This window comes from Salinimicrobium gaetbulicola, assembly GCF_042676025.1.
Classification (GTDB): Bacteria; Bacteroidota; Bacteroidia; order Flavobacteriales; family Flavobacteriaceae; genus Salinimicrobium; species Salinimicrobium gaetbulicola.
Window position 1 is genome coordinate 114341 of record NZ_JBHTJP010000032.1, and the last position, 57671, is coordinate 172011.

Annotated in this window: 50 protein-coding genes (2 of these 50 running past the window's edge); 23 read left to right on the top strand and 27 right to left on the bottom strand. The window is 40.2% G+C overall.

Annotated features, from left to right (window positions below; all coding sequences use genetic code 11):
• The 5 genes from ACFQ1G_RS02050 to ftsH all read left to right on the top strand — a co-directional run.
• A protein-coding gene (locus tag ACFQ1G_RS02050) for a RimK family protein (RefSeq protein WP_380736593.1) crosses the window boundary here: on the top strand, positions 1-796 show its 3' portion. 656 nt of this gene lie to the left of the window's left edge; the window shows 796 of its 1452 coding nt (coding positions 657-1452); the start codon falls outside the window, past its left edge; the stop codon is at positions 794-796.
• A gap of 1 nt (position 797) precedes the next feature.
• Positions 798-2018 carry a carboxylate-amine ligase gene (locus ACFQ1G_RS02055; protein ID WP_380736595.1) on the top strand — a complete coding sequence of 407 codons (1221 nt, stop codon included), beginning with the start codon at positions 798-800 and terminating at the stop codon, positions 2016-2018.
• The gene (locus ACFQ1G_RS02060; protein WP_380736597.1) at positions 2015-2695 is read left to right on the top strand and encodes an N-formylglutamate amidohydrolase; all 681 of its coding nucleotides are present in this window, start codon (positions 2015-2017) and stop codon (positions 2693-2695) included. The genes ACFQ1G_RS02055 and ACFQ1G_RS02060 overlap by 4 nt, the downstream gene beginning before the upstream one ends.
• A gap of 203 nt (positions 2696-2898) precedes the next feature.
• Complete coding sequence (locus ACFQ1G_RS02065) at positions 2899-3342, top strand: YbhB/YbcL family Raf kinase inhibitor-like protein (RefSeq protein ID WP_380736599.1); 444 nt, start codon at positions 2899-2901, stop codon at positions 3340-3342.
• Positions 3343-3459: 117 nt separating this feature from the next.
• Positions 3460-5367 (top strand): ATP-dependent zinc metalloprotease FtsH, encoded by a 1908-nt coding sequence (gene ftsH / locus ACFQ1G_RS02070; RefSeq protein ID WP_380736600.1) that lies wholly within the window; start codon positions 3460-3462, stop codon positions 5365-5367.
• A 70-nt stretch (positions 5368-5437) separates the two neighbouring features.
• Here the strand turns inward: ftsH and ACFQ1G_RS02075 are convergent, their stop codons facing one another.
• The 6 genes from ACFQ1G_RS02075 to ACFQ1G_RS02100 form a co-directional block, all read right to left on the bottom strand.
• Positions 5438-5851 carry an OsmC family protein gene (locus ACFQ1G_RS02075; RefSeq protein WP_380736601.1) on the bottom strand — a complete coding sequence of 138 codons (414 nt, stop codon included), beginning with the start codon at positions 5849-5851 and terminating at the stop codon, positions 5438-5440.
• A 27-nt stretch (positions 5852-5878) separates the two neighbouring features.
• Positions 5879-6943, bottom strand: a complete 1065-nt coding sequence (locus tag ACFQ1G_RS02080) for an NAD(P)-dependent alcohol dehydrogenase (RefSeq protein ID WP_380736602.1) — start codon at positions 6941-6943, stop codon at positions 5879-5881.
• Positions 6944-6949: 6 nt separating this feature from the next.
• Positions 6950-8005: an LLM class flavin-dependent oxidoreductase gene (locus ACFQ1G_RS02085; protein WP_380736603.1), complete on the bottom strand. Its 1056-nt coding sequence runs from the start codon at positions 8003-8005 to the stop codon at positions 6950-6952.
• 47 nt (positions 8006-8052) lie between these two features.
• The gene (gene glgB / locus ACFQ1G_RS02090) at positions 8053-9960 is read right to left on the bottom strand and encodes a 1,4-alpha-glucan branching protein GlgB (protein WP_380738436.1); all 1908 of its coding nucleotides are present in this window, start codon (positions 9958-9960) and stop codon (positions 8053-8055) included.
• A 649-nt stretch (positions 9961-10609) separates the two neighbouring features.
• Positions 10610-13921, bottom strand: a complete 3312-nt coding sequence (gene treS, locus ACFQ1G_RS02095; protein WP_380736604.1) for a maltose alpha-D-glucosyltransferase — start codon at positions 13919-13921, stop codon at positions 10610-10612.
• Positions 13922-13936: 15 nt separating this feature from the next.
• Positions 13937-15910 carry an alpha-1,4-glucan--maltose-1-phosphate maltosyltransferase gene (locus tag ACFQ1G_RS02100; protein WP_380736605.1) on the bottom strand — a complete coding sequence of 658 codons (1974 nt, stop codon included), beginning with the start codon at positions 15908-15910 and terminating at the stop codon, positions 13937-13939.
• Between the two features lie 202 nt (positions 15911-16112).
• On the opposite strand from ACFQ1G_RS02100, the gene treZ reads away from it, so the two are divergent.
• From treZ to malQ, 4 genes are all read left to right on the top strand, one after another.
• Complete coding sequence (gene treZ / locus ACFQ1G_RS02105; protein WP_380736606.1) at positions 16113-17915, top strand: malto-oligosyltrehalose trehalohydrolase; 1803 nt, start codon at positions 16113-16115, stop codon at positions 17913-17915.
• 90 nt (positions 17916-18005) lie between these two features.
• Positions 18006-20432: a DUF3536 domain-containing protein gene (locus ACFQ1G_RS02110; RefSeq protein ID WP_380736607.1), complete on the top strand. Its 2427-nt coding sequence runs from the start codon at positions 18006-18008 to the stop codon at positions 20430-20432.
• Positions 20429-23092, top strand: coding sequence for a malto-oligosyltrehalose synthase (gene treY / locus ACFQ1G_RS02115; RefSeq protein ID WP_380736608.1), 2664 nt, complete (start codon positions 20429-20431; stop codon positions 23090-23092). Before ACFQ1G_RS02110 ends, treY begins: the two co-directional genes overlap by 4 nt.
• The gene (malQ, locus tag ACFQ1G_RS02120) at positions 23076-24599 is read left to right on the top strand and encodes a 4-alpha-glucanotransferase (protein WP_380736609.1); all 1524 of its coding nucleotides are present in this window, start codon (positions 23076-23078) and stop codon (positions 24597-24599) included. Before treY ends, malQ begins: the two co-directional genes overlap by 17 nt.
• A 32-nt stretch (positions 24600-24631) precedes the next feature.
• On the opposite strand, the gene ACFQ1G_RS02125 is transcribed toward malQ, so the two are convergent.
• The 10 genes from ACFQ1G_RS02125 to ACFQ1G_RS02170 all read right to left on the bottom strand — a co-directional run bounded on the left by ACFQ1G_RS02125 (position 24632) and on the right by ACFQ1G_RS02170 (position 32394).
• Positions 24632-24952 carry a four-helix bundle copper-binding protein gene (locus tag ACFQ1G_RS02125; protein ID WP_380736610.1) on the bottom strand — a complete coding sequence of 107 codons (321 nt, stop codon included), beginning with the start codon at positions 24950-24952 and terminating at the stop codon, positions 24632-24634.
• A gap of 98 nt (positions 24953-25050) precedes the next feature.
• Complete coding sequence (locus ACFQ1G_RS02130) at positions 25051-25833, bottom strand: ABC transporter permease (protein ID WP_380736611.1); 783 nt, start codon at positions 25831-25833, stop codon at positions 25051-25053.
• Entirely contained in the window at positions 25826-26536 is a 711-nt protein-coding gene (locus tag ACFQ1G_RS02135; protein WP_380736612.1) for an ABC transporter ATP-binding protein, read from the bottom strand. The genes ACFQ1G_RS02130 and ACFQ1G_RS02135 overlap by 8 nt, the downstream gene beginning before the upstream one ends.
• On the bottom strand, positions 26523-27776 hold the full coding sequence (locus tag ACFQ1G_RS02140; RefSeq protein WP_380736613.1) for a nitrous oxide reductase family maturation protein NosD: 1254 nt from the start codon (positions 27774-27776) through the stop codon (positions 26523-26525). The genes ACFQ1G_RS02135 and ACFQ1G_RS02140 overlap by 14 nt, the downstream gene beginning before the upstream one ends.
• A gap of 106 nt (positions 27777-27882) precedes the next feature.
• On the bottom strand, positions 27883-28176 hold the full coding sequence (locus tag ACFQ1G_RS02145; protein ID WP_380736615.1) for a cupin domain-containing protein: 294 nt from the start codon (positions 28174-28176) through the stop codon (positions 27883-27885).
• A 4-nt stretch (positions 28177-28180) separates the two neighbouring features.
• Complete coding sequence (locus tag ACFQ1G_RS02150) at positions 28181-28612, bottom strand: nitrous oxide reductase accessory protein NosL (RefSeq protein ID WP_380736617.1); 432 nt, start codon at positions 28610-28612, stop codon at positions 28181-28183.
• A 9-nt stretch (positions 28613-28621) separates the two neighbouring features.
• On the bottom strand, positions 28622-29248 hold the full coding sequence (locus ACFQ1G_RS02155; protein ID WP_380736618.1) for a hypothetical protein: 627 nt from the start codon (positions 29246-29248) through the stop codon (positions 28622-28624).
• Between the two features lie 73 nt (positions 29249-29321).
• Positions 29322-31283 (bottom strand): Sec-dependent nitrous-oxide reductase, encoded by a 1962-nt coding sequence (nosZ, locus tag ACFQ1G_RS02160; RefSeq protein ID WP_380736619.1) that lies wholly within the window; start codon positions 31281-31283, stop codon positions 29322-29324.
• Between the two features lie 29 nt (positions 31284-31312).
• Positions 31313-31885 (bottom strand): fasciclin domain-containing protein, encoded by a 573-nt coding sequence (locus ACFQ1G_RS02165; protein ID WP_380736620.1) that lies wholly within the window; start codon positions 31883-31885, stop codon positions 31313-31315.
• A 5-nt stretch (positions 31886-31890) separates the two neighbouring features.
• Positions 31891-32394, bottom strand: a complete 504-nt coding sequence (locus ACFQ1G_RS02170) for a cytochrome c (RefSeq protein WP_380736621.1) — start codon at positions 32392-32394, stop codon at positions 31891-31893.
• Between the two features lie 202 nt (positions 32395-32596).
• Here ACFQ1G_RS02170 and ACFQ1G_RS02175 point away from each other — a divergent pair, with 202 nt between their 5' ends.
• On the top strand, positions 32597-33028 hold the full coding sequence (locus tag ACFQ1G_RS02175; RefSeq protein ID WP_380736622.1) for an RrF2 family transcriptional regulator: 432 nt from the start codon (positions 32597-32599) through the stop codon (positions 33026-33028).
• A 35-nt stretch (positions 33029-33063) separates the two neighbouring features.
• On the opposite strand, the gene ACFQ1G_RS02180 is transcribed toward ACFQ1G_RS02175, so the two are convergent.
• The 3 genes from ACFQ1G_RS02180 to nhaA all read right to left on the bottom strand — a co-directional run bounded on the left by ACFQ1G_RS02180 (position 33064) and on the right by nhaA (position 37860).
• The gene (locus tag ACFQ1G_RS02180) at positions 33064-34248 is read right to left on the bottom strand and encodes an acetate/propionate family kinase (protein ID WP_380736624.1); all 1185 of its coding nucleotides are present in this window, start codon (positions 34246-34248) and stop codon (positions 33064-33066) included.
• Positions 34249-34257: 9 nt separating this feature from the next.
• Positions 34258-36351, bottom strand: coding sequence for a phosphate acetyltransferase (gene pta, locus ACFQ1G_RS02185; protein WP_380736625.1), 2094 nt, complete (start codon positions 36349-36351; stop codon positions 34258-34260).
• Positions 36352-36465: 114 nt separating this feature from the next.
• Positions 36466-37860 (bottom strand): Na+/H+ antiporter NhaA, encoded by a 1395-nt coding sequence (gene nhaA, locus ACFQ1G_RS02190; protein ID WP_380736626.1) that lies wholly within the window; start codon positions 37858-37860, stop codon positions 36466-36468.
• A gap of 161 nt (positions 37861-38021) precedes the next feature.
• Here nhaA and ACFQ1G_RS02195 point away from each other — a divergent pair, with 161 nt between their 5' ends.
• Positions 38022-38753: a class I SAM-dependent methyltransferase gene (locus ACFQ1G_RS02195; protein ID WP_380736627.1), complete on the top strand. Its 732-nt coding sequence runs from the start codon at positions 38022-38024 to the stop codon at positions 38751-38753.
• Positions 38754-38851: 98 nt separating this feature from the next.
• Here ACFQ1G_RS02195 and ACFQ1G_RS02200 read toward each other — a convergent pair whose 3' ends face one another.
• On the bottom strand, positions 38852-39256 hold the full coding sequence (locus tag ACFQ1G_RS02200) for a hypothetical protein (RefSeq protein ID WP_380736628.1): 405 nt from the start codon (positions 39254-39256) through the stop codon (positions 38852-38854).
• Positions 39257-39448: 192 nt separating this feature from the next.
• Here ACFQ1G_RS02200 and ychF point away from each other — a divergent pair, with 192 nt between their 5' ends.
• The 5 genes from ychF to mscL all read left to right on the top strand — a co-directional run bounded on the left by ychF (position 39449) and on the right by mscL (position 46237).
• Positions 39449-40543, top strand: coding sequence for a redox-regulated ATPase YchF (gene ychF, locus ACFQ1G_RS02205; RefSeq protein WP_380736629.1), 1095 nt, complete (start codon positions 39449-39451; stop codon positions 40541-40543).
• 234 nt (positions 40544-40777) lie between these two features.
• Positions 40778-42631 carry a DNA topoisomerase IV subunit B gene (locus ACFQ1G_RS02210; RefSeq protein ID WP_380736630.1) on the top strand — a complete coding sequence of 618 codons (1854 nt, stop codon included), beginning with the start codon at positions 40778-40780 and terminating at the stop codon, positions 42629-42631.
• Between the two features lies 1 nt (position 42632).
• Positions 42633-43115: a hypothetical protein gene (locus tag ACFQ1G_RS02215; RefSeq protein ID WP_380736631.1), complete on the top strand. Its 483-nt coding sequence runs from the start codon at positions 42633-42635 to the stop codon at positions 43113-43115.
• Entirely contained in the window at positions 43116-45797 is a 2682-nt protein-coding gene (locus ACFQ1G_RS02220; protein WP_380736632.1) for a DNA gyrase/topoisomerase IV subunit A, read from the top strand.
• Positions 45797-46237 (top strand): large-conductance mechanosensitive channel protein MscL, encoded by a 441-nt coding sequence (gene mscL, locus ACFQ1G_RS02225; RefSeq protein ID WP_380736633.1) that lies wholly within the window; start codon positions 45797-45799, stop codon positions 46235-46237. Before ACFQ1G_RS02220 ends, mscL begins: the two co-directional genes overlap by 1 nt.
• Before the next feature lies 1 nt (position 46238).
• On the opposite strand, the gene ACFQ1G_RS02230 is transcribed toward mscL, so the two are convergent.
• Both ACFQ1G_RS02230 and ACFQ1G_RS02235 read right to left on the bottom strand, forming a co-directional pair.
• Positions 46239-46613: a DNA topoisomerase IV gene (locus ACFQ1G_RS02230; RefSeq protein WP_380738437.1), complete on the bottom strand. Its 375-nt coding sequence runs from the start codon at positions 46611-46613 to the stop codon at positions 46239-46241.
• Between the two features lie 31 nt (positions 46614-46644).
• Positions 46645-47061 (bottom strand): helix-turn-helix domain-containing protein, encoded by a 417-nt coding sequence (locus ACFQ1G_RS02235; protein WP_380736634.1) that lies wholly within the window; start codon positions 47059-47061, stop codon positions 46645-46647.
• A gap of 301 nt (positions 47062-47362) precedes the next feature.
• Here ACFQ1G_RS02235 and ACFQ1G_RS02240 point away from each other — a divergent pair, with 301 nt between their 5' ends.
• The 4 genes from ACFQ1G_RS02240 (at position 47363) to ACFQ1G_RS02255 (ending at position 50861) form a co-directional block, all read left to right on the top strand.
• Positions 47363-48523 carry a M14 family zinc carboxypeptidase gene (locus tag ACFQ1G_RS02240; RefSeq protein ID WP_380736635.1) on the top strand — a complete coding sequence of 387 codons (1161 nt, stop codon included), beginning with the start codon at positions 47363-47365 and terminating at the stop codon, positions 48521-48523.
• Between the two features lie 89 nt (positions 48524-48612).
• Positions 48613-49092, top strand: a complete 480-nt coding sequence (locus ACFQ1G_RS02245) for an Lrp/AsnC family transcriptional regulator (RefSeq protein ID WP_380736636.1) — start codon at positions 48613-48615, stop codon at positions 49090-49092.
• An 88-nt stretch (positions 49093-49180) separates the two neighbouring features.
• A complete protein-coding gene (locus ACFQ1G_RS02250) occupies positions 49181-50188 on the top strand; it encodes a YihY/virulence factor BrkB family protein (protein WP_380736637.1) in 1008 nt (335 codons plus the stop codon).
• Between the two features lie 124 nt (positions 50189-50312).
• Positions 50313-50861, top strand: coding sequence for a type 1 glutamine amidotransferase domain-containing protein (locus ACFQ1G_RS02255; RefSeq protein ID WP_380736638.1), 549 nt, complete (start codon positions 50313-50315; stop codon positions 50859-50861).
• Positions 50862-50936: 75 nt separating this feature from the next.
• On the opposite strand, the gene ACFQ1G_RS02260 is transcribed toward ACFQ1G_RS02255, so the two are convergent.
• Complete coding sequence (locus tag ACFQ1G_RS02260) at positions 50937-51242, bottom strand: hypothetical protein (RefSeq protein ID WP_380736639.1); 306 nt, start codon at positions 51240-51242, stop codon at positions 50937-50939.
• 114 nt (positions 51243-51356) lie between these two features.
• Positions 51357-52433 (bottom strand): 3-dehydroquinate synthase, encoded by a 1077-nt coding sequence (gene aroB / locus ACFQ1G_RS02265; protein ID WP_380736641.1) that lies wholly within the window; start codon positions 52431-52433, stop codon positions 51357-51359.
• Between the two features lie 87 nt (positions 52434-52520).
• Between aroB and ACFQ1G_RS02270 the strand changes: the two genes are divergently transcribed.
• The gene (locus ACFQ1G_RS02270) at positions 52521-53732 is read left to right on the top strand and encodes a proline dehydrogenase family protein (RefSeq protein WP_380736643.1); all 1212 of its coding nucleotides are present in this window, start codon (positions 52521-52523) and stop codon (positions 53730-53732) included.
• Positions 53733-53751: 19 nt separating this feature from the next.
• Positions 53752-54255 (top strand): 1-acyl-sn-glycerol-3-phosphate acyltransferase, encoded by a 504-nt coding sequence (locus tag ACFQ1G_RS02275; protein WP_380736645.1) that lies wholly within the window; start codon positions 53752-53754, stop codon positions 54253-54255.
• 48 nt (positions 54256-54303) lie between these two features.
• Here the strand turns inward: ACFQ1G_RS02275 and ACFQ1G_RS02280 are convergent, their stop codons facing one another.
• The 3 genes from ACFQ1G_RS02280 to ACFQ1G_RS02290 all read right to left on the bottom strand — a co-directional run bounded on the left by ACFQ1G_RS02280 (position 54304) and on the right by ACFQ1G_RS02290 (position 57515).
• Positions 54304-55458, bottom strand: coding sequence for a baeRF7 domain-containing protein (locus ACFQ1G_RS02280; protein ID WP_380736646.1), 1155 nt, complete (start codon positions 55456-55458; stop codon positions 54304-54306).
• Between the two features lie 175 nt (positions 55459-55633).
• Entirely contained in the window at positions 55634-56455 is an 822-nt protein-coding gene (locus ACFQ1G_RS02285) for a DUF1853 family protein (RefSeq protein ID WP_380736647.1), read from the bottom strand.
• Entirely contained in the window at positions 56445-57515 is a 1071-nt protein-coding gene (locus tag ACFQ1G_RS02290) for an AI-2E family transporter (protein WP_380736648.1), read from the bottom strand. Before ACFQ1G_RS02290 ends, ACFQ1G_RS02285 begins: the two co-directional genes overlap by 11 nt.
• A gap of 127 nt (positions 57516-57642) precedes the next feature.
• Here ACFQ1G_RS02290 and ACFQ1G_RS02295 point away from each other — a divergent pair, with 127 nt between their 5' ends.
• A protein-coding gene (locus ACFQ1G_RS02295) for a tRNA pseudouridine synthase A (protein WP_380736650.1) crosses the window boundary here: on the top strand, positions 57643-57671 show its start. Its footprint extends 757 nt past the window's final position; the window shows 29 of its 786 coding nt (coding positions 1-29); it begins with the start codon at positions 57643-57645; the stop codon falls past the right edge of the window.

A 57671-nucleotide genomic window follows, 5' to 3' on the forward strand; every position in this document is an offset into this window, starting at 1 on the left:
TGAAAAACTTGGGTTTTATGTGGAGTTTGTTTCGCCAAACGATCTATCCAGGTTATCGGCTTTCGATGCCTTGTTAATTCGACAAAGCACTGAGGTGAATAATGATGCATATGCTTTCGCCAGAAAAGCACAGCAGGAAGATATCGCGATTGTGGATTATCCCGACGCCATCTTAAAATGCTGTAATAAGGTCTTTATGGCAGAAGCACTTGAAAATGCAGGAATTCCAACGCCTAAAACGATGATCGTTCATAAGGACAACCGTAACAACGTTATTGAAAAGACGGGCTTGCCTTTAGTACTGAAATCTCCTGATTCTACTTTTTCTTTCGGTGTGAAAAAAGCGAAGACCGAAGAAGAATATGAGGAGCTGGTTTCAGCCATGCTTAAAAAATCGGAATTGGTGATTGCCCAGGAATATACACCTTCAGATTATGACTGGAGGATAGGGATCCTTGATGAAAAGCCATTATATGCCTGTCGCTATTACATGGCGAAGGGACACTGGCAGATCTATAACTGGAATGCGAAAAAGAAAGACGATCAGGATGGGAATGCAGATTCTATGGCAATTGAAGATGTTCCTAAGAAAATTTTAGAGGTAGCATTAAAATCTGCCAAACTAATGGGGAAAGGCCTTTACGGGATCGATGTGAAAGAAGTCAACGGGAAACCCCTTGTAATTGAGATCAACGACAACCCTAACATTGATCACGGAGTGGAAGATGAATTTTACGGCGACAGGATCTATACAGAAATTTTAATGGCCCTCAAAAACCGCCTTGAAAAAAAGTAACATGAGCTATCATCTATTTGAAGTATTTGGAATTGAACTGGAGTATATGCTCGTGCGTTCAGGCAGCCTTAAGATCAACCCTATTGTTGACAAACTGCTCACTAAAAAACATGGAACCCTTACCTCAGACGTTGAGAACGGGGCTATAGAATGGAGTAATGAGCTGGTCGCCCATGTGGTTGAGATGAAAACAAACGGTCCAACTCCCGATCTTGATTCATTGGGAGATTTGTTCGCAAAGAATGTAAGGGAAATGAATGCTCTTTTGCAGGAATTTGGAACCGAACTTTTACCATCCGCTTCACATCCTTTAATGAAACCGGATGAAGAAATGAAATTATGGCAACACCATTACAGTAAAATATATGCGCTTTATAACCGCATTTTTGACTGCAGAGGCCATGGTTGGAGCAATGTTCAAAGTATGCACATCAATCTTCCGTTCTATGACGATGCGGAGTTTGAGAAACTGCATGCGGCGGTTCGGTTACTACTGCCAATAATTCCTGGATTGAGTGCCAGTTCTCCGATATTCGAAGGTAAATATACCGGATTTAAAGATGCCCGAATGCAGGTATATAAGACCAACCAGAAGGAAATTCCTCAAATGACAGGAAGAGTGGTTCCTGAACAGGTCTTTACCCGGACTGACTATTTCGATCACATTTTTGCGCCGATAAATCAGGCTATCAAGCCTTACGATACAGAAAACATACTTGATCACCATTTTCTCAATTCCCGTGGCGCTATTGCGAGATTTGACCGTAACGCGATCGAGATCAGGGTGATCGATATTCAGGAATGTCCAAAGGCCGATATTGCTATAGCTGTTCTGATCATTGAAGTTTTAAAGCTCCTTGTAGGAGAGGAGTTGATAGCCCTGGAAGATCAAAAGAATTGGCATGAAAATGAGCTTTTTGAGATCCTTGACAGGGTTATAAAAGACGCAGAAGAGACTTTAGTTCAAAATGAGAGATATTTGAATGTTTTTGATCTCATGGGCAATGTAACGGTGAACGAGATCTGGAAAAAACTATTTGAACGGGTTAAGGAAAAAATATCTTCTGATCATCGATCTACTCTCGAATACATCTTGCAAAACGGAAGTCTTTCTAGCCGGATTTTAAGGTCAGTGGGAGAGGAACCTTCAGAAGAAGTTATTTTGAAAACCTATCGGCAACTTGCAGATTGTCTTCAGGAAAACCGACTTTTTGAAGCATGAAACTTGTACTCACATGCGAGCATGCCGGAAATTTAATTCCCAGGGAACACCAACGCTTATTTTCGGGTGCCGCAGAAGTATTAAAATCGCACAGGGGTTATGACCCCGGAGCTTATGATCTGTATACCTTTCTTCGGAATATTGCCAATTATCATAAGGAACATCATATTTCGAGATTGCTGGTAGAAATAAACCGGTCTCTTGGAAATTCACAGGTGTTTTCGGAATTTACACGGGAACTTTCAGATAGTCAGAAAAAAGACATTTTGGAAGCCTATTATTTCCCATATAGGAAAGAGGTGGAGTCGCAAATTGACGAGATCATTTCAAATGGCTATTCTGTACTGCATCTTTCTATTCACAGTTTTACTCCAAGTTTGAACGGTGAGGAACGAAATGCTGATATCGGATTATTATACGATCCTCGAAGAAGTGAGGAGAAGTTGTTTTGTAAGAATTTAAAGGAACGCTTGCTGCAGGAGGATAAAGATCTGAAGATTAGGTATAATTATCCATATTTAGGGAAGGCAGATGGATTTACCACGTTTTTACGAAAAAGGTTTCCGAAGAATTATTTGGGAATAGAAGTTGAAGTGAATCAAAAGTTTGCGGTTAAAAACAAGTTTCCTTCACATTTAAAAATGACCTTTCTGAAAGCTATTTCTGAAATATTATAACATCGAAAAAATACCTTTTCTCTCTACTGTTGTTTTATGTCTTTTTGATGTTTATCCTTTTGAATTTCAGTGAAATAGATTAATTTAAATACCGGGTCTTATTGTTTGAATCTGACCGGCATCAAAATGTTCTGGAACTTACAGAATAGCTCTCCAATTATTAGTTTCAGCAAAGTAAATTACCTAACCATAAACCAAGTATTATGGAAGCGAAAATCAAAGTAAGTAGTACCGCGTTTTCTGGGAATAGTGAGATTCCGGAAAAATACACCTGCGATGGTGAAAATGTCAATCCGCCTCTTAGGTTCGATCATCTTCCAGAAACTACCAAGAGCCTGGCTTTGATCGTGGATGATCCTGATGCCCCTGCGGGCACTTGGGATCATTGGGTTGTCTGGAATATTGAACCAGCCAAGGAGCTTGCTGAGAACAGTATCCCGGGAGAGGAAGGAAAAAATTCGTTTAAACAAAATCATTATGGAGGACCCTGTCCGCCTTCGGGAACTCACAGATATTTTTTCAAAGTATATGCATTAGATTCCAAACTTGATCTGGATAAGGATTCAGAAAAAGAAGACCTTGAAAAAGCGATGCAGGGTAAAATTCTGTCCTCGGGAGAATTGATTGGATTGTATAGTAAAAAATAGGTCAGGAAACTCATTTTGCTGTTTTGGAGGAACAAAGCTAAGTAGCTGATAATGACTTATGTCATTTCAATTTAGCGGCTGGTAGTTTAATTTGTAGTTACTAAGTTCCAAGATATTATGGCTATAAACCGTGATCCTGAGAAAACACCTGCTTCCGAAAAACGGCCAGGATTAGGTTGGTTGTATTTTATTTTCTTCGGAGTATTCATCTTCTTTTGGCTATTCAATACCCAACCGGAATTACCCGAGATCTCATGGAACAAATTTGAAAATGAAATTTTAGAATCAGGAAATGTTACCAGATTAGATGTGATAAACAATCAAAGGGTAGAGGTGTACCTCAAAAAAGATACGGTTCAAAAAAAAGAAGATACAAAGAGCATTTTTGAAACGCAATCCACAGTAGGACCAAGTTATTTCTTCAATATAGGTTCTGTAGAGGTTTTTTATGAGCAACTTCAGAAGGCCCAGGAAAAATTTCCTGATCTGGAACAGTTGAATGTTACTTACAGTACAAGGGAAAATTGGGGTGGGCAAATTTTATCCTGGGTACTGCCATTGGGCTTGCTTATTTTATTTTGGTTATTCCTGTTAAGAAGAATGTCTTCCAGAGTTCCCGGTGGCTCTACCTTGGCGAACTTTGGTAAAACAAAAGCCCGGGTAACAGAACAGGGCCAGGAGAGCGATGTTACCTTTGAGGATGTGGCGGGCTTAGAGGAAGCTAAGGAGGAGATATACGAGTTAGTGAATTTCCTCAAGGCTCCAGATAAATATTTGTACCTGGGAGCAAAAATACCAAAAGGGATATTGCTTTTAGGGCCACCCGGAACGGGAAAAACCCTCTTGGCTAAAGCAGTTGCCGGGGAAGCCGGGGTGCCGTTCTTTTCTTTGTCCGGTTCTGAATTTATAGAAATGTTCGTGGGAGTTGGAGCCGCCAGGGTAAGAGACTTATTTCAAAAAGCAAAAGCCCGGGCGCCAAGTATAATCTTTATTGATGAAATTGACACCATAGGTAGGGCCAGGGGAGGAACTTCCATTTTTCATGAAAATGAGGAACGTGACAGCACTCTTAATCAATTATTGGCCGAATTGGACGGATTCGGAGCTAATACAGGGGTGATAGTATTGGCCGCGACCAACAGGGGAGATATACTTGATCCCGCTTTACTGCGTCCCGGTCGCTTTGACAGGCATATTCAACTTGAACTTCCAAACCTGACCGAACGTAAAGCTATTTTTAAGGTCCATATGAGGCCACTTAAGCTGGCAAATGACGTGGTGGTAGAAGACCTGGCTGCACAAACTCCTGGATTTTCAGGGGCAGATATCGCCAATATCTGTAATGAAGCGGCTCTTTTCGCTGCCCATCGGGAACAAAAATCAATAAAGAAAAAGGATTTTTTGGATGCCATAGATAGAGTGATAGGAGGAATGGAAAAAAGAAGTAAGATCATTACTCCGGAAGAGAAAAAAAGGATCGCATATCACGAAGCAGGACATGTTACTACTTCCTGGTATTTAAAACACTCCCAGCCGGTTCAGAAGGTCACTATCATTCCCAGGGGAAAATCTCTTGGAGCTTCCTGGTATCTCCCGGAAGAACATCAGATCATCACAAAATCTGAATTTACAGATGCCCTGTGTAGCATGCTTGGAGGAAGAGCGGCCGAAGATCTTTTCTTTGATGAAATTTCCTCCAATGCGGTAGACGACCTTGAAAAAGCTACCAAACATGCATATAGCATGGTTATAAATTACGGTCTTAGCGATGCTCTAAGAAACATGAGTTATTATGATTCTACTGGAAAGATGAGTCAATCCTTGAATAAACCCTATAGTGAAAAGACCGCTGAGATAATAGATGAAGAAGTGCAGGCCATTATTGACAGGGCCTTTGAACAAGCTAAAGAGATACTCACAATCCATAAGTCTCAACTGGAAATTCTAGCATCGAAATTAATAGAAAAGGAAACTCTTCTAAAAGATGAAATTAAGGAGATCTTAGGAGAGAGAAGTAGCTTATAGGGACATATAAAACAAAGGCGAAAATTTATCAGTTTTCGCCTTTGTTCATTAAATCTTAAAGGAATACGATTTAGTTATTCAGGGTTGTTTCCACTGAGATATCTGCCTTCAATAATTTAGATATCGGACAATTTTCTTTGGCTTTTGTCACCAGTTCATCGAATAATTCCCTGCCAATTCCCGGAACTTTTGCAGTTAAAGTAAGGTGAGAAGACTTCACGGTACCATCTTCAAGGGTAACCTCAGCTTTGGTTTCAAGTTCTGCAGGATTATAGTCCTTTTCTGTTAAGTAGGCCGATAATTGCATTGTGAAACAACCAGAATGGGCAGCCCCGATCAATTCTTCAGGATTGGTACCTTTCTCATCTTCAAATCTCATTCTAAAATTATAGGGGGTTTGATCAAGAACCCCGCTTTGAGTTGAAAGGTGTCCTTTTCCTTCTTTTAAAGTTCCGCGCCAAACGGCAGTAGCTTTTCTTTTCATTTTATTGGTTTTGGTTAGATTATAAATTTATTGAATTTTCCCGTTTTTTAATGATTTCATATCAATAACGAAACGATATCTTACATCTGAATTCAGAGTGCGTTCATAGGCTTCATTGATCTGATCGATGTTGATCATTTCAACATCTGAAACGATCCCGTGTTTTGCACAGTAATCCAGCATTTCCTGGGTCTCCTTAATTCCGCCTACAAGAGACCCTACCAGGCTTCTTCTTTTCATGATCAATTGACCAGCCTGTACTTCAGAAGGTTCAGGCGGAACCCCTAATAATACCATTACGCCATTTACTTTTAGTAAGTTCAGGTACATATTGTAATCATGTTGGGCAGAGACGGTATTGATAATAAGGTCAAAGGAACCTGCCATTCGTTCCAGATTTTCTTGATTGGTAGTAAGTTCAAAATTGTGAGCTCCCAGTTTTTCGGCATCTTTTGCCTTTTCCGGAGAGCGGCTAAGCATTGAAACTTCTGCGCCCATAGAAGCCGCCAGTTTTACTGCCATATGTCCAAGGCCACCAAGTCCTACCACGGCTACTTTATCTCCTTTTTTGACATTCCAGTAGCGCAACGGGGAATAAGTAGTAATTCCTGCACATAATAAAGGAGCAACCGCATTTAACGGTAATCTATCTGAAATTGATAGGACAAAATCTTCCTTGACTACAATATGCGTGGAATAACCTCCATAGGTTGTTACCTCCTTTTCAACTCTTGAAGGGGAATTATAGGTGGCCGTAAACCCGTTTAAACAATATTGTTCCTGATCCTCTTCACAACTCTTACAGTGCCCGCATGAATCCACAAAACATCCAACCCCTACGGTATCTCCTTCTTTAAAGTTTTTCACTTTTTCACCAACCCGGGTAACTTTTCCTACGATCTCATGTCCCGGAACGCACGGATAGGTGGTACCTCCCCATTCATTTCGGGCGGTGTGAATATCTGAATGGCAAATCCCACAAAACAATATCTCGATCTCAACATCTTCAGGACCCGGCTCTCGGCGGTCGATCGTAAATGGTTCGAGGTCTTTTTCAGCAGCATGCGCCGCATAAGCTTTTACATTTTTCATATATTTTTATTTATTAAGTGGGGGAGGTTGTGAATCAAAAAATGGATCCTTAACAGGTTTTTTAAGTTCTGAGAGCAGTTCATAAGACCTTAAGCGTTTTTCATGATCATAGATATGTGATACGACCATGATCTCATCCACTCCGGTTTCTGAAATAAAATCAATTAATTTTTCTTCAATGCTCTCTTGTGAACCCACAAAGCTGTATTGCATCATTTGGGAAATTGCAGCTGCTTCTTCGGGATTCCAAATACCTGACATGTTTTCTACAGGTGGAGGCATAGGGTTTCGCTGATTCCGAATGATTCCCAAAGCAAATTGCTTTTGGCTACTTGCAAGGAATTCGGCTTCTTCATCAGTATCGGCCGCAATTACATTCACACAGGCTATGCTATAAGGTTTTTGTCCTCCTACATTTTTAAATTTATCTCGGTAAAGCTGAAGTGCCTCATGCAGATGGGCAGGTGCAAAATGGCTCGCAAATGCATATTTTAATCCTAACATGGCGGCTAACTGAGCACTGAAAGTACTTGATCCCAAAAGATAGATAGGAATTTCGAGTCCTTCTCCCGGAATAGCCCTTACGGGAGCATTTTTATTTTCTTTTGAAAAATACCGTTGGAGTTCCTGAATTTCACGTGGAAAATCTTTTACCGTCTCAATGTGCCCTCTTCGCAACGCCCCGGCGGTGTGATGATCGGTTCCCGGAGCCCTTCCCAGCCCCAGATCAATTCTTCCGGGAAAGAGAGTTTCCAGTGTTCCAAATTGTTCAGCGACTGTAAGCGGAGAATGGTTAGGCAACATAATTCCTCCCGACCCCACTTTTATTGAACTGGTATTGGCGGCGACATTTCCTATAAGTACTGCCGTGGCAGAACTGGCTAGACTCCCTGTGTTATGATGCTCTGAAATCCAAAAACGGGAAAAGTCAAGATCTTCGCAGTGTTGAGCTAATTCAATTGTATTTTTAAAAGAATTACCAATAGTATTTCCCTCAACAACCGGTACAAGATCGAGCACTGAAAATTTGCTGTCCTGGAGGATGGTTTTTCTATCATTCATGAATTCCTAAATTACGTTTTTTGGCCGGCAATTTTCTCAATAATCTGTTATAATCTTTTTAAAAAAATAACAGCCATTGGCGGAAGTGTAAGTAATAAGGAATGGTCTCTGTGGTGACCCGGAATATTTTGAGATTCTATAAGATCAGAGTTTTTGACATTACTGCCACCAAATTCTTCACTGTCGCTATTAAATATCTCTTTCCATTGCCCTTCTTCGGAAACACCTATCCTGTAATTTTCCCTGGGAACAGGAGTGAAATTACAGACTACCATCAAATTTTCTTTAGGGTCTTTACCTTTCCGAAGAAAACTGATAATACTGTTTTCGTCATCGTTAAAATCTACCCATTCAAAACCTTCATTGGAGAATGATTTTTCATAAAGTGCGGGTTCAGACTTGTATAGGCGGTTCAATTCCTTTAAAGCTGCCTGCACCTTTTTGTGTAAAGGTTCATTGGTTAAATGCCACTCCAGACTGGAATCATGGTTCCATTCTGAAGGTTGTCCAAATTCAGATCCCATAAATAGAAGCTTGGTTCCAGGGTGCGCGTACATATAGGCATAAAGTGTCCTTAAATTAGCAAATTTGTTCCATTCGTCTCCGGGCATTTTATTTAGAATAGAGCCTTTCCCATATACAACTTCGTCATGGGATAATGGCAGCATGAAGTTTTCTGAAAATGCGTAATTAGAACTGAAAGTGATAGTATTTTGATGATGACGCCGGTGAATAGGATCTTTACTGAAGTATTCCAGGGTGTCATGCATCCAGCCCATCATCCATTTCATTCCGAAACCAAGCCCACCGACATAGGTGGGTTTAGAAACCATTGGCCACGCGGTTGATTCTTCGGCGATGGTCACCACATCGGGAAATTCCTTATAAACTGTTTCATTAAATTCCTTCAAAAAACTGATAGCTTCCAGGTTTTCCCTACCCCCGAACTCATTTGGCTCCCATTCTCCTTCGTTTCTGGAATAATCCAGATAAAGCATGGATGCCACGGCATCTACCCGCAAACCATCGGCATGGAACATATCCAGCCAGAAAAGGGCGTTACTGATCAAGAATGCGCGCACCTCATTTCTTCCGTAATTGAAAATATAGCTTTGCCAGTCAGGGTGAAAACCTTTTTTTGGATCAGCATGTTCATAAAGATAAGTGCCGTCAAAATAGTGAATCCCATGAAGGTCTGAAGGGAAATGGGAGGGAACCCAGTCCAGGATTACCCCGATCCCAGCCTGGTGAAGCTTGTCAATGAGGTACATGAAATCCTGAGGCGTCCCGAATCTGCTGGAAGGAGCGAAATATCCTGTGATCTGGTATCCCCAGGATCCGAAGAAGGGATGTTCCATAACCGGCATGAATTCCACGTGAGTAAATCCCATTTCCTTCAAATAGGCGGGGAGATCCTCTGCCAGTTCCCTGTAGGATAATGATCTAAAGCCGTCATCGGGAACCCGTTTCCAGGAACCAAGGTGTATTTCATAAACCGAATATGGCTGAGCCTCTTTTGCTTTCTTTTTTCGATCCTCCATCCAGATGGTGTCGTTCCAGGTATTTTCAAGATCCCAGACCATGGAAGCCGTATCAGGCGGAGTTTCCCATGAAAATGCGAACGGATCCCCTTTTTCGGCTTCGTAATCACTATTTGAGCGAATAAAATATTTATATAAACTTCCTTTTTTCGCTTCAGGTATAAAAACTTCCCAGATCCCTGAATGGTCCCACCTGGATTTCATCTTATGCGTTTCGCGGTTCCAGTTGTTGAAATCACCAACCACAGAAACCATTTGGGCATTCGGAGCCCATACGGAAAAGTATACGCCCTTGGTACCCATGTATTCCATTAGGTGAGAACCGAATTTCTTATAAAGATGAAAGTGCTTTCCTTCTTTAAAAAGATGAACGTCAAAATCTGTTATTAAAGTTGCTTCAACAGGCTTATCTATTGACCCGGGTTGTTCTTCTTTTGAAGTAATAGCTTCCCTGCCTGCAGCCCTTAACCTTTCTGCCGCTTCTTCAATATCGTGCTGTGCGGGGATTATTTTACTCAGTAGCTCTTTAGTTTTTTCGGGAGCCCCGGAAAGACTCTCGGTCAATTTGTCAATAGCCTCTTTAAGATCATCGGTTTCGGGCACCATTTCCTTAACCATATCTTCGATATTCTTTTTGGTGTCCTCTCCAGCGGGTAGTTCACTTTTCAGCTTATTTGCCAGAAATTCGGCATTTTGTTTCAGGTCCTCGGTCACCGAAGTATTGGGTAATTTCATTTTTTCCTCGGCACTAATTGACGGGTCTTGTTTTTGGCGGGACATCTTACGAGGAACTTTTCTATCGCCATTTTGTTTTTTCTCGACTTCTTCGGTAGCTGATTCAGCCTTATCTCCGGTCATTTTTTTATCGGTGGTTTTAGCATCAATTTCCTTAGAAGGATTTAAACCAGGTTTAGACGCGGCTTTTTTTTCACCCACGCCTTTAGGTCCTTTAACGGCTCCCGATTTTGGCGGGGCTTCTTTTTTAGAATTTGAAACACGCCCTTTTATTGGAGACGTTGCCTTCTTTTTATTTCCTTTATCTGTATCGTTATTTTCTTTCTTCTTAGCCATGATTGTATCTGCTTACGATTGATTTAATTCCTCTAAGGGGGATCATTACCCAGTCAGGGCGGTTATTGAGTTCATAATTCAGTTCATAGATCGCCTTTTCGAGTAAAAAGGTTTCCATTAAGATCTCTATGTCGGCCTCATCCTCCGGAATAAAATTGTTTTCACCTACGTGGTCATAGTATCCTTTAAGGAACATTCGGGTGATCAGGTAATACCAGGTTTCAGCCCAATTGTCCAGTCCTCCCTCTTTTGTTTGTTGTTGAAATTCTGAATCTAAAAGAATGCTGTAGGCGGCATAATGAAAGGATCTAACCATTCCCGCTACATCCCTTAACGGGGACCTTTTTAAGCGTCTTTCACTGAATGATCTTGCGGGTTCTCCCTCAAAGTCGATGATCACGAAATCTTTTCCGGTCCATAAGACCTGTCCCAGGTGATAATCACCATGTGTTCTTATCTTCATAATAGGGATCTTATGGTCAAATACCCTTTTGAAGCACTTCAGTACATCAGTCTTCATTTCGAGGACTTCTTTGGCTTCGGGTTGGACATCTTCAGGAAGGTTTCGCATGTTCTTCTGAAGGTTCTGGAAAGCATTCCTCGTTAGTGACTGAAGGGAAGAAAATAAAGACCGCTGATAATGCAACGAAAACGGTTCGTGCTCGAAGTCTTTTTCTTCTGGGTGTTCTGCCAGGGCTTTGTGCATTTCAGCTGTTCGTTGTCCTAGCAAATAGATCCTTTCCGGAAATATCATTTCCAACAGGTCCTGCATATTTTCCGAAAGGTCTTCAAAGTTTATGGGAGTTAGATCACTGCCAATATCTTCAAATTCGTGTTCCTTGTTTCTGGTAAGTACTCTTTCAAAAAAGCGTTTTAAAGCATCTTTTGTGTAATCCCATGCATCCCCCTGATTAGGAATGAGATCTTGCATCATACCCAAAACAATTATATTTTTCTTCTCAGCCTCATATTCAATAGCACCTACAAAACGGGGTGAATTCTTGTATTCAGTTTTTTCAGTGAGATAACGGGTGATCTCCAGGTCAGGATTAATGGTATCATCCAGTTTCCGATAGAGTTTAAGAAAATATTTGTTTTCAAAAATTAGTGACGTATTGCTTTGTTCGGCATTCAGAATTTTGGAATGAATGATCTTGGGTTCGCCCTCCAGTTCATTTTCACCGTGATAAAAAACCAGGTTGCCCTTACCACTTTTAAGACGTCTACCTTTTCTAATATTTCTGAAAAGTACATTCCTGAAACTTTCGCTATACACCGCATCAAACAAGTAACCGTCTTTACCTTCGACTTCCAGTTTGGCAATGATACCTTTATTGGGGACTTCCCGGTATTCTTCCTCTTTTTTCTGGGAAATGAAACCTAATGGAAGCTGGTATATTTCCGGAAGGCCATCATTGTAGTTTATCTCAAAGGTAATAAGCATTGCCGGAAGATTCTTCACCGGTATCTTTACTTTGTTGACGATCGAAATATTCTGGATCACCCTGGATTTTCCGCCAAACCATCGGCATGTTTTTAAATAACCGGGCAGAACATAATTTTCCAGTCGGTCTTTGGTCTTATTCATAAATAATTGTTCCCATTCGGATACCTGTAATACCGGAGTTTCCGTTTTTTCTACATAGCCTTCTTCCTTCCGAAGCTGGAACCAATAGTATCCATGTGGTGCCATGGTGAACAGGTAAGGATGGTCGGTGATCTGCGGGAATTTGTTGTGACTAAAGACTTCAACCGGTACATATCCCTCATATGGCTCAAGATCCAATTCTGCTGCCTGCGGAAACCTGGAAAGGTTGCCCAGCACCAGGATATCTTCGTCTTCATAAGTTCGGGTATATGCTATGATCTTGGCGTTACTTGGAGAAAGGAAAATAATATCCCCACGGCCGAAGGCTTTGAATTTTTTACGCATACTAATGATACGTTTCATCCACCAGAGCAGGGAAGAGGAGTTCATTTGCTCAGTCTCCACATTGACCGACTCATATTTGTAAGACGGGTCTATGATCACCGGCAGATAAAGCTTATGCGGATTTGCTGTAGAAAAACCCGCATTGCGATCGGCTGTCCATTGCATAGGAGTGCGGACTCCGTCGCGGTCACCCAGATAAAAATTGTCTCCCATCCCGATCTCGTCTCCGTAATAGATCACCGGGGTGCCGGGAAGTGAAAATAAGAGGATGTTCAATAATTCGATCTTATTGCGATTGTTCTCCAGCAGAGGTGCCAGCCTATGTCTAATTCCCACATTGATCTTCGCTTGAGGATCTTTGGTGTACACTTTATACATATAATCCCTTTCCTCATCGGTCACCATTTCCAGGGTTAACTCGTCATGGTTCCGTAGAAAAATGGCCCATTGACATGAATCAGGTATTTCAGGTGTCTGGTCAATAATATCCATGATAGGATACCTATCTTCCATTTTTACCGACATGAACATGCGGGGCATTATAGGAAAGTGGTAGTTCATATGGCACTCATCACCATCCCCGAAATATGCCGCGGAATCTTCCGGCCACATATTAGCTTCTGCCAGCAGTAATTTATTGTCATAGTATTTATCTACGTGCGCCCTTAATTTCTTTAGAAACTCATGCGTTTCCGGAAGGTTTTCACAATTGGTGCCTTCACGTTCGAAAAGGTAGGGCACAGCATCTAACCTGAAACCGTCAACACCCATATCACACCAAAAATCCAGAACGTCAAATACCTCTTTTTGAACCTGGGGATTATCAAAGTTCAGATCGGGTTGATGGGAAAAGAATCGGTGCCAGAAATACTGTTTTGCCACCGGATCCCAAGTCCAGTTCGAAGGTTCGGTATCTGTAAAAATGATCCGGGTATCTTTGTATTTATTAGGGTCATCACTCCAAACGTAGTAATTGCGTTCGTCAGATCCCGGGGGTGCGTTTCTGGCTCTCTGAAACCATGGATGCTGGTCTGAAGTGTGATTGATAACCAATTCAGTAATGATTTTTAGTCCACGTTTATGAGCCTCTTTAATAAGTTTTTTAAAGATTTCCAGATCTCCGTAAGATGGATTGATGGTGTAATAATCTGCAATATCGTAACCGTCGTCCCTTAAAGGGGAAGGGTAGAAAGGCAGGAGCCAGATTGCAGTTACGCCGAGATCCTCCAGGTAATCGAGTTTCTGAAGCAGGCCTTCAAAATCGCCCACGCCATCCCCGTCACTGTCAAAAAAGGCTTTTACGTGTAGTTCATATATTATTGCGTCTTTATACCAGTGTTCCTGATCTTCTGAATATGTTGGTTTGACCATGGTGGATTAATTTTCTCAATGTTTTTTGGTTTCCAGTTTTAATATGTGCGCCGGGATATTCTGCGGATGCAATTCCACATAATTCCATTCATTTTTCCAGTTATATGATGCTCCGGTCAATAGATCGGTAACTTCATACAATGCGGGATTTCCAATTTTAAGGAGGTCAATCGGAACCTTTACCCAGCCTGCCTGGCTGTGATCAGGATCCAGGCTTACTACAATGATCAGCTTGTTGGTCTCTTCCTGATCCACTTTAGAGTAGCATATGATATTATCATTGTCTGTATCACAGAATTCAATATTCCAGGTGGTTTGTAAAGCGGAATTCTCATTCCGTACCCGGTTGAGGATACTAATGGCTTCTTTGATCCTGGTGTTGCGATGCCAGTCCCAATGATAGATCTGGTATTTTTCTGAATGCGTATACTCTTCCTTCCCGGGATATGCTTCGTTGAGCCCGAATTCGAAAACAGGACCGTAGATCCCGTAATTAGAAGAAAGGGTTCCGGCCAGGATCAGGCGTATCAAAAATGAAGGCTCGTGCTTATTTTCCAGGGAAATGGGAAGTATATCGGGGGTGTTGGGCCAAAAGTTAGGTCGGTAATACTCTCTGACTTCAGTTTTGGTAAGCTGGGTAAGGTATTCAATGAATTCCTCTTTTGTATTCCTCCAGGTGAAATAGGTATAAGATTGGTTAAATCCGATCTTTGCCAGTTCCTCCATAACCCTGGGCCTTGTAAAGGCTTCCGCAAGGAAAATGATCCCGTCATACTTCGCATTGATCTCTTTGATCATCCATTCCCAGAAGAGAAAGGTCTTGGTATGCGGATTATCTACCCTGAAGATTTTGACCCCTTTATCGATCCAGAACTCCACGATACTTTTTAATTCATCCCAGAGATTTTCCCAATCCTCAGTTTCAAAATTCACCGGTAGGACATCCTGATATTTTTTCGGAGGATTTTCAGCGTATTGTACTGTCCCATCTGGTCGCCACTTGAACCACTGCGGATGTTCTTTTACATATGGATGATCTGGTGAACATTGTATTGCAAAATCCAGAGCGATCTCAATGTTGTGACTTTTGGCTTTCTCAACGAGGTTCTTGAAATCGTCCATAGTTCCCAATTCAGGGTGAATGGCCTTATGCCCGCCTTCTTTACCACCAATGGCCCACGGAGAACCTGGATCTCCTTCTTCAGCTTCGGTAGCATTGTTCACACCCTTTCTATGGCTCATGCCAATGGGATGGATAGGAGGTAAATACACTACGTCAAATCCCATTTTTGCGACCTCAGGTAATACGTTCTCACAATCCTTGAAAGTTCCGTGTCGGCCTTTTTCAGGAGAAGCTGATCGTGGAAAGAATTCATACCAGGCACTGAAGAGAGTTCTTTTTCGCTCCACCCGTACTTCCAGGATCCTGTCATAATAAAATGCTTTATTAGGATCCCGACATTCATACATGACTTGCGACGCCGTATCACTCAGAGCATCTGAAATCGCCAGGCTCTCCTGTTCATCTTCCCTGAGTAGTTCGATCCAGTTTTCAAGTTTCTTTTTATTTTCTTCCGAAGCTCGTGTAAGTGCATCTTCCATGAATTCGGCCCCTATGAGTAATTCGGTTCGAAGATTTTGATTGGCAGCTGCCTTTTTTTGTAAACCTTCTTGCCAGGTCGCATAATGATCTACCCATGCTTCGATAGTGTATTCGTAGGTGCCGGTATTTTCGAATTGTATAGTTGAGGTCCAGTGATCATTTCCCTCAAAATCCATATGTTTTTCCTGCCAATCGTTTACGCTCTTGCGGCCTTTCTTTTTTTCCCTGAAAAGCAAGATGGCATCTACCTTGTCATGACCGTCACCAAAAATGTCGGCATGGATCTTTATTTCTTCATTGATTATTCTTTTTATAGGATATCTTCCGCAATCTATCTGAGGTAAAACATTTCTAATACTAACTCTCTTATGACCTTCTAGCTTCATGTAACTTTTTTTAATAAATCTAACTGCTAATTTACCTGACGCGGGGAGGGACATGTGTTCTGACTCAGGTTTTCTAAATCACTTAAATTTAGGCAAGTAGCTGTGATTCCTTAGTTAAAAAACTATTAAACATTAAAGGTTCCGTCTTATCCTTCTTAGTTTTGAAAGAGTATTTGGTGTTGCATTAATGCGGAAGGATTTTATGGAAAAGAAAGTAGGAGCTGAGCAAATTAAAGACGGTAAAATAAGATTCAGGGTCTGGTCACCTTTCGCGGAAGCAGTCCAGGTACTTCTGAAGGATCAAAACCAGCTACTCGACCTGCAAAAAGATGAGGTAGGGTACTGGGAAACCGAAACCGATAAAGCAGCTCCGGGATCCCTTTATAGGATCAGGCTTGATGAAGAAGATACCTTTCCCGATCCTGCTTCCAGATCCCAACCGGAAGGTGTGCATTCCTGGTCACAGATTCCCATTTCAGAATTTAACTGGACAGACGACTCCTGGAAAGGCAGGGAACTTTCTGAAATGCTTATTTATGAACTTCACGTAGGAACCTTTACTTCAAAAGGAAGTTTTGAAGCCATTATTGAAAAACTGGATCACCTGGAAGAATTAGGCATAAATACCATTGAATTAATGCCAATAGCTCAATTCCCCGGTTCCCGTAACTGGGGATATGACGGGGTTTACCCATATGCCGTGCAGGATAGCTACGGTGGCATTAACGGACTAAAAACCCTTATCGATACCTGTCACAAAAGAGGTTTCGCGGTCCTGCTTGATGTAGTGTATAACCACCTTGGTCCTGAAGGCAATTACCTGTCACAGTTTGGTCCTTATTTCACTGATAAATACCATACGCCCTGGGGCAGCGCGGTAAATTTTGATGATGAGTATTCAGACCATGTTCGGAGTTTCTTTATTCAAAGCGCCCTTATGTGGCTGGAGGAATTTCATTTTGACGGCCTGCGCCTGGATGCCGTGCATGAGATCATTGACCGTGGCGCAAAACATTTTTTAAAGGAATTAAGTTTAGAAGTTGATTCCCTGGAACAAAAGACCGGGAAACGATATATTCTTATTGCTGAAAGTGATCTCAATGATAACCGCCTGGTCACTTCTTACAAGAAGGGAGGTTACGGTCTCGAAGGACAATGGGTTGATGATTTTCACCACGCGGTTCACACCGTACTTACCGGGGAAAACGCAGGATATTATAAAGACTTCGGAAAAATGGAATTTTTGGCCAAGTCTTTTGAACAGGGGTTTATTTACGACGGTATCTATTCTGTTTTTAGGAAGAAAAAAGTAGGGAACAGCCCTAAAGGTATTCCTTCGGAAAAATTCGTTACCTGTATTCAAAATCATGATCAGGTCGGAAACCGGCTTCTCGGGGAACGGCTGGCAGAACTCGTCTCCTTTGAAGAATTGAAACTGGCAGCAGGCTTGCTCCTTTTCTCACCTTATGTGCCTATGCTTTTCATGGGAGAGGAATTTGGCGAGACCAGTAGGTTCCAGTATTTCGTAAGTCACGGTGATCCTGAATTGGTGAAAGCTGTCCAGAAGGGCCGAAAAAGGGAATTTGAATACTTTTTTCATACCAAGGGAAGTTTCCCAGATCCGCAATCTTCAGAAACCTTTGAGAGTTCCAAATTGAACTGGGAATTTGAAAAGGAAGATCCTAAAAAACACATTTTTGAATTCTATAAAGAAATGATCAGGCTTCGGAAAGAGGGAAATTTTAAGGCATTTTTGGAAGGCGAACGAAAAGTTGATTTCAGCGAAGAGAATAATTGGCTGCAGGTTACTTCCGAAGATAATAACGGAAAGCTGAAGGCGCTTTATAACTTTGGAAAGAGTACCATTCCTTTGAAAGAATCCGAAAATGATAAAATAGAACTAATAATTTCCTCGTCTAATAAAAATTGGGGAGGCCAGGAGGAAGTTAATTCGCGATCAAGTTCTGTCCCGGCAAGTTCTTTTGTTATTTATAAAATTTACTAAAGTCCTTGTCATGTTGAGGATTTAAATATATCTTTTATAGGGGTTTACAGGCCTGTAAAATTCCCATTTCCCCCTCAAAATATCATAAAAATGAGCAATAAATATATTTGTATTCACGGGCATTTTTATCAACCTCCGAGAGAAAACCCATGGTTGAACAAAGTTGAGATCCAGGAATCTGCGTATCCATATCATGACTGGAATTACAGGATCAACGAAGAGTGTTATCGAAGAAATACGGCATCCCGTATTCTAAATGATCACGGGAAAATAGAGGCTATCATGAACAATTATTCCCGGATGAGCTTCAACATCGGGCCAACTTTGCTGGCATGGATGGAAAATGAAGCTCCCGAGACCTATGCAGCTATTTTACAGGCCGACAAAGATAGTATGGAAGCTTTTTCAGGACATGGTTCGGCTATGGCGCAGGCTTATAATCACTTGATCATGCCATTGGCAAACGAGAGGGATAAAGAAACCCAGGTCATCTGGGGGATCGAGGATTTTAAATCTCGATATGGACGTCACCCGGAAGGAATGTGGCTGGGCGAAACTGCGGCCAATACAGAATCTCTGGAGATGCTGGCGAAACATGGGATCAAGTTTACGATACTTTCACCTTATCAGGCCAAAAGGGTAAGAAAATTGGGAACCAAAGAATGGAAAGATGCGACAAATGCAAAGGTCGATACAAAAAAAGCATATGCCTGCAAATTGCCTTCGGGTAAGGAGATCGCGCTCTTTTTTTATGACGGTCCTGCTTCTCAGGGTGTTGCCTTTGAAGGACTTTTGAATGATGGGGCCCTTTTCGCAAATCGGCTTAAAGATCTCCTCTCAGACAATGATGATCTGGAACTCGTACATATCGCGACAGACGGGGAAAGTTACGGCCATCATCACGGCCTGGGGGAAATGGCTCTGTCTTACTGTCTGGACTCTATAGATAAGCAGGAAGATGTAAACCTGACTGTTTATGGGGAATTCCTGGAGAAATTTCCGCCGGCATTTGAGGCAGAGATCATTGAAAATACCTCCTGGAGTTGTTACCACGGGGTGGAGCGTTGGAAAAGTGACTGCGGATGTAATACCGGTGGAAACCCCGACTGGAATCAGAAATGGCGTAAACCTTTAAGAGAGGCTTTTGACAAGGTGAGGGAAAAGCTTATTACGCTGTATGAGCAGCAAATGCAAGATCACACCTCTAATCCATGGGACGTTAGGAATGGATATATCAGGGTGATACTGGACCGCAGTAATGATAATGTATCAGGATTTCTAAAAGATAATTTTGGCGAAGATCTTTCCGAAGAAAATAAAGTGAAACTTCTCAAACTCCTGGAAATGCAATACCACTCTATGTTGATGTATACTAGTTGCGGCTGGTTCTTTGACGAGGTCACCGGTATTGAATCTATGCAGGATATATTTTACGCCACCCGTGCCATACAGCTTGCTGAAGAAGTAAGCGGCCTGGACTATGAAGCCGATTTTGTGGAATCGCTTCGGAAGATCCCGAGTAATATTCCGAAGTATGGCAACGCATTGAAGGCTTACGAACAGATAGTTAAACCTATGGAGCTGGATATGATAAGGATCGGGGCGCATTACGCGATCTCTTCCCTTTTCGAAGAGTTTCCTGAAGAGGTTACTCTCTATAACTTCAGTGCGGCGGTCAAATCCAGTCATTATTATGAGGCCGGTAAACAAAAACTGATCGTGGGCCGTACTGAGTTTCGGTCTGATATAACCTGGGAAAAAGTGGATATTTCATATGCTGTGCTTCATTTGGGAGAACATCACCTGTTTGGGGGTGTTCGTAAGTACATGGGGACAGAAGCTCTTGAGGAGCTGCACACCAAAATGGCTCAATTCTTCGAGCAGGGAAATGTGTATGAGATCTTTAACCTGATGGATGTTCACTTCGGGAATCACAATTACTCCTTCTGGCACCTGTTCAGGGATGAGCAGCACCAGATCATGAAATTAATGATGGAGAAGAACCTTACCGGAGCCGAGGGAGCCATGCAGCAACTCTATGACAATACGTATACTTTGCTGAAGACTTTTCAGGAAATAAATATGGAAGTGCCGGCAAGGTTGAAAATGCCAGTAGAAATGGCTGTGAATAACCGGTTGGTGACTGAATTAAAAAGAAAGGAACTTAGTTTCCGAAAACTTGACAAACAACTAAAGTCGGCTGTGGCTATTGACGCAAATCTTGATCTTGTTACACTGGATTATTTAATGGATCAACGTCTGACGGAGCTTGTCAAAAAACTGGAGGAAGAGCCTGAAAATCTGGAACTGTTACATACTATTAATCAATTATTGGGTCTTATAAAGGAAACTCCCCTGGATCCAGAAAAATGGGAGGCTCAGAATATCATTTTTGGGATCAAAGAACAACATTTAGCAGAAAAGATGAGCGAGGCTGACGCAGGAGATCAGGCTGCGAAGGATTGGAGTAACGCTTTTAAGCAGTTAGAGGAATCAGTTAACCTTGTAATAGAATGAAATGCCCAACGGCTACATACCGGGTACAACTCTCTCCCGAGTTCACGTTTGATGATCTCGAAAAGATCCTTGATTACCTGGAGCAATTCAGAATTTCAACCATTTATTCAGCTCCATTTTTCAAAAGCAGAACAGGAAGTACGCATGGTTATGACATAACCGATCCTTTGTCACTTAATCCCGAGATAGGAAAACTGGAAACCTTCAGAAAGATCAGTGAATGGCTTGAAAAGAAAAAAATGGGCTGGCTTCAGGATATAGTTCCTAATCACATGGCCTTTGACAACGAGAATCAATGGTTAAGAGATATTTTTGAATTGGGGCCCAAATCCGAATATTATAAGTTTTTTGATATTGACTGGGAAAAAGGCGAAAAACTGATGGCTCCTTTCTTAGGAGACCCTTTGAATGAAGTACGGGAGAAGAAAGAGCTGAAACTGCAACTGGCACAGACAGGACTTTGTTTCAGATATTATGACAATTCATATCCTGCATCGGCTGAAACATATTTTGAGATCCTTTCAAAGACCGAAAATGAAAAATGGATCGAGGAGTTTAGAAGTTATGAAGCTGGCGGTAAGGAATGGCACGATCTCAAAAACCTTTTTTTGATCAATATTCAGGCAGACCACGAATTGGACACGTCCATACAAAGCACCTTGAAAAAAATAAACTCTTCGCAAGAAGAGATGCAAAGAATTTTAGATCTTCAGTTCTTTAGACCTACAGACTGGAAAAAGACCGAAAAGGAGATCAATTACCGAAGGTTCTTTACCATCAACGGCCTCATTTGCCTGCGAATGGAAGATGAAAAAGTCTTCAAGGAATATCATGAATTCATTCATCAGTTAGTTGAAGCCGGTTTTATAAATGGTCTCAGAATAGATCATATTGACGGCCTTTTTGACCCTGTGAAGTATCTTGAAGATCTTCGGGAATTAGTGGGTTACGATTTTTACCTGATTATAGAGAAGATCCTGGAATGGGATGAAAAACTCCCTCGTAACTGGCCGGTTCAGGGAACCAGTGGATATGGGTTTCTTGCTGAAGTAAATCAGCTATTTACAGACCACAGCAAGGAAAAAATGTTTTCAGATTACTACGATAGGATAAATCCGGAACAGAACGAGTATGAGCAGTTGGTGTATAATCAAAAGCTTTTTATTCTCAAGGAACGAATGGGAGGAGAATTCTCAAACCTTTGGAGCCTCCTGGACGAACTTGGCCTTCTTGCTCCTGAAAACCGTACTGAGAAGGTCAAGGAAGCTCTCGGAGCCTTTTTAGCAGCATTTCCGGTTTACAGGATATATCCGGAGGAATTTCCTTTAAAAAAGAAGCAAAAGAAGTTCATCGAAACTGCTTGTGAGACAGCTTTGAAATATTCCGAAGATCTGAAGACCGAATTGAAGATATTAAAGGAGATCTTCCTTGGTGAAGCCTCGGGAGATACTGACAATATGTTCTACTTTCTACAGCGCTGCCAGCAATTCACCGGTCCGCTGGCGGCAAAAGGGGTTGAAGATACCAGTTTTTATATTTTCAACCGGTTGATCTCACACAATGAAGTAGGGGACTCTCCCCAGAATTTTGGATTGTCGATAGACGGCTTTCATGAAAAAATGGAACAACGTAAAAGAGAGTTTCCATTATCCATTAACGCTACGGCTACTCATGATACAAAACGAGGAGAAGATGCCAGGATGAGGATCAATGTTTTGAGTGAACTAGGGGAAGAGTGGCTGGAAAAAGCTGAAGAATGGAGTAAGGTTGCAAATAAGATCAAGAAAAATGGGATTCCCGATGCTAACGAAGAATATTTTATTTTTCAAATGCTGGTTGGGTCTTTCCCTTTTAAGATGGAGTTTGGGGAAGAGTTCATCAAGCGCACACATGCCTACCTTGAAAAAGCACTACGGGAAGCTAAAGTTCATTCTTCTTGGACAGAACCTGATGAGTCTTATGAAAAAGAGGTTTTTGATTTTGTGACAAATCTTTTGAATGAAAAAGAATTTCTGAACTTATTCCTGACTTTTCAGAAAAAAATAATGGGTTACGGAGCATTAAAGTCCCTGGGGCAGTGTCTTATTAAGCTTACGGCCCCGGGTATTCCCGATATTTACCAGGGAACAGAACTTTGGGATCTGAGTTATGTAGACCCTGACAACCGTCGACCCGTGAACTTTCAGCTGCGAAAGGAATATTTATATGAATTGATGATACTTCCTAAGGACAAACTTAAACAGGAACTCAACTCCCTCCGAAATAAATTCACCACAGGAAAGATCAAATTATACTGTCTTCACAAAGCGCTGGATGAAAGGCGAAACTTCAGCGAAGTTTTCTTAAAAGGAGAGTATTTGCCGGTAACTTTAAATGAAAAATTTGAAGATAAAGTGGTCGCTTTTGTAAGAAAGGAAGGGGAGAAATGGTATTTGATAGTGGTACCTGTTATGGTCACAAGCATTTTTAAAGATGACCTGGCTTTAAAAACCCCTGTTGAAAATGAGCCTGTTCTTTCAATTCCTTCATGGTATCCACGTAACTGGAAAAATATTTATACCCAGGCTACATGGGATAATCCGGCTGAGTTTTCTGTGAAAGATCTTTTCGGGGATTTTCCGGTGGCCCTTTTAACCAACTTCTATGAAGATGAAAATTGAAAGAAGTAGCGGAATATTGATGCACATCACTTCTTTACCCGGGCCTTACGGAATTGGAGACCTGGGGCCGGAGGCTTATAATTTTTTGGATTTCCTGGAGGCCTCGGGAAATCGCTACTGGCAATTACTTCCATTGAACCCAACAGATAAGATCTATAATCATTCCCCCTACAGTACGCATTCTGCATTCGCGGGAAACCCGTTATTAATAAGTCCTGATCTCATGGTCAAAACTGGTTATATAGACTCTCAGGACATTAATGCTCCTAAAAAAAGCAGACCTGAAAAGGTCAATTTTTCCGAAGTAGAACCTTTCAAAGAAAAGCTTTTTGCGAAAGCATGGAAAAAGTTCGGAAAACAAAAGCAGGAAGATCCGAAATTTGAAGAATTTCAAAAGGAACATGCCTATTGGCTGGATGATTATTGTCTATATCTGGCACTGCGAAATAAATTTGACGGGAAAAGCTGGCTTGAATGGCCGGATGAATTAAGAGACAGAGAGCCGAAAGCTCTGAAAAAGGCACATGCCGAACTGGAAGAACCTGTCATTAAAGAAAAATTCATTCAACACCTGTTCTTTTCACAATGGAAGGACCTTATGGCCGAGGCACATAAAAGAAATATCAAATTCTTTGGAGATGTACCCTTCTATATTAACCATGACAGTGCCGATTGCTGGGTAAATCCGGATCTTTTCAAGCTGGATGAAGATAAAAACCCAACCCATGTTTCGGGTGTTCCGCCTGACCTGTTCAGTAAAACCGGACAGCTTTGGGGCACGCCTGTCTATAACTGGAAGCATTTAAAAAGCAATGATTTTGAATGGTGGGTTGCCAGGCTCAGGCAAAATTTGTTGTTGTTCGATGTAGTGCGGTTTGATCATTTCAGAGCATTTTCAGCTTATTGGGAAGTCCGGGCAAGCGAGAAAACAGCGATTAAAGGGAAATGGGTAAACACTCCGGGAACTGACCTGTTCAGGGTATTGAGAAAAGAGTTTCCTGAAATGCCTTTTATTGCTGAAGATCTTGGTTCCCTGGATCAGCCGGTTTATGACTTGCTGGACAAGTTTGAGTTCCCAAAAATGAAAGTCCTGCAGTTTGCTTTTGGAGATCATTATTCAGAGAATCCCTATTTGCCTTTCAATCATTTGCCTAATAACGTGGTCTATACTGGAACGCATGATAACAATACCACCAGAGGCTGGTTTAAAACCACCGGAAAAGAAGTGAAACTACATGTTAAAGAATATACCGGGATCTTCGTCTCAGATAAGAACATTCATAAGGTTTTTCATAGAATGGCATTAGGATCGGTCGCGAGCCTGGCTATAATTCCCATGCAGGATATTATTGGGCTGGGAGGAGAGGCGATCATGAACGTTCCCGGAAGTATGGAAGGTAACTGGACGTGGAGACTCAGAAAATCAGAATTACCCGATGACAAACAGATCAAGGCTTTACATCATTTAAACATGGTTTATGGCCGGGCCGAAGAAAAGAAGACATAAAAAAGGAGGCTTTTGCCTCCTTTTATTTTTATTTAAGCCGCGTAATTTTTGCAGGCCTCAGCACATTCTCGACATGCCTTCGCGCATTGCTTGCAATGATCTGCTTCATGTTGCTCACATTCCTTAGCGCAGTCTTCACAAATTTGCCTGCAGTAGTCTACCAGGCCCTGAATATTGTCATATTTGGTTTCCATGATGTTGGCAAGAGCAGCACAAACATAAGAACACGCTCTGTCTGTTCTTATACACTTGACCATTTTCTTTACATCGGGTTCATCCAGGCAGGCATCTGCACACCAGTTACAATAATTGATACAATTTGAAAGACTTTTTAATAACTCCTGATTTCTCATCTTAATCGGTTTTTCTGGTTAGAATTTCTTTTTCTTAAGTTAAAAAAGGATTCCGATAATTTACCGTAAGACGCTGTTAAACAATGACTAATAAAGGGTTAAAAGTCTTTTTTTCTAGATTTTCTGTTAAGGTTAAATACCGGCAAGAACACCCAGAGAGATAAAACGCTCAAAGAAATGATCAATCCAAGATTTGTTCCGAAAAATTTCTGAAAAACTGCACCTGTATACCCCATTAATGCCGAAATATCCAGCTTCAATAAGATCAGGATGCGGGAGAGATCAATAGGATTGAACATAGTCGCGATAAGAGAAAATTTATCTAGCGGATAATCCTCAAAAAGCACTAATGACATCAGGAACAATCCGTCATAGATCACAGCCAGAAACAACCATAATAAGATGGCATAACTAAAGCCCTTTATCTTGTTCTCGTTATACAACGCAATATTAAATGCCAGGGCACTAAAAATGAAAGTCAGGAAAGTTCCGGTAATCAAAAGAAGTGAAAAATCCCAGATCGCGGCTGACTGAAAAAGCCCGTAAAAGATGAAGGGAACTCCAAGTCCAATAATGAGGCTTAAAGAGAGTGATACCGCCACCCCGAGGTATTGTCCCAAAAAGATAGAGCGGCGTTTTAAAGGTTGTGCCAGCAATAATTCGGTAAACTCTTTTGAGTTATAATAATACATGACCCCAAAAATGGTTCCTATTAGAGGTACCAGGATGATGATCACATTCATAAGAGTGATCACCGCTTTTGAAAGATCATTATTCAGAAATAATAAAACGACCCCCAGCAGCAGGTAAAAGAAGAAATACACATAGCTCCAGCGGCTACGCATTAGATCAAAGAAACTGTATTTTAATATTTTAAGCATAACTAGAAGATAATATTGAGGCTATGGCGTGTTCAAAATCAGGTTGTTCGGTCTTGGTTTTTAGTTGCTGGATGGATCCTTTGAAATAGATCTTACCTTCCAACAGAAATACGATCTCATCTGAAATTTCTTCCACAAAATTCATAATGTGGGAGGTGATCAAAATGGTCTTTCCTTTCGCTTTTTCGGCTTTTATAAGTTCCTTCAACCGTAGGTGGGAGATTGGATCAAGACCGGTAGTTGGTTCATCCAGAATGATCAAAGGGCTGTCAAACATGAAGGTAAGTACAAGGTTTACCTTTTGTTTGGTTCCTCCGGAAAGGTTTCCTAGTTTCTTGTTTAGAAAAGGCTGTAGTTTGAAAAGTTCAATGAGGCGTTGATCTTCATTGCCTTTAAAAGAACGCAGATCCTTGATCATTTTTATAAGTTCATTGACCGAAAGGTTGTTAGGGAAATTGGCTATTTGAGGCAGGTAATCTATCTCGTTGCGATATTTCCAATCTCCTTTAATGTTCTTGCCGTTTAGGCTGATGCTTCCTTTATCAGGGATCACCATTCCTAAAATACTTTTTATGAGGGTCGTTTTTCCCGAACCATTAGGCCCAAGAACCGCGAAAATCCCCCCTTTTTCGATCTCTAAGGTTATTCCTTTTAAAACTTTGTTCTTGGAATAACGTTTATGTAAATCCTTAATTTCTATCATGGTCGATTGCCTTCATTCTCGGTTCTTCATCCACTAAATTATCGGGTGTGAAAACCGGTGATACTTTTTCTGAAAAATCTATGATGTCAATAAATAAGCTACGTAGCAGGATAATTGTCTCGGGAGTCCTGTTCACTATATAGGAGAATAGTTTAACAGGACGGTAAGGAACATCTCCAATGCCATTCTTGTCCAGGTCATATCCGGTATAATTACTCCAGAAATTCTTAGAAAATTCGTTATCGTTCAATTTGCTGTTATAGGAAATATCAAAGGAGTTGTACAGGAAATTATTGTTCTTAAAAATATTGGTGTAGCAAGCCCCACGAACTTTTATTGCCCAGCCATTATTTCTGAAATCGTTGTTTTCATAATTGATCCTGTTTGAACCTTCAATATTGATCCCGACGGTGTTCTTTTTAAAAACATTTCCGACGATCTCAGCATCGTTTATTTCCTTAAGCAGCAAGCCGAATGCCGCTGTTCCCCAGTTTTCGCGGAAGATATTTTCTCTCATTTCTATATGCTTGGAGAACATGACCGCGACTCCCGCACCGTTGTTCTGGAAAATATTTCTGCGGTAAATGTCATTATTGGAGAACATGAAATGCAAACCATATCGCAGGTTGTCAATACTCTTGTTGTCTTCTATTATAATTCCGTCAGAAAACTCCAGGTAGATACCATCTCTTACATTCCTCACCTCATTTCCGGTTACGGTTATGTCCTGGCAATACCACAACTGGATTCCGTTACCGGAATTATATTCGTTCACTGCATCTCCAAAAATGCGGTTATTGAGGACCTTTCCGTTCTTAGATTTTTCGAGATAAATTCCGAAGAAAAGTCGTTCTAGAGTAAGGTCTTCCAGCAAAAAATCAGCACTTTTAACCACACGGACGGCTGCATAATCTGTGGTGTAACTGGTCCCAACGTTAATGATCTTAATGCCTTTTAACGTGACATGGTCTGCCTGAATTGTAATGATCTCTCCCTGATCCTTCCCGTCTATAATGGCTCCTTTTTCTCCAATTATCGTAAGAGGCTTGGTTACAGCAATATTGTATTCGTAATAAGTTCCTTTCTTAATGAAAATGGTATCGTATTCTTCCGCTGCTTCAATTGCTTTTGAAATGTTGGTATGCTCACAGGTTGCACAAACCTTCAGAGTCTTACCCCACATTTGAGACATCTGAAGCAAAATGACTGAGAAGAAGATATATTTAAGAAAGCGATCCATAAAGTTTACAATTTATATAAAACTGTAGTTTGTACCAATATTTGACAATAAGGTTCCAGGAGAACAGAAATTCTCTCCTTTATAAGTATATAAAAACAACGATAATTTATCTGATTATCAGGAATTTGGAGTCTTCCAGCGCTTCTATCCAGTGGGGGGTATCCCTTCCGAATTGAAAATGCTGGTGAGTGCTCAAATGATGAATCTTTTTATTGATGAAAAGATCGATCATTCCTTCCAGTACAATTATATGGGCTGCCCGGGAAGAACCTTTCTCTGTAAATTCGGCTCCTTTTTCTAAAAAGATGGAGAAGATTTCCGGAGATGAACCGGTTGTTAGTTTTTGAACTTTTAAAAGCTTAAATGATTGGTCTTTTATGGTGTCTTTGATAGTTTCCATCTTTCTATTTTTTTATATGGTCTTTGATCGAATCCCAGGAATATAATTCTCCTCCGTATTCTTCTTTTGTTTTTTCAGCAGCTGCTTCAGAATTAAATCCGGAGAGATTTGCGCCCATAGGGCTCGATATCTCCGGACTTATAAGATAACTGGCTTTAGTTGCATCGATGAGTTCCCCGGGCATCTTAAAATCGCTTACTAAATACATAGCAGCAGGCTGGTCGAGGTATTCTCTGTCATAGTGTATCATACATTCTATAGCATCGAATTTGTAGGATCTCCCTTTATCTGTTACGATCTGTGATGCATGCTGACGGTCAACGATGGTCATTTTGCAATACTCACAATTGTCGCTTCCGTACTCGATAGGCTTTGGAGCGATCTCACATGAAATAAATAAAACGCTGAGGATCAATATGAAACTAAAGGCTTTCATTCTAATATTCTAGGTAAATAATCTCTTATTCTTTTTTCTCTCTGTTCTTCCTACCACAAAAGCCAGCAGGGTAAGTGCCATTCCTGCGAACAGCATATATCCACCGGTATGCGGATAGGAATCTACTTCAAAATTCAACATTTTTTCGTGACCAAATAAAGGTGGTTTATAGGTCATTGGTGTACCATCTGGGTTAGTCATTTTCATAATAGCATTCGGGTCAAGGTTGGTTCCATATTCGGTTAACCAGGCGTTGAAATCATACATTCCCAGAATTCCAAGTACGGCCATCAACACGAACCAGCCAAGGAACCAGTTGGGGCTTATTTTTCCGAAAAAGCCCAGTAAACCAATGATAACTCCTAAAGCAGCCATTCCGCCAATAACCATCGGGAAAACTTCAAATTCCCACATCTCGTCAGCCTTAGGGATCTTTTGCATCCCTATATAGTGGTTTACTCCGTCAATATTTTGAATGTCGAATTCTTCAACCCCCTCAATCCCTGAAATATAGATGTTCATTCCAAGAGGATCTGGATACTGAGGTGCTCCTAACATGATATTCCATAAAGGGAATTTAAAGAGGCCTAAAAGTAGGAGGGACCCCAGGATCATTATTAGTCCGGCTTTTTTCATTTTAAATGTATTTAAAAATAAAGCGGGAGTATGAAAAACCACCCCCGCCTTAAAAAATCAGTTAAGTAGGGACTTATTCACCCAAAGACCAGCTAAGCTCAATATCAGAGTTTGCCGGAGATACGCGAACATATCCTTGCATTTCCTGGTGAAGCGCTGAACAGAAATCTGTACAATAGAATGGCCACACCCCAACTTGTTTAGGTTCCCAAACAAAGGTTTCAGTTTGTCCCGGCATGATCAATAATTCGGAAGTATTCGCTCCAATCATACTGATACCATGCGGCACATCATAATCCTGCTCGTGGTTGGTCACGTGGAAGTAAACCTTATCTCCAACTTTTATTCCCTCAATATTATCAGGAGTAAAGTGGCTGCGGATCATAGACATGTAGATGTGAACTTCATTTCCATCGCGTTCAACACGGGTATCAGCATTTGTAAGAGCCGCATATTTATGCTTGTTATCTGCCAGCTTAAAGATCTTCTTAGATCTCTCCTTTACTATATCGGCTGCGATCCCTGCTGCATAGTGAGGTTCACCAACTGTAGGGAAATCAAGTAATAATTCCATTTTTTCACCTGTAATGTCATACAGTTGAGCAGACTGGGTAACTTCAGGTCCCGTTGGTAAATAACGGTCTTTGGTGATCTTGTTCATCGCTAGAACATAATCTCCGAAAGGTTCTCTAGAATTTCCTCCAGGGATCATAAGGTGACCTACAGAGTAGTATGTTGGTTTACGGTCAACAACTTCCCAGCTTCCTAATTTCCATTTTACAACTTCCGAAGAAATGAAGAAAGTAGTATAAGCGTTTCCTTTACCGTCAAATTCAGTATGCAGAGGTCCAAGACCACCTTGTTTTACAGTACCTGCAAGAACGTCTTCGAATTTAAGGATTGGAATTCCGTAAGCCTCACCGTCAAATCTTTCGTTTTCGATAGCATCCAGCATTTTAGTGAATGAATGGATAGTAAGATCAGCAGAAAGTTTTCCATTACCAACAATATACTCACCAGAAGGGTCTACATCACATCCATGAGGAGATTTTGGAGTTGGAAGGAAGTAAACCGCTCCAGGTACTTCTGAAGGATCTACCACCAGAACTTCTTTTTTCATGGTAGAAGTAGCAGTATGTGTTTCTTCATCATATACGTTGTGAGCATAGTTAGCAGGCATCTTTTTACCGCCGCCATTGTTTACATACTCTTCGATCTTTTTCCAGTTAACGGCTGCAATAAAGTCCTTGTCATTTTGAGAAGCGTTCACCTCAAGTAAGGAGTTGGCTTCTTCAGTATTATATGTGGTAAAGAAGAACCATCCGTGAGATTTACCGCGACCAGGGTGAGAAAGATCATAATCAAATCCAGGCATCATAAGCTGGAATTTGATATCCATACGTCCATCTTCGGGATCTACGCTAATAAATGATAAAGCTCCTTTAAAGTTTCCTTTATACTCGTTGATAGGCATATCGCGCTGAGGCACAGGAACAGAGAAACGGGTTCCCGCAACTACATACTCAGTATTTTCGGTTACGAAAGAAGAACTGTGGTTTCCTGCACTGTTAGGAACTTCTATGATCTCAGTAGTTTCAAAAGTGGTAAGGTCGATCTTTGCGATACGAGGAGTGTTGTTACCATTGATGAAAACCCATCTACCGTCCAGTTTTCCTTCCGTTTGAGAAATATCAGGATGGTGAGAATCATCCCAAGGAATGAATCCGTGAGAAGTGTTTAACATCGGTTTGGTTTCCTCATTGTAACCCCAGGCTTTTTCAGCATCTTGTGAAAATACAGGGATAACTTTGAATAAGCGACCGGAAGGAAGCCCATATACGGCTAGCTGGCCACTGAAACCTCCCGAAACGAACGCATAATATTCGTCATGTTCTCCTGGAGCTACATATACTTTTTCGGCCGCCGAAGAAGATAAGGCTCCACGGTCGCCCTTTTTAGAATCGTCATCGTTACAGCTGGTAAATGAACCTGCAATAAGAGCGATCGATAATATACTAGTGATGAATCGTTTCATTTTTTTCTTATTAAATTATTATCGGAGGATTAATTTTCTGGAAGTATAACTTTGTCAACAACATGTACGATCCCGTTACCGGCAGGTACACTTGCTAAGATCTTAGCTCCGCCAACATATACATCATCACCTTCTACTGTAACAGCAATATTTTCATTGCTGGCCTGGCCCAGTTTTTTAAACTTTTTCAAAAACTCCTTATCATATTTCCCGGGGGTCACATGATGCTTAAGGATATAAGCAAGTTTTTCCTTGTTTTCCGGTTTTAAAAGATCTTCTACAGTGCCTTCTGGTAGGGCATCAAAAGCTGCATTTGTTGGAGCAAAAACCATTAAAGGTCCGGCATTCACCAATGCATTCTCAAGGTCTGCCGCCTGCACTGCCGCAACAAGTGTAGTGTGATCTTCAGAACCAATTGCAATGTCCAGAACGGTAGGTTGTGACTCATCGTCTTTGATGAAAGCCTGGCCTTGTTCTTTAGACGTCTCAACGGTTTCTGTGTTTTCTGTACTTGTTTCTGAAGGCTGATCTTTGTCTGATTTACAGGCAGAAACAAGAACAATCAATGAAAAAGATAGTAAGAGGTTGGTGATAGTTTTCATAAAATTTATTCTTTTAGAGTTCTGAAATATTCTAGTACAGCACGAGCCTCTTCTTCAGTCAGGTTCTGGTTTGCCATGGGCGAACCGTTGTGTTCTATTAACAGCTCTTTTGCTAGAGGATCTTTTTGGACCATTACCTCAGGATTTAAGATCATATTCATGATCCACTCCGGAGTACGTCGTTCGGTAACTCCTACCATTTTAGGCCCAATGAACTTCTTATCTGTTTTGTGACAAGCAGTACACATATTTTTGAAGATCTCCTGTCCGCGGGCTGCCATAGTTTGATCGATAGTAGAAGGAAGAGTAAGGTCAGTGATAGGACCAATCCCTTTATTCTCCAAGTCAACTTTTTCTGAAGCCTTCGTAGCTGGTTGCTCGGTGACTACTTTTTCCTTCGGCTCATTGTCGGAAAGTTTAATAGTTTCCTTTTCTTTTTCTTCCTTGCCTCCACAAGCTATGGTCATAAGAATTAGTAAGGCAGAAAGGATCTTTAATGTTAATTTCATGATAAAACTTATTAATGTTGTTGTACAAAATTACGATATTTATCTAATTAAAGGATAAAAAGGTCTTAAAATATTTTATGATTGAATAAGGATAAATTAATCTTATTTATGGCTGAATAAATATGACCGGAATCATAATCTGGTGAAATAGGTGATTCCTTAATCCGGAAAAACTTACTTTTGCCGACTGTAACTTACAACTATGCTATCAAGTTCAAGTAAATATGCCATTAACGCGGTCTTATATATCGCGGTTCATGCAAGTGCAGAAAAGAAACTCAGGGCTAATGAGATCGCTGAGGCCATTAAATTGCCTTCTCCGTTTTTAGCTAAACTTTTACAGAACCTTTCAAGGGAGCACATTGTTTCTTCCTCAAAAGGCCCTAAGGGGGGATTTTTTCTGACTGATGAAGCTAAACAGCTCCCATTACTGGAGGTTGTGAAATCGATTGATGGGGTGGAGCGACTTGAAGATTGTGTTCTGGGCCTTAAGAAATGTAGTGCTGAAAAGCCTTGTCCGGTTCATTTTTCAGTACAACCATTCAAAAAGAAATTCTTAAGAGAACTGGAAGAGAATTCTATTGAGCACTTTGCCGAAAAGGTAAAAAAAGGGGAGACCTATTTATTTATATAGATCTCCCGCTTTTAAATATTTATTTCAAACGCTTATTAGAGCATTTGAAAGGTTTGTTTTGCAATTTCCAATTCTTCGTTAGTAGGAATTACCATCACCTTCACTTTCGAACTTTCTTTGCTGATCGTTCTGTTTTCCTTGGAGCGTAATGAATTAGTTTCGTCATTCAATTCAATTCCAAGGTAATCCATATTATCACAAACCAGTTTTCTTATCACATCACTGTTCTCGCCGATACCTGCGGTAAAAATGAGTGCATCCAGGCCGTTCATTGTTGCCGCATAGGCGCCAATGTACTTCTTGATCCTGTAAGCATTCATATCTAATGCCAGTTGGCATTCACGGTTTCCTTTGGCAGCCTGCTCTTCAATATCACGCAAATCACTGTAACCGGTTAGCCCCAGCATTCCACTTTTGTGGTGTAGAATATCACTGACTTCCTGCGCCGAATATCCTAAATGTTCAACCATGTAAAAGATCACAGACTGGTCAATGTCTCCGCTTCGGGTTCCCATGATCAATCCGTTAACCGGTCCAAAGCCTAAAGAATGGTCATAGCTTTTCCCATTTTTGACCGCCGTGATGCTGCATCCGTTTCCAAGGTGAACCGTGATCAATTTTGATTCTTTTTTCCCTAGCAGCTCATTCGCTTTTTCTGAAACGTATTTATGACTGGTACCATGAAATCCATAGGACTGGATCTTATGTTTATCATAGAATTCGTTCGGAATAGCAAATCTGTTAGCTCTTTCCGGAATACTCTGGTGAAATGCCGTATCAAATACGCCCACTTGCTTGGCGTTCGGGAAGATCTTTTCTGCGACCTCAATTCCGTTCAGGTTTGGTGGGTTGTGAAGTGGAGCTAGTGAAAAAAGCTCTTTAATGGTGGCTTTCACCTGATCATTGATAATAATGGTATCAGAAAATTTATCACCTCCATGAACTACGCGGTGTCCAATTGCCGGTATATCTGCAGGATCCTGGATAACCCCGTAATCGCTGCTCATTAAGTGCCTGGTCACTTCGGTCAAAGCTACAGAATGGTCTTTGATCTCCATTTCTTCGGAAGTAGAGTAGCCTGCCGATTTATAGTGCAGTTTACCCATCTCCAATCCGATACGTTCTACCAGACCTGATGCCAGCACTTCTTCCGAAGGCATGCTGATTAATTGAAATTTTAAAGAGGAACTCCCTGAGTTTATTACTAAAATATTCTTCATGATTCAATTTTAGATTCCCTGTGCCTGTATGGCTGTGAGAATTACAGTGTTAAATATATCATCTACAGTACAACCGCGACTAAGGTCGTTAACCGGCTTGTTTAACCCTTGTAACATAGGGCCAATTGCCAGTGCACCAGTCTCACGTTGCACCGCTTTATAGGTATTGTTTCCGGTATTAAGATCTGGAAAAATCAGAACGCTTGCCTGTCCCGCCACTTCAGATCCCGGTAATTTACTTTGTCCTACGGTAAGATCTACCGCGGCATCGTACTGAATAGGACCTTCGATCTTAAGATCAGGTCTTTTCTTTTTCACAATTTCGGTAGCTTCTCTTACGCGGTCTACATCTTCTCCTTTTCCAGAGCTTCCCGAAGAGTAGGAGAGCATCGCTATTTTCGGATCAATTCCGAAGGCTTTGCTGCTCTCTGCGGAAGAAATACAGATCTCAGCCAATTCTTCAGCAGTAGGATTCGGGTTGATCGCACAATCTCCGAAAACAGATACCCGATCCTCCAGGCACATGAAGAACACCGAAGAAACTACTGATACTCCAGGTTTGGTCTTGATGAACTGAAGCGCCGGCCTGATGGTATGCTGAGTGGTATGTGCCGCACCAGAAACCATTCCGTCAGCATGACCTTTATAGATCATCATAGTACCGTAATATGATACATCGCTCATAAGGTCTCTGGCGATATCCATATTGATATTCTTATGTTTTCTGAGTTCGTAGAAGGTCTTTACATAATCTTCGAATTGATCTGAAGTAGTAGGATTTATGATATTCAGTTTTTCAAAATCCATTGGCAAGGCCAGTTTCTTGATCCTTTTAAGGATGGCCTCTCCGTCCCCAAGCACCGTCAGGTCTACAAGGTCCATGTCAAGCAACCTGGCAGCAGCCGTAAGTATGCGATCGTCTGTGCCCTCAGGTAAGACAATATGCTTTTTTTCCTGCTGGGCTCGTTTCACAAGGCTGTACTGGAACATTCTTGGAGTGATACCTGCCGGCTGGAAATTAACGAACCTCTCAATAAGTGGATCTATACTAATATACTTTTCAAAAGTACTCACCGAAGTTTCGATCTTTTGAGTACTGTCTGCGTAAATATTCGATTTTATGGCACCAACGCGATTGGTAACATTAAAAGTTCCGTCGTCTACAGAAATGATAGGGACAATCTGAGAAAGTCCTTCTATCAATTGAATAATAGAATCTTCCGGAAGAAGTCCTCCCGTAAGTATGATCCCTGAAATACGCGGGTAATTACTCGAAATATTGGCCTGAAGGGCTCCCAGAATAATATCGGCCCTGTCACCCGGAGTGATTACCAGACTTTCGTTCTTTAAATGTTTCAGGTAGTTTCTTAGCTGCATAGCACCTACATTAAAACTTCCCGATTGGTTATCAAGGTATTCCTCTCCAAAAAGGATCTTTCCGTCAAGTACCTGTACGATCTCCTTTAAAGTAGGGTTAGCCAGGGAGTCCACCAATGGAATGGCAAAGACCGCCACTTCATCCGGTAAAAATTCGCGCATCCCGTTTGTCGCGATAGTGAGGTTTTCCAGTTCGATCTTGTTGCTAACCATTGCCAGCACTCTAACATCTTTATTGCTGAAGGTCTGGTAAGCCATTTGCAGGCTTCCCATAAGACCTTCTTTAGTTTTACCGCGACCACTTGCAACGATGATCACAGGCAGCCCCAGGTTTTTGGCAATTGTTACATTTTCATCAAACTCAAAAATGCTTCCTTCGCCTGAAAAATCACTTCCTTCTACCAGAACAAAATCAAATGATTCTTCCAGTTTCTTGTATTTTCTAATGATAGTATCTAGGATCTCTCCCGATTTTCCTTCATTTCGTTTCTGGGTTACCTCGCTACGGGTAAAAGCAAATGAATCCTCGTATTTTAAAGGCAGATCAAAATATTTTAAAATGGTCTCAATATGATTATCCTTTGCGCCCGGTTTTTTGTCGTTAATAATAGGCCTGAAATAACCTACTTTTACGGTTTTTCCGAGCAAGGCTCTCATTAGTCCAAGTGAGATGAGCGACTTACCGCTGTGGGGCTCTAAAGTCGCAATATATAGTCCTTTGTTCATAGTTTTTAAATTCTGGAACAAAAGTAAAGTTATTTCAAAAGTTAGGCAGGATGTTTGGGTTAAAAATGCGGTAAATCTGACCAATATCAGCCATCGCCCATTTTTAGGTTACCTTCAATTTCTGTGATAAAGTTGTTTACTGATGAAATTCAGGTTTTTGAAGTTCAGGCTTTTTTTTGTGGTCTTTTTGGGAACAAATTTTTCTTGATCTGTTGTCTTTTTGAGATAAAAGAAGCCTATGAATCCTGCTATTATTGAAGCAAGGAAGATACCCACTTTTGCCTGGCTGGCATAAAGTTCATTGTCGAATGCAAGTTCCGTAATAAACAAGGACATAGTAAATCCAATGGCTCCCAAAAATCCAAGTCCGTAAATATGATTCCATTTTACACCGGTTGGAAGGACACTTAATTTAGTTGAAACCATCAATCTTGTAATAAGTACAATACCCAGGAATTTTCCGAGGATCAATCCTAAAACCACACCTATGGTTACCGGATTTAATACAGCATTGATCGAACTAACATCAATTCTAACGCCTGCATTAGCAAATGCGAAAAGTGGCAGGACCACAAAACTTACTAAAGGATACAATGCATGTTCTAATCTTTGCAGTGGTGGCGTGGCATCAATTGCCAGGGAAGTGAACTTTTCAATTGATTTTACAATATCCTCTTCGGTAGCTTTTGCTTTGGATTTCCTTTTAACTTCATTTGAGAGCCACTTAACTTTCCGTAGAAATACCGGAGTGTCTATTTTTTTGGTAGTGGGAATTGTGAATGCTGCAAGCACGGCTGCGATGGTAGCATGCACTCCCGAAAGTAAGATGGCCATCCAGAGCCCACCGATTCCCATAAGGGCATAAAACCACACATTTCTTATCCCCATTTGGTTAGCTGTTAACAGGATCATTAGGAAGAATCCCGCAATTAAAAGATTTTCTGTAGAGAGTTCAGCAGTATAAAAGAAGGCGATAACCAGGACCGCACCCATGTCATCGACGATCGCGATCGCGGTAAGAAATACTTTTAAAGGTAAGGGAACCCGGTCTCCCAATAAATACAGGATCCCAAGGGCAAAGGCAATATCGGTAGCCATGGGAATTCCCCACCCGGAAAGAGAGTCTGTTCCCGAATTAAATATAAAGTAAATAGCAGCCGGAACTATCATCCCGCCGGCTGCGGCTGCGATAGGTAGTACGGCTCCTTTTACACTTGCAAGGTGACCATGCATGATTTCCCGTTTTAGCTCGAGTCCCACCATAAAAAAGAATATGGACATGAGTCCGTCATTGATCCAGTGTAAAAGGCTTTTTTCGATCAAAAAATCTTCAAATCCAATATGAATATGCTGGTTCCAGAATTCATGGTATTGATGGCTCCAGGGAGAATTGGCAAATAGAACTGCCAGGATGGCTGAGAAAATGAGCAATAACCCAACAGAGGTTTGTTTCTCAATGAAATTCTTTAACGGTAACAGTAAGTATATTTCCAGGTTGGTTTTTTTCATGTCTGGAGTTTTGAGGCCGGTTATTGTTTTAGAAAATCTACCATTAATTTAACGATTTTAATTAGAACAAAGCTGATGAGGATCAGTTACTTGCCTATTTGTGAAATTTATTTGTTCATCCGATTCAGAACTATCTCAAAATTTAATATTTTAAGAAGGTTATGAAAGATAACTTCTCCAGGAACTCTGATAAATATGCTCTTTACAGGCCCGGCTATCCGGAAGAACTTTTTCAATACTTAAAAGGGCTTACGACACAAAAGCAAAGGGCCTGGGACTGCGGAACAGGCAACGGACAGGTAGCTTCAAAATTGTCTGAGTTCATGACCGAAGTTTATGCGACAGATATCAGTGAACAACAGCTCAGTCAGGCTATAAAAAAAGCGAATATCACGTACTCAAAACAACCGGCTGAAAGCACCAATTTCCCGGAGAAATGCTTTGACCTGATCACCATAGCACAAGCTATACACTGGTTTAATTTTCAGGATTTTTATAAGGAGGTGCGAAGAGTGTTAAAACCTACCGGTTATATTGCAGTGATAGGTTATGGACTTTTCAGATGTAATCTGGAAACAGAAAATATTATTGACCATTTGTACAGGGATATTTTAGGGGAGTATTGGGATGCGGAACGTCAATATCTTGAAGGCAATTACCAGGGAATTCCATTTCCGTTCCGGGAAATTAAAACGCCGGAATTCCAACTTTCTGAAAAATGGTCTTTTGAGCACCTTACTGGATATTTGAACACATGGTCGGCAGTTAAGCATTATGAAAAGGCAACTGGAGAAAATCCGGTATTATTTGTACGTGAAGAACTTCAAAGAGCTTTTGGACAAGAAGGCAAGGTGATATTTCCTACTTTATTCAGGGTAGGAATGCTTAGATAAAAAAAAAGGCGAATCAGATCACTCTGAAACGCCTTTACAGTGTAGGGTATATTGAGTACATTTTAAGAAAAAACAGCCCTAACTCTCTTTTTTCCTACCTAATCTGCATCTGCCATTATAGGGTCTTTCATGTACCTTTCCTCGATCACGCTGTCTTTTACCTTGTCATATCGCAGGGTTCTAAAATTCCCTAAAGAATCAAACCGTCCAAAAGAAACATTATCATTGATTGAACTGGTCATTATATATAAGCCGTCATCTGTAGTTTTGCGAAGGTCACCGAAGTCAATATTTTCAGAGTTCTGATTGGTTCTTATGTGAATACGACCTGCTTCCGGGGTAAAAGTAAATTGCTGATCATGTAACTTATATTTTGTGGGTTCAATAAGTTTGAAATAGGGATGATTATTTTGGTTTTCGGAGGAATTCTCTTTATTCTCTGTTTTTTGAGAGAATCCTGTCATGCAGAAAAGAAGGGAGAATAATAATACTAAGGTTCTCATTAGCTCATCTTTGAATATTATAAAATTAAGGGATACTCTTGTTAAGAGCTGATAAAGCTTCGTTACATTTTTATTAAAAGATGAGAAATCAGGGAAAAACCTTCTGAAATTTTTCAGAAGCACAACTGTATTTATTTCTCGATACTTATACTTATCTTTGCAGCCGCAAAAAACAGCACCAAACACTATTATATGAAAGCCGGAATTGTAGGATTACCAAACGTAGGAAAATCAACATTGTTCAATTGTCTGTCAAACGCAAAGGCACAAAGCGCGAATTTCCCTTTTTGTACCATTGAACCGAATGTTGGAGTGGTAAACGTACCCGATAAAAGGCTTGAAAAGCTGGAAAGCCTTGTGAATCCTGAAAGAGTACTTCCTGCAACTGTTGAGATCGTCGATATTGCCGGTCTTGTAAAAGGTGCCAGCAAGGGTGAAGGTTTAGGTAACCAATTCCTGGGAAATATTCGTGAAACTGATGCGATCCTGCACGTTCTTCGTTGTTTTCAAAATGATAATATTGTTCACGTTGATGGTTCAATTGATCCTGTTAGAGATAAAGAGACCATTGACATGGAACTTCAGTTGAAGGACCTAGAAACGGTTGAAAAGAAGCTGGATAAGGTAAAACGTGCTGCAAAAACAGGAAATAAAGAAGCTCAAAAAGAAGAAGCGGCTCTTTTAAAAGTGAAAGCCGGACTTGAAGCTGGAAACTCAGTTAGAGCGGTAGAGCTTACAGAATCTGAAAGAGAAGAATTTATCAAGCCTTTACAGTTCATTACAGATAAACCTGTAATGTACGTTTGTAATGTAAATGAAGAAGATGCTGTTTCCGGAAATGAATATGTGGAAAAGGTAAAAGAAGCTGTGAAGAACGAAGGCGCCGAAGTACTGGTGCTGGCAGTAGGAACAGAAGCTGATATTACTGAACTGGAAGATTATGAGGAGCGTCAAATGTTTCTTCAGGACATTGGTCTAGATGAACCTGGATCTGCTAAACTAATTCGAGGAGCCTATAAATTGCTTAACCTTCAAACATATTTTACTGCCGGTGTAAAAGAGGTGAGGGCCTGGACCATACCGGTTGGTTCCACTGCGCCACAGGCTGCAGGAGTTATACATACCGACTTCGAAAAAGGTTTTATCCGTGCTGAAGTGATCGCCTATGATGATTATGTGTCATTCGGAAGTGAAGCGAAGGTGAAAGAAGCCGGGAAAATGCGGGTAGAAGGGAAGGAATACATCGTTAAGGACGGTGATGTGATGCACTTCAGGTTTAACGTGTAAACCGAACTTCTCACTTTTAAATACTTCGCCCTCATAATAGGAGCGAAATCTTTTTCTTGAAAATTTCTGAAAAATAATAATTTCAGAAAATGAGCTTTTGAAAGGTATTTCTTACACACTCTTTTTCAGGCTGTAAATCAATTGTGTGAAACATTTGTTAATTATTTTGTGAGCGGAAGGTTTCAACTTTTTGGTGGAAATCTTATATTAGCCACATAACAGGAGGAAGAACCTATGAGCGAAGAAACAAAATATACCGAGGACAATATACGGTCGCTGGACTGGAAGGAGCATATTAGAATGCGTCCCGGAATGTATATTGGAAAACTTGGTGACGGCTCCAGTGCCGATGATGGGATCTATATTCTATTAAAAGAGGTGATTGATAACTGTATCGATGAATTTGTCATGGGTGCAGGTAAAACCATTGAAATTTCCGTTCAAAACCAAAAAGTGATCGTTCGTGATTACGGACGTGGGATTCCTTTAGGGAAAGTGGTTGATGTGGTTTCTAAAATGAACACCGGTGGAAAGTATGACACCCGTGCGTTTAAGAAATCTGTTGGTCTGAACGGGGTTGGTACCAAGGCTGTTAACGCGCTTTCTTCCAATTTTAGAGTAGAGTCTACCAGGGATGGGAAATCCAAATCTGCAGAATTTGAGCAAGGTAATCTGATTAATGAGGAAGAACTTGAAGAAACCTCCAGAAGAAGAGGAACCAAGGTTACTTTCACTCCAGATGAACTGATCTTTAAACACTATAAGTTTAGATCTGAATACATTGAAAAAATGCTTAAGAACTATGTGTACCTCAATCCGGGGCTTACAATAGTTTTTAATGGCGAGAAGTTCTATTCCGAAAACGGATTAAAAGACCTTCTTGCAGACAGCATCCATCAGGATGACAGGCTGTATCCTATTATTCACCTTAGAGGGAACGACATTGAGGTGGCGATCACCCATAGTAAATCTCAATACAGCGAAGAATACCATTCCTTTGTGAATGGTCAGAATACTTCACAAGGTGGAACGCATCAATCGGCTTTTAGAGAAGCGCTTGTGAAGACCATCAGGGAGTTCTACGGAAAGAATTTCGAAGCGAGTGATGTTCGAAAATCTGTAGTTTCAGCCATTTCAATCAAGGTAATGGAGCCTGTTTTTGAGAGTCAGACCAAGACCAAACTGGGGTCTACAGATATGGGGGGAGACCTTCCGACGGTTAGAACTTATATCAACGATTTCTTAAAAACACAATTAGATAATTACCTCCACAAAAATCAGGAAACTGCCGAATTACTTCAGCGTAAGATCTTGCAGGCTGAGCGTGAGAGAAAGGAATTATCTGGAATTAGAAAACTGGCAAAGGATCGTGCGAAAAAAGCCAGTCTTCACAATAAAAAATTAAGAGACTGCCGAATTCACCTGGGGGATAATAAAAAGGAAAGATATCTTGAAAGCACCCTTTTTATCACCGAGGGTGACTCTGCGAGTGGATCGATCACTAAATCCCGCGATGTAAATACTCAGGCGGTATTCAGTTTAAGAGGGAAGCCTTTGAATTCCTACGGGATGTCAAAGAAGATCGTATACGAGAATGAGGAATTCAACCTGCTTCAGGCGGCTTTAAATATTGAAGAGTCGATGGAAGACCTTCGGTATAATAATATTGTGATCGCGACCGATGCCGATGTCGATGGAATGCACATCAGGTTGTTATTGATCACCTTCTTTTTGCAATTCTTTCCGGAGTTGATAAAGGAGAATCACTTATATATTCTTCAGACGCCACTTTTCAGGGTAAGAAATAAAAAAGAAACCATTTACTGTTATAGTGAGTATGAGAGGAAAGAGGCAGTAGCCAAACTTTCCGGAAAACCTGAGATCACACGATTTAAGGGGCTTGGTGAGATTTCACCAGATGAATTCCAGCATTTTATTGGTGATGATATCCGCTTGGATCCGGTTATGCTGGATAAGGATATGTCAATTGAAGAGCTGTTGAGTTTTTATATGGGAAAAAATACACCGGACCGACAAGAGTTCATTATTGATAATCTTAAGGTTGAACTGGATCTGATCGAAGAGTAGGATGAAGTTCAAAAACAAAAAGGAAACAAGCATAGTTCCTTCGGTCTATATTTTAGTGTTGGTGGTATTTTTCACCAATACATTCGCTTCGATTGAATTGAAGTATGATGATGTTCCTTTTAATTACAGCAGTTTGATCCCAAGTGTGATCGCTGTTCTATTAGGAGTGTACATTTTTATAATTGGCAGATCATTCGAATTTGATAGTGACGGGGAAACCCTCAATTTACGCAGCAACGGACTCCTGCTTTCTAATTTTATGAGATACCGGGACCAACGAACTGAAATTCCGAAGTCTAAATTACAGGGGTTCAGAGTGGAGAATTACTTTTTTTTCAAGCAGCTCCACATTTTTATCAATTCAAGAAATCATAGAGGTTACCGCCATTATAAATATAACATTACTTTATTATCGGGAAATAAGACCCGGTTATTAAAGACTTCTTTAGCAAAAGTGTTAGAGAAAAATAAAGCAAAGTCTTAAATGGAGAACGAAAATCAGAACGATCCTCAAGAGGAACAATTTGACCAGAGTCCGGAAGTGCAAGGGGAAGAGCAGGAAGTTCTTACCCGGGTAACCGGTATGTATAAAGACTGGTTTTTAGATTATGCTTCATATGTAATTCTTGAAAGAGCAGTTCCTGCTATCGAGGATGGCTTTAAGCCGGTGCAGAGACGTATCATGCATTCCATGAAAGATCTGGATGATGGGCGCTATAACAAGGTTGCGAACATTGTTGGTCATACCATGCAGTATCATCCTCACGGGGACGCGAGTATTGGAGATGCGATGGTGCAGGTGGGCCAAAAAGACCTTTTGATCGATACCCAGGGGAACTGGGGAAATATACTTACCGGAGATGGATCGGCCGCAGCCCGATATATTGAGGCACGATTGTCAAAGTTCGCTCTGGATGTAGTTTATAATCCCAAGATCACCGAATGGCAGCTTTCTTACGACGGAAGAAAAAAAGAACCGGTAAACCTTCCGGTAATGTTTCCGCTTTTGCTTGCTCAAGGAGCTGAAGGGATCGCCGTAGGACTAAGTACCAAGATCCTGCCCCATAACTTTATTGAGCTCATAGACGCCAGTGTAAAACACCTTAAAGGAAAGAGATTTCAAATTTTTCCAGACTTTGCAACAGGAGGGATCGCTGATGTCACAAACTATAATGACGGACTAAGAGGAGGTCGTGTAAGGGTGCGCGCAAAGATATCTCAGTTAGATAAAAACACACTGGTTATAAAGGAGATACCTTTTAGCACTAACACTTCTACTTTAATTGATTCTATCCTTAAAGCCAACGAAAAAGGAAAGATAAAGGTCAAAAAAATTGAGGACAATACCTCCAGTGAAGTAGAGATCCTTATCCATTTACCGAATAATATTTCGCCGGATAAAACCATTGATGCCCTTTACGCCTTCACCAATTGTGAGGTCTCAATTTCTCCGCTTAGTTGTGTGATCATCGACAATAAGCCTGCATTTTTAGGAGTTTCTGAAATTTTACGACGCTCTACAGATCATACGGTGGCACTTTTGAAGAGTGACCTGGAGATAAAACTGGATGAATTTCAGGAGCAATGGCATTTCGCGTCACTGGAAAGGATCTTCATTGAGAAGAGGATCTATCGCGACATTGAAGAAGAGGAGACCTGGGAAGGTGTGATCAAGGCGATCGATGCCGGATTAAAACCGCATATCACACACTTGAAGCGAGCGGTGACCGAAGAAGATATTGTGAGATTGACCGAGATCCGTATCAAGCGTATCTCAAAGTTCGATATAGATAAGGCACAGCAAAAAATTGAGGCTCTGGAAGATGAGATCGCTCAAATAAAACATCATCTGGATAACCTTATTGAGTATGCTATCGCTTATTTCAACAGACTTAAGAAAGACTACGGAAAAGGTAAAGAAAGAAAAACAGAACTTCGAATTTTCGAAGATATTGAAGCGACAAAAGTTGTAATTCGAAATACAAAACTTTACGTGAACCGAAAAGAAGGTTTCGTAGGAACATCTTTGAAGCGCGATGAATATGTAACTGACTGTTCAGATATAGACGATGTCATCTGCTTTACCAAGGATGGTAAGATGATGGTGACCAAGGTGGATTCTAAAACCTTTATTGGCAAAGACATCATTCACGTTGCGATTTTCAAGAAAAAAGACAAGAGGACCATCTACAACCTTATCTACAAGGATGGAAAAGGTGGATCTTCTTACATCAAGAGATTTGCTGTCACTTCGGTAACCCGGGATCGGGAATATGATTTAACTCAAGGCAAAAAAGGATCTGAGATCCTGTATTTCACCGCAAATCCAAATGGGGAAGCAGAAGTGGTGATGGTTTACCTTAGACAGGTGGGAAGCATCAAAAAATTGAAATTCGAAGTAGATTTTGCTGATATGGCTATTAAAGGCCGTGCAGTAAAAGGAAACATCGTGACAAAATATCCGGTGAAAAAAATTGAACTGAAGGAGGAAGGGGTATCAACCCTGAAACCTCGTAGAATTTGGTTCGACGAAACCGTGAAGAGATTGAACGTCGATGACCGTGGTGAATTGCTGGGAGAATTTAAAGGCGAAGACAGGTTGTTGATCATTACACAGAATGGAGTTGCAAAAACCATTAAACCGGAACTAACCACTCGATTTGATGAGAATATTGTGGTTCTCGAAAAATGGGTTCCAAATAAACCAATTTCCGCGATCTACTGGGAAGCTGAAAAAGAAAAATTCTACGTAAAACGATTCCTGATTGAAAATGAGGAGAAAGAGGAAAATTTCATAGGGGATCATCCTAAGTCGTACCTCGAGATCGTTTCTACAGATTATTTACCGGTAGCCGAAGTAGTATACACTAAAATAAGAGGAAAAGATCAGAAACCTAATGACGTTCTTGAACTTGAAGAATTCATTTCGGTAAAGGGGATTAAGGCGCTTGGTAATCAGCTTACTACGGAAAAGGTTAAGCAGATAAATTTATTGGATCCTAAACCTTTTGAAGCTCCTGCCGAAACAGTTCTCGAAGAAATGGAAGTTGTAGATGAGGAAGATGTTAACGGTGAAGATTCTGATGAATCTCCGGATTTTTCCGAAGGGAAAATAAAGAAAAAGGGCAATCCTGATGATAAGACCCAAATAAAGCTTTTTGATTAATGGGATTGCTGAAGGAGTTTAAGGAATTTGCGATCAAAGGGAACATGATCGACATGGCTGTAGGTATTATTATAGGAACAGCCTTTAATAAAGTCCTCACTGTCCTGGTACAGCAAATAATCATGCCTCCGTTATCTATGATGACTGCGGGCATCAATTACGCCGATAGAAAATATATTCTGCGCGAAGCTTCCCCGGCAATTGACGGCAGCTCTAAGACCGAAGAAATATCCATAGGCTATGGACTTTTAATTGAGGTATTGATAGATTTTCTTGTTATTGGTTTCACCATCTTTTTGGTGGTGAAGGTCATGAATCGTTTCCGAAGAAAAGCAGAAGATCCCAATAATAAGGAGGTTGCACCAGCACGGAACATTCAACTCCTGGAGAACATCAATAAGTTGATGGAAGAACAAAATGATCTTTTAAAGAAGAAATAGATCAGTCAACCTTTACAGCCGTACCTTTCTGTTTTTGCGTTTCTCCTACCAGGCCGTATTCAAAAGTGTACGTATTCTTCTTAGTGGTAAGGATCTTCATGTGTATTGGTTTTTCCTCTGCGCGATTTTTGGGATTTTTATTTTTAACCAGGTATTCACATTCATTTATCCAGCGAATTGAAGAAGTATCTGCGTTTCCGCGGAAATAATCTATTTCCATCGTATCATTTCTAATAAACCTGGTTTTTACCAACTCCCCGTTAAGGTAAGATTCAAATTCAAAAGTACCGGTTTTAAAATCGGCACAATTTCTTTCGGGCTGATAGCAGGAAACTATGCTTAACGCAGCTAGTAGAAGTAGAAGGAATTTTCGCATACTGCAAAGAAATGGCATTTTTACTTCAGAATCAATTTTCAAATGCTTCAAAAGTTCCATCCTGGTAGAAAATTACAATTCTGCTGATTGGTTTTTTATAGTTTGACAAAGGAAAATCCTTTACACTCTCCGGTCGTGAATCTTCATGAGGCTGAAAAAGGTCAGGTTGAGGAGATCGGGCAGGAGCTTTTTGTGGAATGGCTTCCTGTTTTGTTTCTTCTTTTTTAGGAAAACTTCCTTTTCCATTCAACAGCCAATAGAGTTCCACATCTGGAAAAGCGTTTACGATCTTCATCACAAAATCCAGACTCGGTTTATTTCTTCCGGAGAGCAGATGGGAAATAGAGGAGCGACCAACATCAATTTTATCAGCAAAGGATGCTGCAGAAAGATCATGATATCCCATGATCTTATGGAGTCGTTCTGTGAATTCTGAAGTGTTTACCATTGTAAACAGAGGTTTAGAGTTTAACTATTTACAAATGTAAAACAATGTTTACAATAAAACAAGTTACAGTTGTAAACAGATGCGCAAGCCAAGTGGATTATTGAAGTGTTACTATACATAAAAGTGCATAAAAACCTAAAAAAGAGTAATTTAAATCATTTTTTAAGGGATTATGGATAAATTCCAAGCACGGAGATCGCTAGAACCATAAACATTAATGGCTTTTGTTTACAATCATAAACAATTAAGTGTAATTAACCTGTTTACAATTGTGAAATTGTATTTATTTACTTTTGTAAACATGGAAAAAGAACTCAGCATTAATAACTTTTTGGAACATTATCCATCGTTCGGAAATCAGGAAATTTCAGGGCGTTATTTATCATTTGAAGAAATTCAAAATTCCCTGGAGGATTTGAAATCTAATTTTACTGTTATAGAGATTGGTCGCTCTTTTTTAAATATCCCTATACAAACTATACGATTAGGATCAGGAAATATTAAAATTCTGGCCTGGTCCCAGATGCACGGGAATGAATCAACTACTACTAAGGCTTTATTTGACCTTTTTAATCTTTTTCGTTTTAAGGAGGATTCTGAATTGATTCAAAATATTCTGAAAAAATGTACCATTCTGGTAATTCCTATGCTGAACCCTGATGGTGCTGCCCGTTATACCAGGGAAAATGTAAACGGAGTGGACCTTAATCGTGATGCCCAAGACCAAAAAGAGGTCGAGAGTAAGGTACTAAGGTCTTGTTATGAAGACTTTCAACCGAATTTTTGTTTTAATCTTCATGATCAACGGACAATTTTTAGTGCAGGGGAAACAAAAATACCCGCTACCATTTCATTTTTAACACCTTCTATGGATAAAGATAGGTCCCAAACAGAGTCGAGGACCGAATCTATGCAAGTTATTGCTGCCATGAATGAAGTGTTGCAATCTTTTATCCCCAAACAGGTTGGAAGATATGACGATGCTTTCAATATAAATTGCACGGGAGACACCTTTCAGTCATTAAATACTCCTACAATATTATTTGAAGCAGGTCATTTTAAAGACTATTTAAGGGAGGATACCCGCAAATATATGGCACTAGCTATCTTTAAGGGTTTCCAGTCCATAGGAGACAGAACTTATTTAAATCATAAGATAGAAGAGTACTTCAATATCCCGGAAAACCAGAAGAATTTATACGATGTGATTCTTCGGAATGCTCAAAATGACGGGAAGGTAGTAGATATTGCAATTCAGTTTAATGAAAAGATTAAAGGTAAAAGGATCCATTTTGAACCCATAGTACAGGAAATATCTGGAAATATTTCCAAGTTTGGTCACAGAGAAATTGATTGTGCTAACAAGGAAGTAAAATTACCTACCGGAAAATTTATTAACGAAAACGATATAGTCGCTACGATTTTGTTAAATGATGAGCAGTTATCAATAATATCTCAATAAATTCCGGAAATATTGTTTATAATCCAACCATTTTGTAGTAATTTTGTAGTTCGTTGAAAATAATGAAGAATTACCGAAAATAAAAAGATATGGCAAAGTTTAGATTAGATGAAACAGATCACCAGATCCTGAACATGTTGATTGATAATACCAGGACTCCTTTTACTGATATTGCTAAAAAATTAATGATATCAGCCGGAACGGTGCATGTAAGGGTGAAGAAGATGGAAGAGGCAGGGATCATTCTAGGGTCTTCCCTAACCTTGAATTATGAGAAACTTGGATACGCATTTATTGCATATGTAGGGATCTTTCTGCAAAACACATCACAAACCAAGTTTGTTTTGGAAAGAATAAATGAAATTCCATTTGTAACTGTGGCTCACGTAACAACAGGCAAATTCAATGTGTTCTGTAAAATTCGTGCGAGAGATACTCAACATGCTAAGGAAATAATTTTTAAGCTGGATGATATTGATGGAGTGTACAGAACTGAAACTATGATTTCCCTAGAAGAAAGTATCAATGATAAAAAGCGTTTGATGCATTCTATTTTTGAGAATCTGTAACAATATTAAATTCTTATTAAAAGGCCCCTTAAACGCTGTGTTTAAGGGGTTTTTTTATACATTATAGTGAATTTCCATTAGGAGAGATATGAGGATAAAGCACAAACTGACTTCCTTTTGGAGCCTGATCAAAAAGACCTATTTTAATTGGAACCGTAATGATCCCTGGGCCAGAAGTGCCACCATCGCTTATTATGCCCTTTTTTCACTTCCTTCTTTATTAATCATAGTCGTTTCGGTAGCGGGTTACTTTTTTGGACAGGAGGCCGTTCAGGGAAGAATTACCACGCAGATAAGTGAGTTTATTGGAGTAGAATCTGCCAGGGCAATTGAAGGTATGATTGCGAATGCCGCGCTGAATGACAGTTCAACTCTCGCCCTAATATTTGGATTTGCTTTTTTGATCTTTGGTGCTACCGGTGTATTTTTTCAACTTAAAGCAGCCATGAACAACATTTGGAATGTGGCAGCCAAAAGAAATACGGTTAAAAGGATCATTATCAACAGGATAATATCCCTGGGGATGGTTTTTGTACTAGGGCTTTTAATGCTCATTTCACTGGTTATTTCAGCTATACTGGCTGCTCTTAATGATTATCTGGCCTCGATAGCGCCAGTAATTACAACCTTCATGCTGGACCTTTTGAATTTCCTTATCTCTTTTATCATAATAACCTCTCTTTTCGCAGCCATTTTTAAATGGTTACCTGACGTAAAATTAAGATGGAAGACCACTTATTTAGGTGCCATGCTCACCACAGTTTTGTTTCTCCTTGCAGAGTATATCATCGGATTCTATTTTGGGCAAAGTAACCCGGGATCGGTTTATGGGGGAGCGTCTTCTGTAGTTTTAATCTTATTGTGGGTTTATTACACCTGTCTCATCGTATTTTTTGGTGCCGAATTCACCGTTCAGTATGCTTTGCACAAAAAAGATAGGGTGGAACCTAACGAGTATGCAGAACCCGCCATCTACCGAGAATTGGAACTATTGGAGAGAAAGAAAGGTCAGTTAATTGATGAAAAACGCCTGTTGGACACTCTGCAATCTTATTCCGAGGAAGATGAAAGTGATTCCTCAAAATCTTCCAAATAAATTCCCGTTTCAGTTTATAAAGCTTTAACTCTATAGCAGCAAAAATTACCAGCTCTTTAATAGAGAATGTAGGAGGTGGTTCCTATCTTATTATTGAATGTTTAACCACAAAAATAAGAGAACAATGAATAAGAAAGTAGCTATTTTGGCGACCGATGGTTTTGAGGAAGTTGAACTTACATCTCCTAAAGATGCGATGGAAAAAGAAGGGTTTGAAGTTCATATAATAAGCCCTAAAGGAGGTAAAATAAAAGCTTGGGACAAAACAGATTGGTCTAAGGAATATACAGTTGACAAAAAATTATCTGAGGTCTCCTCAAAAGATTATAATGCACTTATGCTTCCCGGGGGAGTTATAAATCCGGATAATTTAAGAACCAATAAGGAAGCTTTGCAGTTTGTGCGGGAGTTCTTTGAACAGAAAAAACCCGTAGCCGCAATATGCCACGGACCGTGGACCCTTATAAGCGCAGGAGTGGTAAAAGGAAGAAAAATGACATCTTATAATTCTATTAAAGATGACCTAATTAATGCCGGTGCCAACTGGGTAGATGAAGAAGTGGTTGTTGATGAAGGTTTCGTTACCAGTAGAAATCCTGATGACTTGCCGGCTTTTAACTCCAAGTTGATAGAAGAGATCAAGGAGGGAAAACATGAAGATCAACATGCTTAATTGATATTTTATGGAAAGCATAAAAAAAGGAACCTTTTTGAAGGTTCCTTTTTTTATATCATAGGGAAAAGACCTTTAGTCTTCCTCTTCTTCATCTGTTTCTTCGTCGGCCTTCTCCGGAAGGTCTACAATGGGTTCATTGAAGTCTGAATCGTCATAATCTTCTTCGTCATAATTAGCCATAGTATTTTCAAGCCTTGTACTAACCTTTACAAGATAAATACTATCCTCTGTTCTCACTTCCACAGCTTCAACCGTTTCATTTTTAGCATTTTTAAATGAAATGATCTGGTCATCATCATATCCGTCAGGATACTTCTCAACTAACAGGCTTAAAATTTCGGGAGTAAGCTTCTTGTAATCAACAATGATTCTTTTCATAAATAATTCTTTGGTCATGCATCTAAGCGAAAATAATAATTCCTTCTTCCGCCGGCGTTAAATTAAATAAAAAATTTAATCTCTATTTTTTAAATTTAAAATCGTAGCAAGCTGTTAATCAAGGTAGTACTCAAACGCATTGAAAATGAGTTCGTTTGAGACCTGCCTGTCAATAACCGGTTCACCAATTTGTCGCAAAAGAACAAAATTTATCTTTCCGCCCTCATTTTTTTTATCAAATTTCATGAATTCTAAAATCTTTTCCTGGTCTGCAAGGGTGATTTCTACCTTGCCATAAATGGAGGTTATCACTTTTTTGATCTCGTGTAGAATTTCTTCGGAAAAATTTTCAGTCTTGGCCGAAAGATATGCTGCGAGCACCATTCCAATGGCAACCGCTTCACCATGAAGTAATTTTGGTTTTGTAGGTTCTTCCAGAAAATAAGATTCGATTGCATGGCCCAGAGTATGTCCAAAATTTAGACTTTTTCTAAGCCCCTGCTCATTGGGATCCTTTATTACAATATCTTCTTTTATTTCAATCGATTCCAGGATCAATTGGTCAAGATCGGTTAAATCCAGGTCTTGCAGGTTACAGAGTTTTTTCCAGTAGTTTTCATCACTAATAAGCCCATGTTTCAGCATTTCTGCTAATCCGCTGCGCATTTCGGCAGGTGGGAGGGTTTGTAAAAAGGAAGTATCTGTTACTATCATTTCGGGTGGGCGAATAACTCCAATCTGATTTTTTAAGGCATCCAGGTTCACCCCATTTTTTCCACCCACAGCAGCGTCTACCATCGCCAAAAGGGTAGTAGGCACGTGTATACATGAAATACCGCGTTTGAAAGTAGCTGCCACAAAACCGCCAAGGTCGGTGACTACGCCGCCTCCCAGGTTAATGACAAGGCTCTTTCTGTCTCCCCCTAATTCAGAAAGGGCATTCCAGATCCCGTTACAAGTCTCAATTGTTTTGTTTTCCTCTCCCGGTTCCATCTCTACCACTTCAATATTCGTAGTAGATTCCAGTTTTTGAAGAAAGGGGGATAGACAGTAATCGTGCGTATTAGAGTCAACAATTATGAATATCTTGGTGAAGTTTTTTTCCTTCAAAAAGGTATTAATGCGAGTATATCCCTTTTCGTTAAAAAACACCTGTATATCTTGTGGATTTTCGGTCATGATGGTATTCAAAAAACTGCGTTTGAGAGCCGAAAATAAGGAGAATTATCGTAATAATTTATTGACCAATAAGTATATTTGTATACTTAATCTACATTAATGATCACGAAAAAAATATTTAACGATACTGAGACGGCTTTCAGACTGAAATCCGATTCAGAATTGAACCGTGCTATCTTCCTTTTCGAGATGATAGACAGGCCTTTGTTAGTGAAGGCTGGCACGGCAGCAACCAAAGCTGCATTAACCCTACATCTACCCGTTGAATCTTTAATAAAAAAGACGATTTTCAACCAATTCTGTGGAGGGGTTACTGAGAAAGATTGTATGCCTGTCATTCAAAAAATGTATTCAAAACATCTTCATAGCATTCTGGATTATTCCGTGGAAGGAAAAGAGAAGGAGAGTGAATTTGAAAAGGCTATTGAAAGAAAGACGAATATTGTACATTTCATTGAGGATAAAGAGGCAATACCATTTGCGGTTTTTAAGCCTACAGCTATTGGAAGATTTGAGATCTGGCAGAAAGTTTCTGCGAATGCCAATCTTTCCCTGGAAGAAGAGGAGGAATGGCAGAGGATCAAAAATAGGGTAAACAAGATCTGTGACGCTGCGTATAATGCGAATGTAAGACTACTGGCCGATGCTGAGGAGAGCTGGATGCAGGATGCCGCCGATGTTCTCATGGAGGAAATGATGTTCAAGTATAACCGCGAACGTGCTATCATTTATAATACCCTTCAATGTTACCGTTGGGACAGACTTCAGTATTTAAAGGATCTTCACAGCCGTGCCATTGATCAGGGCTTTATTGTGGGAGCAAAGATCGTGAGAGGAGCTTATCTGGAAAAGGAAAACGAGAGAGCTGCAAAAATGGGGTATTTATCTCCTATTTGTGAAAATAAGGAAGCTACAGATGTGAACTTTAACGGGGCTTTGACCTATTGCCTTGCACATATTGATGAGATCTCGGTATTCATAGGAACCCATAATGAGGTAAGTAATTATCTTGCTTTGCAGGTCATGGAAGATAAAGGTATTGCTAAAGATGATGATAGAGTCTGGTTCTCACAGCTCTTCGGAATGAGTGAGCATATAAGTTACAACCTTGCTGAAGAAGGATATAACGTTGCCAAATTAGTGCCTTTTGGACCAGTAAGGGAAGTAGTTCCTTACCTGATAAGAAGGGCAGAGGAAAACACCTCGGTAAAAGGACAAACCGGGCGTGAGCTTGCCTTATTATATGAGGAGAGAAAAAGACGAGGTGGAGAAATAACGAAGAGCAACAGGGAGAGTGAATTGGCTAGCTAGGTTAATATATTTCAGGATAATGGGATGGGAAATGGAAGGTTCCTTGCCCCAGGGAGTAAAGAAATGTGTAATGATCGTTGTGCCGCATACCAGCTGGCATGATTTCTACATTGGATTGTTAGTTAGACGTATTTGGAATGTGGAGATAAAATTCCTGGCAAAAAAGGAGTTATTCAAGCCTCCTTTTGGCTGGTATTTTAGATGGATGGGAGGTACACCGCTTGACCGTACTCCCGGTCAAAACAAAGTGGAGGCCATTGCTGAAATATTTCATAAGAAAAAAGAGTTCAGGCTGGCACTATCTCCTGAAGGCACCAGGAAAAAAGTAAAAGACTGGAAAACAGGATTCTACTACATTGCGAGGTCAGCGAATGTTCCTTTAATAATGATCGCTTTCGATTTTGGAAATAAAAGAGTGAAGGTTTCAGAACCGCTTTACCTGACAGAAGACAAAGAAGGTGATTTTAAAAGAATCAAAGAGTTCTATAAAGATGTAATTGGAAAAGTTGCCCATTATACTTAACATAAAAACCTCTGCAAGTTTGCAGAGGTTTTTTATTAGTAAAACCCATTAATACCTGAATACGGCATTCATTTTTGAATCCTGTGCAGGCATGAATTCATTTTCCATTAGATAAACTTTTCCTCCCTGCTCAATTACCTTGATAGCAGCGAGGTTCATTAGTGACATGTTGGTAGAATTTGGTTCTTCATGAATATCTACACTAGCCATATTTTCATTGTAATTTCCCCAAATATCTTCCCTGTTTTCCAGGAAGAGGGTATCTACTTTCCCTTCAAAGATCGCCGGAATGATCTCGGAAACAGCCGTAGACGTTCTTCCGGGTTTTAACTCCCTGAATTGATTCATTTTATTTTCCTTCTCCTTGTTAAAGTGCGGATCTAAAACATCAAGAGTTGCCGCGTGTAGGGCCAGCATATTTTCATAATCTGAAGGATTCCCCGGTACCGATTTGTCATATAGATTTTTATAAGTGTTCGCTTCCTGATAAATTGGGAAGAAACTATCCTGGCAAGCTATTACTAAAGGTACTTTTTCATTGTGTAATACTTCTCTTAACCCCTCATCAACCGCTCTAAAGAACCTTAAGATCTCATTTTTCCGATCCCTTTCCGCTGCTCCCTGACCATGCATAATAGTATCACCGGTGGCAGGATTTTGACTTTTAAATTGCAATGCCTTTTCTTCATAATCATAACCAACCCGGTCTTCCAGTCGGGAAGGGGTAAGGTCATTTACGGCTACTTCGCCAATACTGTAGAGATTTCCTTCGTACAATTGAACTCTGTCCAACTGTAATGCCAATACATAAAAGCGGGTATTCCCAGAGAACATTGGAATCAATGGTTTAAGATAGAAATGGTCTGACACATAAGTAAAAGCTTCAAAATTAACAGGTAAGGTGAATTTTTCAAAGAAACCATCTGCCATAAAGATCGCAAGCCCATCTGACTGATGACGCCAAAAATCACTGTCATTTAAAAGATCATCCAGAGGTTTTGCAATGCTATTGATCTTATCCTGTGGTAATCCGAAATTTTTAAGTTTCTCATTTACCTTTTTCCATTGGCTTTTTAATTGGATTCTGTCTTTTTCCTCCAGCACATCCTTTCCTATTCTTTGGGTAGGGATAAAAATTGAAATACATGGGTTGTTGTCAAATTTGGCTAAATTTTCAAATTGATTTTTTGTCAATATAGGCATGATTGTTTGATTTTAAGAAGCATATCGCAGACTCAGATATGCTTGGTTATTTCAATTGTTAAGTTACTGTAATTGAGGTGTTTTGCAAAAGTAATTACTTCTGTCAACTCATAATTTTTCCTTAATTAGTAAGAAGCTCCCAGTTAATTTTTCTTAATAGGAGGAATTAAAAAATTTACCACCAGACTATAAAAAATCTTTCATATAAATCATCTCCTTTTTTCATCCAGACTAAAGGCGACTGCTCTCTGGATAGTAGCCCCGAAATTTTAGGAAGGACTTCTTCAAAGCTTTCCCATACCTGATTGTGTCTTGGATCTATGGGCCAGTCAGGTTTTTTAGGGGAGTGAAAAAGAGCATTTCCGTAATCCACTTTTGTGAATTCTGACGCCTTTATCCAAAAGCCGGATACCGCATCTGGGTTTATTTCTGAAAAATTCATTTTTTCATCCCAATTTTTCGGAAGGAATAAATTGGCCTTAAAACATATTTTTTGGGTCACTTCTGAGGGATCAATTTTTAACCGGTCGAGAAGAGGCAAGGTTTCCTTTTGGTGTAATAATGGGAATTGGTTATTCTGTAGCCTCTTTAATTTTTCAGGGAAACTATCCCTTCGGTTAGGGCCTATCCAGCAGGCTCGGTCTCCCCGTATTTCAGGATCAAACAAATAGAATTTATAGACCAATTCCACGTGTGAAATTTCTCCGGAAATTGAATTTTTCAGAATAAAGTCAAGTTCACCCAAGGTTTTCTTTTCAAAAATGACTTGTTCATTATGAGCAAGTACCTCTTCATGAGAAAAGTGGGTTACATAATATTGGAAGAAGAGTTCCATCCTTTTTCCTAAGACCATGGAGGGAGAAAATTCCAATGTCCTGGGTAATTTTGAAATAGGTGCTTGCTTCAGATGATATGGTTGATAAGGAAACTTATTTTCCTTCCAGATCTGCCGTGTGTTCAGGAATCCGGCAAATTGGAATAAGACTTTATTTTCCATCCGATTTATTTTCTTTACTCAGAAGATACCCAAAAGGCTGGAGGGGTTCCACATTTTGAAAAATGACATTTATGATCGCCAGGATAGGAATGGCGAGGATCATTCCGATTATACCCCAAACCAGATTTCCAACGATCACAGAGACGATAACAGCAAAAGGATGCAGATCAACTTTATCTCCCACCACATAAGGATTCATAATATAACTTTCAATGAACTGACCAATAAAAAAGGTAAGTGAAATTCCAACCAATACCATTGGATCACCTGATGTGAGATAGCCAAAGACCATTGCCATACCAAAGCCAATTACATTTCCTACATAAGGAATAATACTGAAAACAGCCGCCAATACACTTACCAGGATGAAATTACTAACCCCAGATAGGCCCAATCCAATGGAGTAGAACACAGTCAAAAAAGCAATAAGGATTAATTTACCTAGAAGGTACTGTTGAGTGACGTTGGCTGAGTTGGTGATTACATCTTCAATTTTTTGCCTTCGGTCATCAGGGAAAAGTTTGAGAAGAAAACGTTTAAAGTGTTTCCGGTAATTGAGCGTAAAAAAGATATATACAAAGGTTAGGAGGTAAGTTCCGAAGAAACTCATTACCGAATTGATCAAACCTGCTGCCTTTTTCCGGGGATTGGAACCAATGCCGATATATGGAAAGGAGGTGTTGCCTGAGGAGTCTTTGAGATCTGAAGTATTAAGAGGCGTTCGGTCCAGTACAAATTGTTCCAACTGTTCGATCTTGGGTTTCATGGTCTCCTTGATCTTTGGCCAATCATCTGCCAGGTTCTTTACCTGCATTGACAAGAGGGCAAAAAACCCGATAGAAATTAAGAATATTAAGATCGTATTTATTAGCGATGCCGTAGCCCTATTCATAAAAGATCTTTCCATTAATCTGCTGAGAGGGTAAACTAGTAACGCCAAAATAATGGCTATACTTAAAGGAGCTAAAAAAGGCTTAGCCTTGATAAGACCAGAAAATGTGAAATAAAGTAAGAGAATGGAAAGTGCTGAAAATTGAAGGATTTTCTTTCCGGATGCCATTTGGTTTTTGGTTTGGTTTATAGTGAATATACAAAACCCAAAGGCAAAATTTTCTAACTAAAAGTTAAAGAGGTTAGCAAGTATAGGTCTTTGAAATAATTACATTTGTAAGAAAGGGATAAAAATTTTGAAATCACAACGCTATTATTACCTTCT

Bases quoted from the DNA above. Each gene is read 5' to 3' on its own strand.
- ACFQ1G_RS02055 (WP_380736595.1), top strand. From the start codon at position 798: ATGAGCTATCATCTATTTGAAGTATTTGGAATTGAACTGGAGTATATG.
- ACFQ1G_RS02060 (WP_380736597.1), top strand. From the start codon at position 2,015: ATGAAACTTGTACTCACATGCGAGCATGCCGGAAATTTAATTCCCAGG.
- ACFQ1G_RS02065 (WP_380736599.1), top strand. From the start codon at position 2,899: ATGGAAGCGAAAATCAAAGTAAGTAGTACCGCGTTTTCTGGGAATAGT.
- ftsH (WP_380736600.1), top strand. From the start codon at position 3,460: ATGGCTATAAACCGTGATCCTGAGAAAACACCTGCTTCCGAAAAACGG.
- ACFQ1G_RS02075 (WP_380736601.1), bottom strand. From the start codon at position 5,851: ATGAAAAGAAAAGCTACTGCCGTTTGGCGCGGAACTTTAAAAGAAGGA.
- ACFQ1G_RS02080 (WP_380736602.1), bottom strand. From the start codon at position 6,943: ATGAAAAATGTAAAAGCTTATGCGGCGCATGCTGCTGAAAAAGACCTC.
- ACFQ1G_RS02085 (WP_380736603.1), bottom strand. From the start codon at position 8,005: ATGAATGATAGAAAAACCATCCTCCAGGACAGCAAATTTTCAGTGCTC.
- treS (WP_380736604.1), bottom strand. From the start codon at position 13,921: ATGGTCAAACCAACATATTCAGAAGATCAGGAACACTGGTATAAAGAC.
- ACFQ1G_RS02100 (WP_380736605.1), bottom strand. From the start codon at position 15,910: ATGAAGCTAGAAGGTCATAAGAGAGTTAGTATTAGAAATGTTTTACCT.
- treZ (WP_380736606.1), top strand. From the start codon at position 16,113: ATGGAAAAGAAAGTAGGAGCTGAGCAAATTAAAGACGGTAAAATAAGA.
- ACFQ1G_RS02110 (WP_380736607.1), top strand. From the start codon at position 18,006: ATGAGCAATAAATATATTTGTATTCACGGGCATTTTTATCAACCTCCG.
- treY (WP_380736608.1), top strand. From the start codon at position 20,429: ATGAAATGCCCAACGGCTACATACCGGGTACAACTCTCTCCCGAGTTC.
- malQ (WP_380736609.1), top strand. From the start codon at position 23,076: ATGAAGATGAAAATTGAAAGAAGTAGCGGAATATTGATGCACATCACT.
- ACFQ1G_RS02125 (WP_380736610.1), bottom strand. From the start codon at position 24,952: ATGAGAAATCAGGAGTTATTAAAAAGTCTTTCAAATTGTATCAATTAT.
- ACFQ1G_RS02130 (WP_380736611.1), bottom strand. From the start codon at position 25,833: ATGCTTAAAATATTAAAATACAGTTTCTTTGATCTAATGCGTAGCCGC.
- ACFQ1G_RS02135 (WP_380736612.1), bottom strand. From the start codon at position 26,536: ATGATAGAAATTAAGGATTTACATAAACGTTATTCCAAGAACAAAGTT.
- ACFQ1G_RS02140 (WP_380736613.1), bottom strand. From the start codon at position 27,776: ATGGATCGCTTTCTTAAATATATCTTCTTCTCAGTCATTTTGCTTCAG.
- ACFQ1G_RS02145 (WP_380736615.1), bottom strand. From the start codon at position 28,176: ATGGAAACTATCAAAGACACCATAAAAGACCAATCATTTAAGCTTTTA.
- ACFQ1G_RS02150 (WP_380736617.1), bottom strand. From the start codon at position 28,612: ATGAAAGCCTTTAGTTTCATATTGATCCTCAGCGTTTTATTTATTTCA.
- ACFQ1G_RS02155 (WP_380736618.1), bottom strand. From the start codon at position 29,248: ATGAAAAAAGCCGGACTAATAATGATCCTGGGGTCCCTCCTACTTTTA.
- nosZ (WP_380736619.1), bottom strand. From the start codon at position 31,283: ATGAAACGATTCATCACTAGTATATTATCGATCGCTCTTATTGCAGGT.
- ACFQ1G_RS02165 (WP_380736620.1), bottom strand. From the start codon at position 31,885: ATGAAAACTATCACCAACCTCTTACTATCTTTTTCATTGATTGTTCTT.
- ACFQ1G_RS02170 (WP_380736621.1), bottom strand. From the start codon at position 32,394: ATGAAATTAACATTAAAGATCCTTTCTGCCTTACTAATTCTTATGACC.
- ACFQ1G_RS02175 (WP_380736622.1), top strand. From the start codon at position 32,597: ATGCTATCAAGTTCAAGTAAATATGCCATTAACGCGGTCTTATATATC.
- ACFQ1G_RS02180 (WP_380736624.1), bottom strand. From the start codon at position 34,248: ATGAAGAATATTTTAGTAATAAACTCAGGGAGTTCCTCTTTAAAATTT.
- pta (WP_380736625.1), bottom strand. From the start codon at position 36,351: ATGAACAAAGGACTATATATTGCGACTTTAGAGCCCCACAGCGGTAAG.
- nhaA (WP_380736626.1), bottom strand. From the start codon at position 37,860: ATGAAAAAAACCAACCTGGAAATATACTTACTGTTACCGTTAAAGAAT.
- ACFQ1G_RS02195 (WP_380736627.1), top strand. From the start codon at position 38,022: ATGAAAGATAACTTCTCCAGGAACTCTGATAAATATGCTCTTTACAGG.
- ACFQ1G_RS02200 (WP_380736628.1), bottom strand. From the start codon at position 39,256: ATGAGAACCTTAGTATTATTATTCTCCCTTCTTTTCTGCATGACAGGA.
- ychF (WP_380736629.1), top strand. From the start codon at position 39,449: ATGAAAGCCGGAATTGTAGGATTACCAAACGTAGGAAAATCAACATTG.
- ACFQ1G_RS02210 (WP_380736630.1), top strand. From the start codon at position 40,778: ATGAGCGAAGAAACAAAATATACCGAGGACAATATACGGTCGCTGGAC.
- ACFQ1G_RS02215 (WP_380736631.1), top strand. From the start codon at position 42,633: ATGAAGTTCAAAAACAAAAAGGAAACAAGCATAGTTCCTTCGGTCTAT.
- ACFQ1G_RS02220 (WP_380736632.1), top strand. From the start codon at position 43,116: ATGGAGAACGAAAATCAGAACGATCCTCAAGAGGAACAATTTGACCAG.
- mscL (WP_380736633.1), top strand. From the start codon at position 45,797: ATGGGATTGCTGAAGGAGTTTAAGGAATTTGCGATCAAAGGGAACATG.
- ACFQ1G_RS02230 (WP_380738437.1), bottom strand. From the start codon at position 46,613: ATGCGAAAATTCCTTCTACTTCTACTAGCTGCGTTAAGCATAGTTTCC.
- ACFQ1G_RS02235 (WP_380736634.1), bottom strand. From the start codon at position 47,061: ATGGTAAACACTTCAGAATTCACAGAACGACTCCATAAGATCATGGGA.
- ACFQ1G_RS02240 (WP_380736635.1), top strand. From the start codon at position 47,363: ATGGAAAAAGAACTCAGCATTAATAACTTTTTGGAACATTATCCATCG.
- ACFQ1G_RS02245 (WP_380736636.1), top strand. From the start codon at position 48,613: ATGGCAAAGTTTAGATTAGATGAAACAGATCACCAGATCCTGAACATG.
- ACFQ1G_RS02250 (WP_380736637.1), top strand. From the start codon at position 49,181: ATGAGGATAAAGCACAAACTGACTTCCTTTTGGAGCCTGATCAAAAAG.
- ACFQ1G_RS02255 (WP_380736638.1), top strand. From the start codon at position 50,313: ATGAATAAGAAAGTAGCTATTTTGGCGACCGATGGTTTTGAGGAAGTT.
- ACFQ1G_RS02260 (WP_380736639.1), bottom strand. From the start codon at position 51,242: ATGAAAAGAATCATTGTTGATTACAAGAAGCTTACTCCCGAAATTTTA.
- ACFQ1G_RS02270 (WP_380736643.1), top strand. From the start codon at position 52,521: ATGATCACGAAAAAAATATTTAACGATACTGAGACGGCTTTCAGACTG.
- ACFQ1G_RS02275 (WP_380736645.1), top strand. From the start codon at position 53,752: ATGGGATGGGAAATGGAAGGTTCCTTGCCCCAGGGAGTAAAGAAATGT.
- ACFQ1G_RS02280 (WP_380736646.1), bottom strand. From the start codon at position 55,458: ATGCCTATATTGACAAAAAATCAATTTGAAAATTTAGCCAAATTTGAC.
- ACFQ1G_RS02285 (WP_380736647.1), bottom strand. From the start codon at position 56,455: ATGGAAAATAAAGTCTTATTCCAATTTGCCGGATTCCTGAACACACGG.
- ACFQ1G_RS02290 (WP_380736648.1), bottom strand. From the start codon at position 57,515: ATGGCATCCGGAAAGAAAATCCTTCAATTTTCAGCACTTTCCATTCTC.